This is a genomic window from Pseudomonas sp. S60, from assembly GCF_016647865.1.
In the GTDB taxonomy this organism is placed as follows: Bacteria; Pseudomonadota; Gammaproteobacteria; order Pseudomonadales; family Pseudomonadaceae; genus Aquipseudomonas; species Aquipseudomonas parafulva.
In genome coordinates, this window is sequence record NZ_JACVVH010000008.1 from 1 (window position 1) to 56,094 (window position 56,094).

At 57.4% G+C, this 56,094-nt stretch carries 62 protein-coding genes, 4 tRNA genes and 1 rRNA gene (1 of these 67 only partly in view); 66 read left to right on the forward strand and 1 reads right to left on the reverse strand.

Annotated features, from left to right (window positions below; all coding sequences use genetic code 11):
* Positions 1-160 precede the first annotated feature (160 nt).
* The 51 genes from rrf to bfr all read left to right on the forward strand — a co-directional run bounded on the left by rrf (position 161) and on the right by bfr (position 36,962).
* Positions 161-276: ribosomal RNA gene (gene rrf / locus IAE33_RS05820) — 5S ribosomal RNA — on the forward strand.
* A 186-nt stretch (positions 277-462) separates the two neighbouring features.
* A complete protein-coding gene (birA, locus tag IAE33_RS05825) occupies positions 463-1,422 on the forward strand; it encodes a bifunctional biotin--[acetyl-CoA-carboxylase] ligase/biotin operon repressor BirA (RefSeq protein WP_201162777.1) in 960 nt (319 codons plus the stop codon).
* Positions 1,412-2,161: a pantothenate kinase gene (locus tag IAE33_RS05830; RefSeq protein ID WP_201162778.1), complete on the forward strand. Its 750-nt coding sequence runs from the start codon at positions 1,412-1,414 to the stop codon at positions 2,159-2,161. The genes birA and IAE33_RS05830 overlap by 11 nt, the downstream gene beginning before the upstream one ends.
* 8 nt (positions 2,162-2,169) lie before the next feature.
* Positions 2,170-2,595 (forward strand): hypothetical protein, encoded by a 426-nt coding sequence (locus tag IAE33_RS05835; RefSeq protein WP_201162779.1) that lies wholly within the window; start codon positions 2,170-2,172, stop codon positions 2,593-2,595.
* Positions 2,596-2,747: 152 nt separating this feature from the next.
* Positions 2,748-2,831, forward strand: a tRNA-Tyr gene (locus IAE33_RS05840).
* Between the two features lie 24 nt (positions 2,832-2,855).
* A tRNA-Gly gene (locus IAE33_RS05845) sits at positions 2,856-2,929 on the forward strand.
* A gap of 29 nt (positions 2,930-2,958) precedes the next feature.
* Positions 2,959-3,034 (forward strand) — tRNA-Thr (locus IAE33_RS05850).
* 78 nt (positions 3,035-3,112) lie between these two features.
* Positions 3,113-4,306, forward strand: a complete 1,194-nt coding sequence (gene tuf / locus IAE33_RS05855; protein ID WP_038411791.1) for an elongation factor Tu — start codon at positions 3,113-3,115, stop codon at positions 4,304-4,306.
* Between the two features lie 54 nt (positions 4,307-4,360).
* Positions 4,361-4,436, forward strand: a tRNA-Trp gene (locus tag IAE33_RS05860).
* Between the two features lie 44 nt (positions 4,437-4,480).
* Positions 4,481-4,849, forward strand: a complete 369-nt coding sequence (secE, locus tag IAE33_RS05865) for a preprotein translocase subunit SecE (protein WP_028633696.1) — start codon at positions 4,481-4,483, stop codon at positions 4,847-4,849.
* A 9-nt stretch (positions 4,850-4,858) separates the two neighbouring features.
* Entirely contained in the window at positions 4,859-5,392 is a 534-nt protein-coding gene (gene nusG, locus IAE33_RS05870; RefSeq protein WP_043199430.1) for a transcription termination/antitermination protein NusG, read from the forward strand.
* 119 nt (positions 5,393-5,511) lie between these two features.
* Complete coding sequence (gene rplK / locus IAE33_RS05875) at positions 5,512-5,943, forward strand: 50S ribosomal protein L11 (protein ID WP_028633698.1); 432 nt, start codon at positions 5,512-5,514, stop codon at positions 5,941-5,943.
* On the forward strand, positions 5,943-6,638 hold the full coding sequence (gene rplA / locus IAE33_RS05880; protein WP_027915749.1) for a 50S ribosomal protein L1: 696 nt from the start codon (positions 5,943-5,945) through the stop codon (positions 6,636-6,638). Before rplK ends, rplA begins: the two co-directional genes overlap by 1 nt.
* 197 nt (positions 6,639-6,835) lie before the next feature.
* The gene (gene rplJ / locus IAE33_RS05885) at positions 6,836-7,336 is read left to right on the forward strand and encodes a 50S ribosomal protein L10 (RefSeq protein ID WP_028633699.1); all 501 of its coding nucleotides are present in this window, start codon (positions 6,836-6,838) and stop codon (positions 7,334-7,336) included.
* 78 nt (positions 7,337-7,414) lie between these two features.
* The gene (gene rplL / locus IAE33_RS05890; RefSeq protein WP_003255496.1) at positions 7,415-7,780 is read left to right on the forward strand and encodes a 50S ribosomal protein L7/L12; all 366 of its coding nucleotides are present in this window, start codon (positions 7,415-7,417) and stop codon (positions 7,778-7,780) included.
* 220 nt (positions 7,781-8,000) lie between these two features.
* Positions 8,001-12,074, forward strand: coding sequence for a DNA-directed RNA polymerase subunit beta (rpoB, locus tag IAE33_RS05895; protein ID WP_028633700.1), 4,074 nt, complete (start codon positions 8,001-8,003; stop codon positions 12,072-12,074).
* Positions 12,075-12,138: 64 nt separating this feature from the next.
* Positions 12,139-16,338, forward strand: a complete 4,200-nt coding sequence (rpoC, locus tag IAE33_RS05900) for a DNA-directed RNA polymerase subunit beta' (RefSeq protein ID WP_028633701.1) — start codon at positions 12,139-12,141, stop codon at positions 16,336-16,338.
* Positions 16,339-16,548: 210 nt separating this feature from the next.
* Positions 16,549-16,920 (forward strand): 30S ribosomal protein S12, encoded by a 372-nt coding sequence (rpsL, locus tag IAE33_RS05905; protein WP_003255492.1) that lies wholly within the window; start codon positions 16,549-16,551, stop codon positions 16,918-16,920.
* Between the two features lie 106 nt (positions 16,921-17,026).
* A complete protein-coding gene (gene rpsG, locus IAE33_RS05910; RefSeq protein WP_003246741.1) occupies positions 17,027-17,497 on the forward strand; it encodes a 30S ribosomal protein S7 in 471 nt (156 codons plus the stop codon).
* Between the two features lie 30 nt (positions 17,498-17,527).
* Entirely contained in the window at positions 17,528-19,672 is a 2,145-nt protein-coding gene (gene fusA / locus IAE33_RS05915; protein WP_028695406.1) for an elongation factor G, read from the forward strand.
* A gap of 27 nt (positions 19,673-19,699) precedes the next feature.
* A complete protein-coding gene (gene tuf / locus IAE33_RS05920) occupies positions 19,700-20,893 on the forward strand; it encodes an elongation factor Tu (protein ID WP_038411791.1) in 1,194 nt (397 codons plus the stop codon).
* A gap of 141 nt (positions 20,894-21,034) precedes the next feature.
* On the forward strand, positions 21,035-21,346 hold the full coding sequence (gene rpsJ, locus IAE33_RS05925) for a 30S ribosomal protein S10 (RefSeq protein WP_003186070.1): 312 nt from the start codon (positions 21,035-21,037) through the stop codon (positions 21,344-21,346).
* 80 nt (positions 21,347-21,426) lie between these two features.
* The gene (rplC, locus tag IAE33_RS05930) at positions 21,427-22,062 is read left to right on the forward strand and encodes a 50S ribosomal protein L3 (protein ID WP_028633080.1); all 636 of its coding nucleotides are present in this window, start codon (positions 21,427-21,429) and stop codon (positions 22,060-22,062) included.
* A 12-nt stretch (positions 22,063-22,074) separates the two neighbouring features.
* Complete coding sequence (gene rplD, locus IAE33_RS05935) at positions 22,075-22,677, forward strand: 50S ribosomal protein L4 (RefSeq protein WP_003255485.1); 603 nt, start codon at positions 22,075-22,077, stop codon at positions 22,675-22,677.
* Positions 22,674-22,973 (forward strand): 50S ribosomal protein L23, encoded by a 300-nt coding sequence (rplW, locus tag IAE33_RS05940; RefSeq protein WP_003255484.1) that lies wholly within the window; start codon positions 22,674-22,676, stop codon positions 22,971-22,973. Before rplD ends, rplW begins: the two co-directional genes overlap by 4 nt.
* 14 nt (positions 22,974-22,987) lie before the next feature.
* Positions 22,988-23,812, forward strand: a complete 825-nt coding sequence (rplB, locus tag IAE33_RS05945; RefSeq protein WP_027915105.1) for a 50S ribosomal protein L2 — start codon at positions 22,988-22,990, stop codon at positions 23,810-23,812.
* Positions 23,813-23,828: 16 nt separating this feature from the next.
* Entirely contained in the window at positions 23,829-24,104 is a 276-nt protein-coding gene (gene rpsS, locus IAE33_RS05950) for a 30S ribosomal protein S19 (protein ID WP_010486981.1), read from the forward strand.
* Positions 24,105-24,115: 11 nt separating this feature from the next.
* Positions 24,116-24,448 (forward strand): 50S ribosomal protein L22, encoded by a 333-nt coding sequence (gene rplV / locus IAE33_RS05955; protein ID WP_003103908.1) that lies wholly within the window; start codon positions 24,116-24,118, stop codon positions 24,446-24,448.
* Between the two features lie 13 nt (positions 24,449-24,461).
* Positions 24,462-25,148, forward strand: a complete 687-nt coding sequence (rpsC, locus tag IAE33_RS05960; RefSeq protein ID WP_023535026.1) for a 30S ribosomal protein S3 — start codon at positions 24,462-24,464, stop codon at positions 25,146-25,148.
* A 12-nt stretch (positions 25,149-25,160) separates the two neighbouring features.
* Positions 25,161-25,574 (forward strand): 50S ribosomal protein L16, encoded by a 414-nt coding sequence (gene rplP, locus IAE33_RS05965; RefSeq protein ID WP_003255479.1) that lies wholly within the window; start codon positions 25,161-25,163, stop codon positions 25,572-25,574.
* A complete protein-coding gene (gene rpmC / locus IAE33_RS05970; protein WP_002555481.1) occupies positions 25,574-25,765 on the forward strand; it encodes a 50S ribosomal protein L29 in 192 nt (63 codons plus the stop codon). The genes rplP and rpmC overlap by 1 nt, the downstream gene beginning before the upstream one ends.
* A gap of 2 nt (positions 25,766-25,767) precedes the next feature.
* Entirely contained in the window at positions 25,768-26,034 is a 267-nt protein-coding gene (rpsQ, locus tag IAE33_RS05975) for a 30S ribosomal protein S17 (RefSeq protein WP_023534981.1), read from the forward strand.
* 23 nt (positions 26,035-26,057) lie between these two features.
* The gene (gene rplN, locus IAE33_RS05980) at positions 26,058-26,426 is read left to right on the forward strand and encodes a 50S ribosomal protein L14 (protein ID WP_002555479.1); all 369 of its coding nucleotides are present in this window, start codon (positions 26,058-26,060) and stop codon (positions 26,424-26,426) included.
* A gap of 11 nt (positions 26,427-26,437) precedes the next feature.
* Entirely contained in the window at positions 26,438-26,752 is a 315-nt protein-coding gene (gene rplX, locus IAE33_RS05985) for a 50S ribosomal protein L24 (RefSeq protein ID WP_003255476.1), read from the forward strand.
* 20 nt (positions 26,753-26,772) lie between these two features.
* Positions 26,773-27,312 (forward strand): 50S ribosomal protein L5, encoded by a 540-nt coding sequence (gene rplE, locus IAE33_RS05990; RefSeq protein WP_003255474.1) that lies wholly within the window; start codon positions 26,773-26,775, stop codon positions 27,310-27,312.
* A gap of 13 nt (positions 27,313-27,325) precedes the next feature.
* Positions 27,326-27,631 carry a 30S ribosomal protein S14 gene (gene rpsN / locus IAE33_RS05995; protein WP_009397499.1) on the forward strand — a complete coding sequence of 102 codons (306 nt, stop codon included), beginning with the start codon at positions 27,326-27,328 and terminating at the stop codon, positions 27,629-27,631.
* Positions 27,632-27,840: 209 nt separating this feature from the next.
* Positions 27,841-28,233: a 30S ribosomal protein S8 gene (gene rpsH / locus IAE33_RS06000; RefSeq protein ID WP_008089805.1), complete on the forward strand. Its 393-nt coding sequence runs from the start codon at positions 27,841-27,843 to the stop codon at positions 28,231-28,233.
* A gap of 12 nt (positions 28,234-28,245) precedes the next feature.
* Positions 28,246-28,779 carry a 50S ribosomal protein L6 gene (gene rplF / locus IAE33_RS06005; protein WP_003255469.1) on the forward strand — a complete coding sequence of 178 codons (534 nt, stop codon included), beginning with the start codon at positions 28,246-28,248 and terminating at the stop codon, positions 28,777-28,779.
* A gap of 10 nt (positions 28,780-28,789) precedes the next feature.
* A complete protein-coding gene (gene rplR, locus IAE33_RS06010; RefSeq protein WP_009397496.1) occupies positions 28,790-29,140 on the forward strand; it encodes a 50S ribosomal protein L18 in 351 nt (116 codons plus the stop codon).
* A gap of 3 nt (positions 29,141-29,143) precedes the next feature.
* Positions 29,144-29,644, forward strand: a complete 501-nt coding sequence (gene rpsE / locus IAE33_RS06015) for a 30S ribosomal protein S5 (protein WP_003255465.1) — start codon at positions 29,144-29,146, stop codon at positions 29,642-29,644.
* Positions 29,645-29,646: 2 nt separating this feature from the next.
* Positions 29,647-29,823, forward strand: a complete 177-nt coding sequence (gene rpmD, locus IAE33_RS06020; RefSeq protein WP_023535007.1) for a 50S ribosomal protein L30 — start codon at positions 29,647-29,649, stop codon at positions 29,821-29,823.
* Positions 29,824-29,826: 3 nt separating this feature from the next.
* On the forward strand, positions 29,827-30,261 hold the full coding sequence (gene rplO, locus IAE33_RS06025) for a 50S ribosomal protein L15 (RefSeq protein WP_028633079.1): 435 nt from the start codon (positions 29,827-29,829) through the stop codon (positions 30,259-30,261).
* Positions 30,262-31,593: a preprotein translocase subunit SecY gene (gene secY, locus IAE33_RS06030; RefSeq protein ID WP_003257108.1), complete on the forward strand. Its 1,332-nt coding sequence runs from the start codon at positions 30,262-30,264 to the stop codon at positions 31,591-31,593. It abuts the gene before it with no gap.
* A 28-nt stretch (positions 31,594-31,621) separates the two neighbouring features.
* Positions 31,622-31,738, forward strand: a complete 117-nt coding sequence (gene rpmJ, locus IAE33_RS06035; protein WP_201162780.1) for a 50S ribosomal protein L36 — start codon at positions 31,622-31,624, stop codon at positions 31,736-31,738.
* Between the two features lie 131 nt (positions 31,739-31,869).
* Positions 31,870-32,226, forward strand: coding sequence for a 30S ribosomal protein S13 (rpsM, locus tag IAE33_RS06040; RefSeq protein ID WP_003257112.1), 357 nt, complete (start codon positions 31,870-31,872; stop codon positions 32,224-32,226).
* Between the two features lie 18 nt (positions 32,227-32,244).
* The gene (rpsK, locus tag IAE33_RS06045; RefSeq protein WP_003255454.1) at positions 32,245-32,634 is read left to right on the forward strand and encodes a 30S ribosomal protein S11; all 390 of its coding nucleotides are present in this window, start codon (positions 32,245-32,247) and stop codon (positions 32,632-32,634) included.
* A 15-nt stretch (positions 32,635-32,649) separates the two neighbouring features.
* Positions 32,650-33,270 (forward strand): 30S ribosomal protein S4, encoded by a 621-nt coding sequence (gene rpsD, locus IAE33_RS06050; RefSeq protein ID WP_201162781.1) that lies wholly within the window; start codon positions 32,650-32,652, stop codon positions 33,268-33,270.
* 22 nt (positions 33,271-33,292) lie between these two features.
* Entirely contained in the window at positions 33,293-34,294 is a 1,002-nt protein-coding gene (locus tag IAE33_RS06055; protein WP_028633078.1) for a DNA-directed RNA polymerase subunit alpha, read from the forward strand.
* A gap of 42 nt (positions 34,295-34,336) precedes the next feature.
* Entirely contained in the window at positions 34,337-34,723 is a 387-nt protein-coding gene (gene rplQ, locus IAE33_RS06060) for a 50S ribosomal protein L17 (protein WP_003255451.1), read from the forward strand.
* Between the two features lie 171 nt (positions 34,724-34,894).
* Complete coding sequence (locus IAE33_RS06065) at positions 34,895-36,334, forward strand: catalase (protein ID WP_201162782.1); 1,440 nt, start codon at positions 34,895-34,897, stop codon at positions 36,332-36,334.
* Positions 36,335-36,497: 163 nt separating this feature from the next.
* On the forward strand, positions 36,498-36,962 hold the full coding sequence (gene bfr / locus IAE33_RS06070) for a bacterioferritin (protein WP_028633076.1): 465 nt from the start codon (positions 36,498-36,500) through the stop codon (positions 36,960-36,962).
* 30 nt (positions 36,963-36,992) lie between these two features.
* Here the strand turns inward: bfr and uvrA are convergent, their stop codons facing one another.
* Complete coding sequence (gene uvrA, locus IAE33_RS06075; RefSeq protein WP_201162783.1) at positions 36,993-39,827, reverse strand: excinuclease ABC subunit UvrA; 2,835 nt, start codon at positions 39,825-39,827, stop codon at positions 36,993-36,995.
* A 129-nt stretch (positions 39,828-39,956) separates the two neighbouring features.
* Here uvrA and IAE33_RS06080 point away from each other — a divergent pair, with 129 nt between their 5' ends.
* The 15 genes from IAE33_RS06080 to fdhE all read left to right on the forward strand — a co-directional run.
* Positions 39,957-41,351 carry an MFS transporter gene (locus tag IAE33_RS06080; protein WP_201162784.1) on the forward strand — a complete coding sequence of 465 codons (1,395 nt, stop codon included), beginning with the start codon at positions 39,957-39,959 and terminating at the stop codon, positions 41,349-41,351.
* 9 nt (positions 41,352-41,360) lie between these two features.
* Positions 41,361-41,912, forward strand: a complete 552-nt coding sequence (locus IAE33_RS06085; protein WP_201162785.1) for a single-stranded DNA-binding protein — start codon at positions 41,361-41,363, stop codon at positions 41,910-41,912.
* A 952-nt stretch (positions 41,913-42,864) separates the two neighbouring features.
* Positions 42,865-43,620 carry a HalD/BesD family halogenase gene (locus IAE33_RS06090; protein ID WP_201162786.1) on the forward strand — a complete coding sequence of 252 codons (756 nt, stop codon included), beginning with the start codon at positions 42,865-42,867 and terminating at the stop codon, positions 43,618-43,620.
* A gap of 12 nt (positions 43,621-43,632) precedes the next feature.
* Complete coding sequence (locus tag IAE33_RS06095; protein ID WP_201162787.1) at positions 43,633-44,091, forward strand: VOC family protein; 459 nt, start codon at positions 43,633-43,635, stop codon at positions 44,089-44,091.
* On the forward strand, positions 44,088-44,534 hold the full coding sequence (locus IAE33_RS06100; RefSeq protein WP_201162788.1) for a DUF3291 domain-containing protein: 447 nt from the start codon (positions 44,088-44,090) through the stop codon (positions 44,532-44,534). The genes IAE33_RS06095 and IAE33_RS06100 overlap by 4 nt, the downstream gene beginning before the upstream one ends.
* 10 nt (positions 44,535-44,544) lie before the next feature.
* Positions 44,545-45,420: an iron-containing redox enzyme family protein gene (locus tag IAE33_RS06105; RefSeq protein ID WP_201162789.1), complete on the forward strand. Its 876-nt coding sequence runs from the start codon at positions 44,545-44,547 to the stop codon at positions 45,418-45,420.
* Positions 45,417-46,649, forward strand: a complete 1,233-nt coding sequence (locus IAE33_RS06110; RefSeq protein ID WP_201162790.1) for an ATP-grasp domain-containing protein — start codon at positions 45,417-45,419, stop codon at positions 46,647-46,649. The genes IAE33_RS06105 and IAE33_RS06110 overlap by 4 nt, the downstream gene beginning before the upstream one ends.
* A 40-nt stretch (positions 46,650-46,689) precedes the next feature.
* Entirely contained in the window at positions 46,690-47,940 is a 1,251-nt protein-coding gene (locus tag IAE33_RS06115; RefSeq protein ID WP_201162791.1) for a cation:proton antiporter, read from the forward strand.
* A gap of 66 nt (positions 47,941-48,006) precedes the next feature.
* The gene (locus IAE33_RS06120; protein WP_201162792.1) at positions 48,007-48,876 is read left to right on the forward strand and encodes a DMT family transporter; all 870 of its coding nucleotides are present in this window, start codon (positions 48,007-48,009) and stop codon (positions 48,874-48,876) included.
* A gap of 85 nt (positions 48,877-48,961) precedes the next feature.
* Positions 48,962-49,942, forward strand: coding sequence for a LysR family transcriptional regulator (locus IAE33_RS06125; RefSeq protein WP_201162793.1), 981 nt, complete (start codon positions 48,962-48,964; stop codon positions 49,940-49,942).
* A gap of 2 nt (positions 49,943-49,944) precedes the next feature.
* The gene (locus IAE33_RS06130) at positions 49,945-50,154 is read left to right on the forward strand and encodes a rubredoxin (RefSeq protein WP_201162794.1); all 210 of its coding nucleotides are present in this window, start codon (positions 49,945-49,947) and stop codon (positions 50,152-50,154) included.
* A 426-nt stretch (positions 50,155-50,580) separates the two neighbouring features.
* Positions 50,581-53,649: a formate dehydrogenase-N subunit alpha gene (gene fdnG, locus IAE33_RS06135; RefSeq protein WP_201162795.1), complete on the forward strand. Its 3,069-nt coding sequence runs from the start codon at positions 50,581-50,583 to the stop codon at positions 53,647-53,649.
* A complete protein-coding gene (fdxH, locus tag IAE33_RS06140) occupies positions 53,649-54,599 on the forward strand; it encodes a formate dehydrogenase subunit beta (protein WP_201162796.1) in 951 nt (316 codons plus the stop codon). Before fdnG ends, fdxH begins: the two co-directional genes overlap by 1 nt.
* Positions 54,596-55,252, forward strand: coding sequence for a formate dehydrogenase subunit gamma (locus tag IAE33_RS06145; RefSeq protein ID WP_201162797.1), 657 nt, complete (start codon positions 54,596-54,598; stop codon positions 55,250-55,252). Before fdxH ends, IAE33_RS06145 begins: the two co-directional genes overlap by 4 nt.
* 4 nt (positions 55,253-55,256) lie before the next feature.
* A protein-coding gene (fdhE, locus tag IAE33_RS06150; RefSeq protein WP_201162798.1) for a formate dehydrogenase accessory protein FdhE crosses the window boundary here: on the forward strand, positions 55,257-56,094 show its 5' portion. The gene runs 89 nt beyond the window's last position; only the first 838 of its 927 coding nucleotides appear in the window; the start codon lies at positions 55,257-55,259; its stop codon lies beyond the right edge, outside the window.

The following is a 56,094-nucleotide window of genomic DNA, read 5'->3' on the forward strand; positions in this document are numbered from 1 at the left end:
CAATACTAATTGCCCGTGAGGCTTGACCATATAACACCCAAGCAATTTGCTAAGCAGATTGTGGTGGTGAAGACGCTATGAACCGAAAGTTCGCGATTCACAAACATCACATATCCGGATTCGCTGGAGTGTCTATCAAGACCTTCTGGCAACAGAATTTCTTGACGACCATAGAGCATTGGAACCACCTGATCCCATCCCGAACTCAGTAGTGAAACGATGCATCGCCGATGGTAGTGTGGGGTTTCCCCATGTGAGAGTAGGTCATCGTCAAGATTCATTTCGCAAAACCCCTATCTGCGCATGCAGGTAGGGGTTTTGTCTTTGTGCGATAAAAATTCCCCCAGAGCTTGCGGCAGCCCTTGTCCCGCTGAGGGCAGGGCATCACCGGAACGCCCCTTTTCCTATGCAAGCCCACGACCCATGGCTATCATGCCTGCCTTATCCAACGTTGAGACTGGCATGCTGAAGTTGTTGAACCTCCTCAAGGATGGCCGATTCCATTCCGGAGAAGCTCTAGGGGCAGCCCTCGGGGTGAGTCGCAGTGCGGTATGGAAACAGCTGCAACACCTTGAGAGCGAACTTAACCTCACCATTCACAAGGTCCGTGGCCGTGGCTACCAGTTAGCTGCGCCCTTGGCAATGCTCGACGCAAAGGCTATAGCCGGCTTTGCCACGCAAGCCCCGTGGCCCGTCTTCATTCATGAATCCATCGACTCTACAAATGCAGAGGGTTTGCGCCTGGCAGCACAAGGGCAGCAGGCGCCTTTCGTGGTGTTGGCGGAGCGCCAGAGTGCTGGTCGTGGGCGGCGTGGCCGAGAGTGGGTCAGCCCCTTCGCCGAGAACCTTTACTACAGCCTGGTCTTGCGCGTAGACGGCGGTATACGCCAGCTTGAGGGCTTGAGCCTGGTTGTTGGCTTGGCCGTTATGCGCACCCTGCAAGCATTTGGCGTGAATGCTGTAGGCCTGAAGTGGCCTAACGACGTTCTGGTCAATGGCCAGAAGATCACCGGCATCCTCCTCGAGCTGGTAGGCGACCCTGCCGATGTTTGTCATGTGGTGCTGGGTATCGGCATCAATGTAAACATGCAGGTCAACGCGCAGGTAGATCAGCAATGGACATCCATGCGGCGTGAGGTGGGAGCGGTGATTGATCGCAACCACCTGGTCGCCTCGCTCAGTCAACAGTTGCAGCATGAACTTGCCCGTCATCGCCGCTATGGCTTTGCAGCGTTTCAAGAGGAATGGGAGCAGGCGCATCTGTGGCAAGGGCGTAACGTGTCACTGATAGCAGGCACCACGCGCATTGACGGCTTGGTACTGGGCGTTGATGGGCAAGGCGGTTTGCGCCTTGTGGTGGACGGCGTTGAAAAAAGCTTCAGTGGCGGTGAGCTGAGTTTGAGGTTGCGTGATGATTCTTGAGCTCGATTGCGGCAATAGCTTCATCAAGTGGCGGGTGATCCATAGCCTGGATGCCATGATTGTCGCAGGTGGAACCGTTGAGTCTGACCAGGCGCTTGTGGAGGGTGTGGCTGCCCTGCCTGCGGTGCAATTGACAGGCTGCCGAATTGTCAGCGTCAGAAGTGAAGAAGAGACCGAAGCTCTGTGCACGCTGATTGCGCAGGTGTTTTCAGTGCAGTCGCATGTGGCGCGTTCTGCCCGAGAAATGGCCGGTGTGCGAAATGGCTATGACGACTACCAGCGCTTGGGTATGGATCGCTGGCTGGCTGTTCTGGGCGCCTACCACCTTGCACGTGGCGCGTGCCTGGTAATAGACCTGGGCACAGCAGCAAAAGCGGATTATGTAGCCGCAGACGGTGAACACCTCGGCGGCTACATTTGCCCTGGTATGCCTTTGATGCGCGGCCAGCTGCGCACGCATACGCGGCGCATTCGCTACGATGATGCCTCCGCTGAGCGCGCATTGGCCACCTTGTTGCCGGGCCGTTCCACGGTTGAAGCGGTAGAACGTGGCTGCGTGCTGATGCTGCAGGGCTTTGCGCAGACGCAGATCGAGCAGGCGCATGCCCTTTGGGGGAGTGACTTTACGGTCTTCCTTGCGGGCGGTGATGCACCGTTGCTGAGGGATACGCTCCCACAGGCTCGGGTGGTGCCTGATCTGGTCTTCGTCGGTTTGGCGATGGCCTGTCCATTGAACTGAGGTGCCCTATGCGCTGGTTATTTTTGCTGTTGCTGGTACTCAATGCCTTTTATTACGTGTGGCATCAGCAAGGCGCGCCGTTGAGGGTAAAAGAGGTTGCGCCCCTGTCTTTGTATAAAGGCAGCCAGCAGGAAATACGCCTGGTGCGCGAGGCGGGTGTGGCGGCATCGCCCAGGCGTCGCGACGAGTGCCTGATAGTGGGTGGCGCCATGGGCCAGGAGCAGATCGATGCCCTGCGGCAGAGGTTGACGAGCCTGGACATAGCAACGCTTCCGGTGGTTGCACAGCTGCCAGGTGCGGAAGGGCGCTGGCTAAAGGTGGAGCCCGACAGCGAGCGTTTACTGGACGCAGCAGCCCTGGCGGCTCTTTCCAATGATTTCAAAGACTTAAAACATAAAATTATTTTCTGCCAGGGTATTGCAACTGGTGAATAGCTTGATAGAATGGCGCCCGCTTCGCAGGGAACACCACTCAGGTGGCAGAACTGGAAGCGGTGTCAAAGTAGCTAAGTTTCAGATTTGATTGAAAAAATTTGAAAAATCGCTTGACACTGAGGCGGCAGACAAATAGAATGCCGGCCACATCTGGAGGGATTCCCGAGCGGCCAAAGGGGACGGACTGTAAATCCGTTGCGAGAGCTTCGAAGGTTCGAATCCTTCTCCCTCCACCAGTTTTAGCGAGAGCCGTAAGCTCCGCGGGTATAGTTTAGTGGTAGAACCTCAGCCTTCCAAGCTGATGATGCGGGTTCGATTCCCGCTACCCGCTCCAAGTTTGCTGGATTTTGCACAACGTGTTTCGCTCTTGTAGCTCAGTTGGTAGAGCACACCCTTGGTAAGGGTGAGGTCAGCGGTTCAAGTCCGCTCAAGAGCTCCATATAAACAAGGCAGATATGAAAATATCTGCCTTTGTTTTATCAGCGCAAGACTATTTCTTCTGCGGAGGATTGTATCGATGGCTAAGGAAAAGTTTGATCGTTCCCTTCCCCACGTTAACGTCGGCACTATCGGCCACGTTGACCACGGTAAGACCACTCTGACCGCAGCTCTGACTCGCGTCTGCTCCGAAGTATTCGGTTCGGCAGTCGTTGAGTTCGACAAGATCGACTCGGCTCCAGAAGAAAAAGCGCGCGGTATCACCATCAACACCGCTCACGTTGAGTACAACTCGACCATTCGTCACTACGCTCACGTTGACTGCCCAGGTCACGCTGACTACGTGAAGAACATGATCACCGGTGCTGCCCAGATGGACGGCGCGATCCTGGTTTGCTCGGCCGCCGACGGTCCGATGCCACAAACCCGTGAGCACATCCTGCTGTCCCGTCAGGTTGGCGTTCCGTACATCGTGGTCTTCCTGAACAAGGCTGACCTGGTAGACGACGCTGAGCTGCTGGAGCTGGTCGAGATGGAAGTTCGCGACCTGCTGTCCACCTACGACTTCCCAGGCGACGACACCCCGATCATCATCGGTTCGGCTCGTATGGCGCTGGAAGGCAAAGACGACAACGAAATGGGCACTACCGCTGTCAAGAAGCTGGTAGAGACTCTGGACAGCTACATTCCTGAGCCAGTTCGTGCCATCGATCAGCCATTCCTGATGCCGATCGAAGACGTATTCTCGATCTCGGGCCGTGGTACCGTTGTAACTGGCCGTATCGAGCGTGGCATCGTCCGCGTTCAGGATCCGCTGGAAATCGTTGGTCTGCGTGACACCACCACCACCACCTGCACCGGTGTTGAGATGTTCCGCAAGCTGCTGGACGAAGGCCGTGCTGGCGAGAACTGCGGCGTTCTGCTGCGTGGTACCAAGCGTGACGACGTTGAGCGTGGCCAGGTTCTGGTCAAGCCAGGTTCGGTCAAGCCGCACACCAAGTTCACCGCAGAAGTCTACGTCCTGTCGAAGGAAGAAGGCGGCCGTCACACGCCGTTCTTCAAAGGCTACCGTCCTCAGTTCTACTTCCGTACCACTGACGTGACCGGTAACTGCGAACTGCCGGAAGGCGTTGAAATGGTAATGCCAGGTGACAACATTCAGATGACTGTTACCCTGATCAAAACCATCGCAATGGAAGACGGTCTGCGCTTCGCTATCCGTGAAGGCGGTCGTACCGTCGGCGCCGGTGTCGTAGCGAAAATCATTGAATAAGTAGTTGATTTACTTGATTAGGCCGGTATAATAGCCGGCCTGATACAGCGTTACAGGTCAGTAGCTCAATTGGCAGAGCGACGGTCTCCAAAACCGTAGGTTGGGGGTTCGATTCCCTCCTGACCTGCCATTTCACCTCGGTGTGATGGCTTTCTTATTACAGGATCCTCCTCGATGACCCCCAAAACTGAAGCCCAAGAATCGCGTTTTGATCTGTTCAAGTGGCTGGCTGTAGTGGCTTTGGTGGTAGTTGGTGTGGTGGGTAATCAGTATTACTCCGCAGCGCCAATCCTGTACCGTGTCCTCGCGCTTCTTGTTCTTGCTGCTGCTGCAGGCTTCGTTGCCTTGCAAACAGTGAAGGGTAAGTCGTTCTTCGCGCTGGCAAAGGAAGCACGTGCCGAGATTCGTAAAGTCGTATGGCCGACCCGCCAGGAAACCACCCAGACCACGTTGATTGTCGTGGCTGTCGTGCTGGTTATGGCACTGCTGTTGTGGGGGCTCGATTCCCTGCTCGGTTGGGCGGTCTCCTTGATCGTTGGCTAAAGGTGTCCCGTGGCTAAGCGTTGGTATGTTGTTCATGCTTACTCGGGTTACGAGAAGCATGTGATGCGCTCCCTGATTGAGCGTGTCAAGCTGGCTGGCATGGAAGACGGTTTCGGCGAGATCCTGGTTCCGACCGAAGAAGTCGTCGAAATGCGCAACGGCCAGAAGCGCAAGAGTGAGCGCAAATTCTTCCCTGGCTATGTACTGGTCCAGATGGAGATGAACGAAGGGACTTGGCACTTGGTCAAGGACACCCCTCGTGTAATGGGTTTCATTGGTGGTACTGCAGACAAGCCTGCGCCTATCACCGATAAAGAGGCCGAGGCCATCCTGCGTCGCGTTGCCGACGGCAGTGACAAGCCCAAGCCGAAGACGCTGTTCGAGCCAGGTGAAGTGGTTCGTGTTGTTGATGGTCCGTTCGCAGACTTCAACGGCAGTGTCGAAGAGGTTAACTACGAAAAGAGCCGACTGCAGGTTGCAGTGCTCATTTTCGGTCGCTCCACGCCTGTGGAGCTCGAGTTCAGCCAGGTCGAAAAGGTCTAGGCGGACGAAGCATCCCATACCCCGCAGCCCTGTGTGCTGCGGGGTTTTGTCGTCACTGGGATAAAACGCAAGTCATCCGGGGAGCCATCAGGCGTTCGTACCCGATTTTGGAGTAGCTCATGGCTAAGAAGATTCAGGCTTACATCAAGCTGCAAGTTAAGGCCGGCCAGGCCAACCCAAGCCCACCCGTTGGTCCAGCACTGGGTCAACACGGTGTGAACATCATGGAATTCTGCAAGGCCTTCAACGCCCGTACCCAGGGTCAAGAAGCCGGCCTGCCGACGCCTGTGATCATCACTGTCTACAGCGACCGTAGCTTCACCTTCGAGACCAAGAGCACCCCTGCCTCGGTTCTGCTGAAGAAAGCTGCTGGCCTGACCAGTGGTTCGGCTCGCCCGAACACCGTTAAAGTCGGTACCGTGACCCGTGCTCAGCTGGAAGAGATCGCCAAGACCAAACAGGCCGATCTGACTTCTGCTGACCTGGACGCTGCTGTACGCACCATCGCTGGCTCTGCCCGCAGCATGGGCCTGAACGTGGAGGGTGTGTAATGGCTAAGCTGACCAAGCGTCAAAAGGCAATCGCCGAGAAAATCGAAGCAGGCAAGGCCTACAACTTCGAAGAAGCGGCCACTCTGCTGGCTTCGCTGCCGGCTGCCAAGTTCGTAGAGTCCTACGACATCGCCGTTAACCTCGGTGTTGACCCGCGTAAATCCGACCAGGTCGTACGTAGCGCTACTGTGCTGCCGCACGGCACTGGCAAGACCGTTCGCGTAGCCGTCTTCACCCAGGGTCCAGCTGCTGAGGCCGCTTTGGCTGCCGGCGCTGACCGCGTAGGTATGGACGACCTGGCTGCCGAAATGAAAGGCGGCGACCTGAACTATGACGTCGTTATCGCATCGCCAGATGCCATGCGCGTTGTAGGTCAGCTGGGTCAGGTTCTGGGTCCTCGCGGCCTGATGCCTAACCCGAAAGTGGGTACCGTAACCCCAGACGTAGCCACTGCCGTGAAAAACGCCAAGGCTGGTCAGGTTCGCTATCGCACCGACAAAAACGGTATCATCCATACCTCCGTTGGCAAGATCGGCTTTGAAGCTGGCAAGCTGAAGGAAAACGTTGAAGCCCTGATCGCTGATCTGAAGCGTATCAAGCCTGCTTCCTCGAAAGGTATCTACGTCAAGCGCGTTACCCTGAGCACCACCATGGGCCCAGGTCTGGTCATCGATCAGAGCTCGCTGGACGTGTAAGAACATGGCGGTGCGACCTGTCGCACCGCCAGCAAAAATTGGGGTCCCTGCCTGGCGGGGGCTATCCAAGACCGTAGGTGGCGCAAGCCTTAAAACACCAGCCCACGCAGATGGTGCTCCCGATTCGTTACCGAATCAGACACCAAAACGACATCCGGCTTCGGCCAGATGAAACGGTAAAAACCAGGAGTAAACCCGTGGCAATTAAACTCGAAGACAAGAAGGCCATCGTCGCTGAAGTCAACGAGGCTGCCAAAGTCGCTCTGTCCGCTGTCGTGGCCGATGCCCGTGGTGTGACTGTAAGCGCAATGACCGGACTCCGTAAAGAGGCCCGCGAAGCTGGCGTCTACGTACGTGTCGTACGTAACACCCTGCTCAAGCGCGCTGTTGAAGGCACCGAATATTCGATCCTCAACGACGTGTTCAAAGGCCCGACCCTGATTGCTTTCTCCAACGAACACCCGGGCGCTGCTGCTCGTCTGTTCAAAGAGTTCGCCAAGGGTCAGGACAAGTTCGAGATCAAGGCAGCTGCGTTTGACGGCAATTTCATTGCAGCGAACCAGATCGACGTGTTGGCTACCCTGCCGACCCGCGACGAAGCTATTGCGAAACTGATGAGCGTGATCCAAGGCGCTACCAGCAAGCTGGCTCGTACTCTGGCAGCCATTCGCGACCAGAAAGAAGCTACCGCTGCCTAAGGCACGCGCGACTCTTTCAAAATCATTCGTTTAATTTGATGGCTGCGTAGGCTGTCACCCCAATACAGGATTTAAGTCATGTCCCTGACTAACGAGCAAATCATCGAAGCCATCGGCCAGAAAACCGTTCTGGAAGTTGTTGAGCTGATCAAAGCGATGGAAGAAACCTTCGGTGTTACCGCTGCTGTTGCCGCCGCTGGCCCAGCTGCTGCTGCTGCCGTTGTTGAAGAGCAGACCGAGTTCAACGTTGTTCTGGTTGAAGCCGGCGACAAGAAAGTGAACGTGATCAAAGCCGTTCGCGAACTGACCGGTCTGGGCCTGAAAGAAGCCAAAGAGAAAGTCGATGGCGCTCCTCAGGTTGTAGCTGAAGGCGTTTCAAAAGAAGCCGCTGAAGACGCTAAGAAGAAGCTGGAAGAAGCAGGCGCTAAAGTCGAGCTGAAGTAATCTCGACTTTGCGACTCCAGTCCGAGCGTTGAGCAAAGGGCTGATGGCTGGTGGCTTGCGCCACCGGCCTTTTTCCGTTATTGGCGGCCGGCCAAGCCGGCCCCGATAACGAGCTGCAAAACACCCATGTGGGTGGCGCAAACCAAGGGGTTTGCACGATTTTCTGGCTGCTCCCGCCGGGAGAAGCCAAACAAGCAGGTGACCAAGCTGGGGAACGCTGATGGCTTACTCATACACTGAGAAAAAACGTATCCGCAAGGACTTTAGCAAGTTGCCGGACGTTATGGATGTGCCTTACCTCCTGGCCATCCAGCTGGATTCGTATCGCGAATTCCTGCAAGCGGGAGCATCCAAGGATAACTTCCGCGACGTCGGCCTGCACGCGGCCTTCAAATCGGTATTCCCGATCATCAGCTACTCCGGCAATGCTGCCTTGGAGTACGTAGGCTATCGCCTGGGCGAACCCGCCTTCGATGTGAAGGAATGTGTCCTGCGTGGCGTGACCTTCGCGGTCCCACTGCGGGTCAAGGTGCGCCTGATCATCTTCGACAAGGAATCGTCGAACAAAGCGATCAAGGACATCAAAGAGCAAGAAGTCTACATGGGTGAAATCCCCCTGATGACTGAGAACGGTACCTTTGTAATCAACGGTACCGAGCGTGTGATCGTTTCCCAGCTGCACCGTTCGCCTGGTGTGTTCTTCGACCACGACCGTGGCAAGACTCACAGCTCGGGCAAGCTGCTGTACTCCGCTCGCATCATCCCTTACCGCGGTTCCTGGCTGGACTTCGAGTTCGACCCGAAGGACTGCGTATTCGTGCGTATCGACCGTCGCCGCAAACTGCCGGCCTCGGTGCTGTTGCGTGCGCTGGGTTACAGCACTGAAGAAGTGCTCAATACCTTCTACACCACCAACGTGTTCCACATTTCCGGCGAGAAACTCAGCCTGGAACTGGTGCCGCAGCGTCTGCGTGGTGAAGTCGCGGTCATGGACATCCATGACGAAAGCGGCAAGGTCATCGTTGAGCAAGGCCGCCGTATCACTGCGCGCCACATCAACCAGATCGAAAAGGCTGGCGTGAAGCAGCTGGACGTTCCTATGGAATACGTCCTGGGCCGCACCACCGCCAAGGCCATCGTGCACCCGGCTACCGGCGAAATCCTGGCCGAGTGCAACACCGAGTTGACCACCGATCTGCTGATCAAGGTTGCGAAGGCACAGGTCGTCCGTATCGAGACCCTGTACACCAACGACATCGACTGCGGCCCGTTCATCTCCGACACGCTGAAGATCGACACCACCAGCAACCAGCTGGAAGCACTGGTCGAGATCTACCGCATGATGCGTCCCGGCGAGCCGCCGACCAAGGATGCGGCCGAGACCCTGTTCAACAACCTGTTCTTCAGCGCCGAGCGCTACGACCTGTCCGCTGTAGGTCGCATGAAGTTCAACCGTCGTATCGGTCGTACCGAAATCGAAGGTTCGGGTGTGCTGAGCAAGGAAGACATCGTCGAGGTTCTGAAGACCCTGGTCGATATCCGTAACGGCAAAGGCATCGTCGACGACATCGACCACCTGGGTAACCGTCGTGTACGTTGCGTCGGCGAGATGGCCGAGAACCAGTTCCGTGTAGGCCTGGTGCGTGTAGAGCGCGCGGTCAAGGAACGTCTGTCCATGGCCGAAAGCGAAGGCTTGATGCCGCAGGACCTGATCAACGCCAAGCCGGTTGCGGCGGCGGTGAAAGAGTTCTTCGGCTCCAGCCAGCTTTCGCAGTTCATGGACCAGAACAACCCGCTGTCCGAGATCACCCACAAGCGCCGTGTCTCTGCACTCGGCCCGGGCGGTCTGACCCGTGAGCGTGCCGGCTTCGAAGTCCGTGACGTACACCCGACCCACTACGGCCGCGTGTGCCCGATCGAGACCCCTGAAGGTCCGAACATCGGTCTGATCAACTCCCTGGCAGCCTATGCCCGCACCAACCAATACGGCTTCCTCGAAAGCCCGTATCGCGTGGTGAAGGAAGGTGTGGTCAGCGACGACATCGTGTTCCTGTCCGCCATCGAAGAGGCTGATCACGTGATCGCCCAGGCTTCGGCCGCGATGAACGACAAGAAGCAGCTGATCGACGAACTGGTAGCGGTCCGTCACCTGAACGAATTCACCGTCAAGGCGCCGGAAGACGTCACCCTGATGGACGTTTCGCCGAAGCAGGTTGTTTCTGTTGCAGCGTCGCTGATTCCGTTCCTCGAGCACGACGACGCCAACCGTGCGTTGATGGGCTCGAACATGCAGCGTCAGGCTGTACCGACACTGCGCGCTGACAAGCCGCTGGTAGGTACTGGCATGGAGCGCAACGTTGCCCGTGACTCCGGTGTCTGCGTGGTTGCTCGCCGTGGTGGTGTGATCGACTCGGTCGACGCCAGCCGTGTCGTGGTTCGCGTGGCCGATGACGAAGTGGAAACCGGCGAAGCAGGTGTAGATATCTACAACCTGACCAAGTACACCCGTTCGAACCAGAACACCTGCATCAACCAGCGTCCGCTGGTGAGCAAGGGTGACAAGGTTCAGCGCGGCGACATCATGGCTGACGGCCCGTCCACCGACATGGGTGAACTGGCACTGGGCCAGAACATGCGCATCGCGTTCATGGCGTGGAACGGCTTCAACTTCGAAGACTCCATCTGCCTGTCCGAGCGTGTGGTCCAGGAAGATCGCTTCACCACCATCCACATCCAGGAACTGACCTGTGTGGCCCGTGACACCAAGCTTGGCCCAGAAGAAATCACTGCGGACATCCCGAACGTGGGTGAAGCTGCACTGAACAAACTGGACGAAGCCGGTATTGTCTACGTGGGTGCTGAAGTCGGCGCCGGTGACATCCTGGTCGGCAAGGTAACGCCAAAAGGCGAAACCCAGCTGACGCCGGAAGAGAAACTCCTGCGCGCAATCTTCGGTGAGAAGGCCAGCGACGTTAAGGACACCTCCCTGCGTGTGCCAACCGGCACCAAGGGTACTGTCATCGACGTACAGGTCTTCACCCGCGATGGCGTCGAGCGCGACAGCCGCGCCCTGGCCATCGAGAAGATGCAGCTGGACGAGATCCGCAAGGACCTCAACGAAGAGTTCCGCATCGTTGAAGGCGCTACCTTCGAACGTCTGCGCTCTGCTCTGAACGGCCAGGTGGTCGACGGTGGTGCGGGCCTGAAGAAAGGCACCGTGGTTTCCGACGAGGTGCTGGACGGCCTGGAGCACGGCCAGTGGTTCAAACTGCGCATGGCTGAGGATGCACTGAACGAGCAGCTGGAAAAGGCTCAGCAGTACATCGTCGACCGTCGCCGTCTGCTGGACGACAAGTTCGAAGACAAGAAGCGCAAGCTGCAGCAGGGCGATGACCTGGCACCGGGCGTACTGAAGATCGTCAAGGTCTACCTGGCTATCCGCCGTCGCATCCAGCCGGGTGACAAGATGGCGGGCCGTCACGGTAACAAAGGTGTTGTCTCGGTTATCATGCCGGTTGAAGACATGCCTCACGATGCCAACGGTACGCCGGTAGACGTCGTGCTCAACCCGCTGGGCGTACCTTCGCGTATGAACGTCGGTCAGATCCTTGAAACCCACCTGGGCCTCGCAGCCAAAGGCCTGGGCGAGAAGATCGACCGCATGATCGAAGAGCAACGCAAGGCTGCAGAGCTGCGCGTGTTCCTGACCGAGGTCTACAACGAGATCGGTGGTCGTCAGGAAAACCTCGACGAGTTCACTGACGAAGAGATCCTGGCCCTGGCCCATAACCTGAAGAAGGGTGTGCCAATGGCTACCCCGGTCTTCGATGGTGCCAAAGAGCGCGAGATCAAGGCCATGCTGAAACTGGCCGACCTGCCAGAGAGCGGCCAGATGGTGCTGTTCGATGGCCGTACCGGCAACAAGTTCGAGCGTCCTGTGACCGTTGGTTACATGTACATGCTTAAGCTGAACCACTTGGTGGACGACAAGATGCACGCGCGTTCCACTGGTTCCTACAGCCTGGTTACCCAGCAGCCGCTGGGTGGTAAGGCGCAGTTCGGTGGTCAGCGTTTCGGGGAGATGGAAGTGTGGGCGCTGGAAGCATACGGCGCGGCATACACCCTGCAAGAAATGCTCACAGTGAAGTCGGACGACGTGAACGGCCGTACCAAGATGTACAAGAACATCGTGGATGGCGATCACCGTATGGAGCCGGGCATGCCCGAGTCCTTCAACGTGTTGATCAAAGAGATCCGTTCGCTCGGTATCGATATCGATCTGGAAACCGAATAACACGTGACGCGAAGGGGAGTGGGGCAGGTAATGCCCGCTCCCTGCTCCGCCAGGAGGAAAGGCCTTGAAAGACCTACTGAATCTGCTGAAAAACCAGGGTCAAGTCGAAGAGTTCGACGCCATCCGCATCGGTCTGGCGTCGCCTGAAATGATCCGTTCGTGGTCGTTCGGTGAAGTTAAGAAGCCGGAAACCATCAACTACCGTACGTTCAAACCCGAGCGTGACGGCCTGTTCTGCGCCAAGATCTTTGGCCCAGTCAAGGACTACGAGTGCCTGTGCGGCAAGTACAAGCGCCTCAAGCACCGCGGCGTCATCTGCGAGAAGTGCGGCGTTGAAGTTGCCCTGGCCAAGGTTCGTCGTGAGCGCATGGCGCACATCGAACTGGCCTCGCCGGTTGCCCACATCTGGTTCCTGAAGTCGCTGCCGTCCCGTATCGGCCTGCTGATGGACATGACCCTGCGTGATATCGAGCGCGTTCTCTACTTCGAGAGCTATGTCGTTATCGACCCGGGCATGACCACCCTTGAAAAAGGTCAGCTGCTGAACGACGAGCAGTACTTCGAAGCGCTGGAAGAGTTCGGTGACGACTTCGACGCCCGCATGGGTGCCGAGGCTGTCCGCGAGCTGCTGCACGCGATCGACCTGGAGCACGAGATTGGCCGCCTGCGTGAAGAAATTCCGCAGACCAACTCGGAAACCAAGATCAAGAAGCTGTCCAAGCGCCTGAAGCTGATGGAAGCTTTCCAGGGCTCGGGCAACCTGCCTGAGTGGATGGTTCTGACCGTCCTGCCAGTATTGCCGCCGGACCTGCGTCCGCTGGTACCGCTGGATGGCGGCCGCTTCGCGACCTCCGACCTGAACGACCTGTATCGTCGGGTGATCAACCGTAACAACCGTCTGAAGCGCCTGCTGGATCTGTCGGCACCGGACATCATCGTGCGCAACGAAAAGCGCATGCTGCAGGAAGCGGTCGACGCCCTGCTGGACAACGGCCGTCGCGGTCGCGCCATCACTGGCTCGAACAAGCGTCCGCTGAAGTCCCTGGCTGACATGATCAAAGGTAAGCAAGGTCGCTTCCGTCAGAACTTGCTCGGCAAGCGCGTGGACTACTCTGGCCGTTCGGTAATTACCGTAGGCCCGACCCTGCGTCTGCACCAGTGCGGTCTGCCGAAGAAGATGGCCCTCGAGCTGTTCAAGCCGTTCATTTTCGGCAAGCTCGAAATGCGCGGCCTGGCGACCACCATCAAGGCTGCCAAGAAGATGGTCGAGCGCGAGCTGCCCGAGGTTTGGGACGTACTCGCCGAGGTCATCCGCGAACACCCCGTACTGCTCAACCGTGCACCCACCCTGCACCGTCTGGGTATTCAGGCGTTCGAGCCGGTTCTGATCGAAGGCAAGGCCATTCAGCTGCACCCGCTGGTGTGTGCGGCGTACAACGCCGACTTCGACGGTGACCAGATGGCCGTTCACGTGCCGCTGACGCTGGAAGCCCAGCTCGAAGCGCGCGCACTGATGATGTCGACCAACAACATTCTGTCGCCAGCCAACGGTGAGCCAATCATCGTTCCGTCGCAGGACGTTGTACTGGGTCTGTACTACATGACCCGTGAAGCCATCAACGCCAAGGGCGAAGGTCGCGTATTCGCCGACCTGCAGGAAGTCGACCGCGTATTCCGCGCCGGCGAAGCCGCCCTGCACGCGAAAATCAAGGTTCGTATCAACGAAACCGTGAAAGACCGCGATGGCAGCGTGACCAAGAATACCCGTATCGTCGATACCACCGTCGGCCGTGCGCTGTTGTTCCAGGTTGTTCCGGCAGGCCTGCCGTACGACGTGGTCAACCAGCCGATGAAGAAAAAGGCGATCTCCAAGCTGATCAACCAGTGCTACCGCGTGGTGGGTCTGAAAGAGACCGTCATCTTCGCTGACCAACTGATGTACACCGGTTTCGCTTATTCGACCATCTCCGGTGTTTCCATCGGTGTGAACGACTTTGTCATCCCGGATGAGAAAGCCCGCATCATCGGTAACGCTACCGATGAAGTGAAAGAGATCGAGAGCCAGTATGCGTCCGGCCTGGTAACCCAGGGCGAGAAGTACAACAAGGTCATCGACTTGTGGTCCAAGGCGAACGACGAAGTGTCCAAGGCGATGATGGCCAACCTCTCGAAAGAGAAGGTCATCGACCGTGAGGGCAATGAAGTCGATCAGGAGTCCTTCAACTCCATGTACATGATGGCTGACTCCGGTGCGCGGGGTTCCGCTGCCCAGATCCGTCAGCTGGCCGGTATGCGTGGCCTGATGGCCAAGCCTGACGGCTCCATCATCGAGACGCCAATCACGGCGAACTTCCGTGAAGGCCTGAGCGTACTTCAGTACTTCATCTCGACGCACGGTGCTCGTAAGGGTCTGGCGGATACCGCACTGAAGACCGCGAACTCGGGTTACCTGACCCGTCGTCTGGTAGACGTTGCGCAGGACCTGGTGGTAACCGAGATCGATTGCGGTACCGACCAAGGCCTGGTGATGACGCCGCACATCGAAGGTGGCGACGTTGTAGAGCCGCTGGGTGAGCGCGTACTGGGCCGTGTCATTGCCCGTGACGTGTTCAAGCCAGGCACCGAGGATGTAATCGTGCCGGCCGGTACGCTGGTCGACGAGCAGTGGGTCGAGTTCATCGAGCTGAACAGCATCGACGAAGTGATCGTGCGTTCGCCGATCAACTGCGAAACCCGCTACGGCATCTGCGCCAAGTGCTACGGCCGTGACCTGGCTCGCGGTCACCAGGTGAACATCGGTGAAGCTGTCGGCGTTATCGCTGCACAGTCGATCGGTGAGCCGGGTACCCAGCTGACCATGCGTACGTTCCACATCGGTGGTGCTGCAAGCCGTACCTCGGCTGCCGACAGCGTCCAGGTGAAGAACGGCGGTATGGTTCGTCTGCACAACCTGAAGCAGGTCGAGCGCGCTGACGGTAACCTGGTTGCCGTATCCCGTTCGGGCGAACTGGCGATTGCCGATGAGTTCGGCCGTGAGCGTGAGCGTTACAAGCTGCCTTACGGTGCGGTAATTTCGGTCAAGGAAGGTGACAAGGTCGAAGCTGGCGCAATCGTCGCCAAGTGGGACCCGCACACCCACCCGATCGTGACCGAGCTGAAAGGTACCGTGACCTTCGTGGGCATGGAAGAAAACATTACCATCAAGCGCCAGACCGACGAGCTGACCGGCCTGACCAACATCGAAGTCCTGGACGTCAAGGATCGCCCTGCCGCTGGCAAGGAAATCCGTCCGGCGATCAAGATGGTCGATGCCAACGGCAAGGATCTGTACCTGCCAGGTACTGACGTACCGGCGCAGTACTTCCTGCCTGCCAACGCCTTGGTGGGTGTTGCTGACGGTGCGCAGATCGGTGTGGGTGACGTTATTGCGCGTATTCCGCAAGAAACGTCCAAGACCCGTGACATCACCGGTGGTCTGCCGCGCGTTGCCGACCTGTTCGAAGCGCGCCGTCCGAAAGAAGCCTCGATTCTGGCTGAAGTCAGCGGCACCATCGCGTTCGGTAAAGAAACCAAGGGCAAGCGTCGCCTGGTCATTACCCCGACCGACGGCAGCGATCCGTACGAAGAGCTGATTCCGAAGTGGCGCCACCTGAACGTCTTCGAAGGCGAACAGGTAAACCGCGGCGAAGTTATCTCCGACGGCCCGAGCGATCCGCACGACATCCTGCGTTTGCTGGGTGTGAGCGCGCTGGCGAAGTACATCGTCAACGAGATCCAGGACGTTTACCGTCTGCAGGGCGTGAAGATCAACGACAAGCACATCGAGACCATCCTGCGTCAGATGCTGCGCAAGGTCGAGATCTCCGAGTCGGGCGATTCCAGCTTCATCAAGGGCGACCAGATGGAACTGACTCAGGTGCTGGTAGAGAACGAGCGCCTGGCTGGCGACGACAAGTTCGTCTCCAAGTTCACCCGTGTGCTGCTGGGTATCACCAAGGCGTCGCTGTCGACCGAGTCGTTCATCTCCGCGGCTTCCTTCCAGGAAACCACCCGCGTGCTGACCGAAGCGGCGGTAACCGGCAAGCGCGATTACCTGCGCGGCCTGAAAGAGAACGTGGTCGTGGGTCGTCTGATCCCGGCCGGTACCGGTCTGGCCTACCACAGCGAGCGCAAGCGTCGCCGTGAAGCAGACAAGCCGCTGCGTGTGAGCGCCAGTGAGGTTGAAGCCGCACTGACCGAAGCACTGAACTCCAGCGGTAACTGAGTACAGGGCAGGGCCCCGGCAGCCTCGAACGACCATCGCTGACATGAAATGTTGCCGATGATCGGGCGAGGACGGCCGGGGCTTCGTCTTGACTGGGTGCAAGATCCTCTTTAGACTTTTGTACCCTTAAATTTGGTGAGGCTCCGTCTCGCCAATTTTTGGCTTTCTTGCAAGACAATAGCGTCGCAAGACAATCAGTGGAGCTAGTAGATGGCAACTATCAACCAGCTGGTACGTCAGCCGCGTAAGCGTTCGGTCGAAAAGTCCGACGTTCCTGCGCTGCAGAACTGCCCGCAACGTCGTGGCGTGTGCACCCGTGTGTACACCACCACGCCGAAAAAACCTAACTCGGCACTGCGTAAAGTATGCCGTGTGCGTCTGACCAACGGTTTCGAGGTTTCCTCGTACATCGGTGGTGAAGGCCACAACCTGCAAGAGCACAGCGTCGTCCTGATCCGTGGCGGCCGTGTAAAAGACTTGCCAGGTGTTCGTTACCACACCGTTCGCGGCTCTCTGGATACTTCGGGCGTTAAAGGCCGTAACCAGGGTCGTTCGAAGTACGGTACCAAGCGTCCGAAGTAATCGGCCGTTTGCAGACATCCATTTTTTTGAGTCGATAAGAGTAAGGTCGGGCAGGGGTCGCAGACCCACGTCCCGGGCTAACCTGAAGACCGTTTGAGGGCTTATCATGCCAAGACGTCGTGTAGCAGCAAAACGTGAGATTCTCGACGATCCTAAGTACGGATCGCAGATTCTCGCCAAGTTCATGAACCACGTGATGGAAAGCGGCAAGAAGGCCGTAGCCGAGCGCATCGTTTACGGTGCCCTGGATACTGTCAAAGCGCGCAAGAACAGCGACCCCCTGGAAATCTTCGAGAAAGCTCTCGACGCCATCGCTCCGCTGGTCGAAGTTAAGTCCCGTCGTGTCGGCGGTGCTACTTACCAGGTTCCGGTTGAAGTTCGTCCCTCCCGTCGTAACGCTCTGGCAATGCGCTGGCTCGTAGACTACGCCCGCAAGCGCGGCGAGAAGTCGATGGCTCTGCGCCTGGCCGGCGAGCTGCTGGATGCTGCTGAAGGCAAGGGTGCTGCAGTCAAGAAGCGTGAAGACGTGCACCGTATGGCCGAGGCCAACAAAGCGTTCTCGCACTACCGCTTCTAATTCAAGCATCAATCATTTTGCGAGGGCTTTATGGCTCGTACTACAGCAATTAACCGCTACCGCAACATTGGTATTTGCGCCCACGTTGACGCGGGCAAAACTACCACTACCGAGCGGATCCTGTTCTACACAGGTTTGAGCCACAAAATGGGCGAGGTGCACGACGGCGCCGCGACCACCGACTGGATGGTGCAGGAGCAGGAGCGGGGTATTACCATTACCTCCGCTGCCGTTACCACCTTCTGGAAAGGTTCTGTTGGTCAGTATGACAACTACCGCGTTAACGTCATCGATACCCCCGGCCACGTTGACTTCACCATTGAAGTAGAACGTTCGCTGCGCGTACTCGACGGCGCGGTCGTCGTGTTCTGCGGTACCTCCGGCGTTGAGCCGCAGTCCGAAACCGTATGGCGTCAGGCCAACAAATACGGTGTTCCACGTATCGTCTACGTGAACAAGATGGACCGTGCCGGTGCCAACTTCCTGCGCGTCGTAGGCCAGATCAAGAACCGCCTGGGTCACACCCCGGTTCCGATCCAGCTGGCCATCGGTTCGGAAGATAACTTCCAGGGTCAGGTCGACCTGATCAAGATGAAGGCTATCTACTGGAACGAAGACGACAAAGGCACCACCTATCGCGAGGAAGAGATTCCTGCCGATATGCTGGAGCTGGCTGAAGAGTGGCGCAACAACATGGTTGAAGCCGCCGCCGAAGCCAACGAAGAACTGATGAACAAGTACCTTGAAGAAGGTGAGCTGACCGTCGAAGAGATCAAGGCAGGCCTGCGCGCGCGCACCCTGGCCAGCGAAATCGTTCCGGCTGTCTGCGGTTCGTCGTTCAAGAACAAGGGCGTTCCCCTGGTTCTCGACGCCGTCATCGAGTTCCTGCCTGCTCCGACCGAGATCCCTGCAATCCAGGGTATCAACCCGGACGACAAGGACCTGGACAAAGAAGACCCGGCTGTCCGCAAGGACGAGCGTCACGCTGACGACGACGAGCCGTTCTCGGCCCTGGCGTTCAAGATCGCGACTGACCCGTTCGTGGGTACGCTGACCTTCGTCCGCGTTTACTCGGGCGTTCTGAGCTCCGGTGACTCGGTCATCAACTCGGTCAAAGGCAAGAAAGAGCGCGTTGGCCGTATGGTGCAGATGCACGCCAACCAGCGTGAAGAGATCAAAGAAGTTCGCGCTGGTGACATCGCGGCGCTGATCGGCATGAAAGACGTAACCACGGGCGAAACCCTGTGCAACGCCGACAAGCCAATCATTCTCGAGCGTATGGACTTCCCAGAGCCGGTTATCTCGCTCTCCGTAGAGCCGAAAACCAAGGCTGACCAGGAGAAGATGGGCATCGCACTGGGCAAGCTGGCCCAGGAAGACCCGTCGTTCCGCGTCAAGACCGACGAAGAGACTGGCCAGACCATCATCTCCGGTATGGGTGAGCTGCACCTGGACATCCTCGTTGACCGCATGAAGCGCGAATTCAACGTCGAAGCCAACATCGGCAAGCCGCAGGTTTCGTACCGCGAGAAGATCACCAAGTCCAACGTTGAGATCGAAGGCAAATTCGTTCGTCAGTCGGGTGGTCGTGGTCAGTTCGGTCACTGCTGGATCCGTTTCTCGGAGCCGGAAGTTGACGCGAAGGGCAACATCACCGAAGGTCTGGAATTCAAGAACGAAGTCGTGGGTGGTGTAATTCCGAAGGAATTCATTGCCCCGATCCAGAAGGGTATCGAAGAGCAGATGAAAAACGGCGTCGTTGCCGGTTATCCTCTGATCGGCCTGAAGGCCACGGTATTCGACGGTTCGTACCACGACGTCGACTCCAACGAAATGGCGTTCAAAATCGCTGCTTCGATGGCAACCAAGCAACTGGCCCAGAAGGGCGGTGGCGTGGTTCTCGAGCCGATCATGAAAGTCGAAGTTGTAACCCCGGAAGACTACCTGGGTGACGTGATGGGTGACCTGAACCGTCGTCGTGGTCTGGTACAGGGTATGGATGAATCGGTCTCCGGCCGCGTCGTCCGCGCTGAAGTTCCGCTCGGAGAGATGTTCGGTTACGCGACCGACGTTCGTTCCATGTCTCAGGGTCGCGCAAGCTACTCCATGGAATTCTCCAAATACGCCGAAGCTCCGTCGAACATCGTCGAAGCACTCGTTAAAAAACAAGGCTAATCCCCTTTAGGCAAGAGGTTCACTGTCGTGGCTAAAGAAAAATTTGATCGTTCCCTTCCCCACGTTAACGTCGGCACTATCGGCCACGTTGACCACGGTAAGACCACTCTGACCGCAGCTCTGACTCGCGTCTGCTCCGAAGTATTCGGTTCGGCAGTCGTTGAGTTCGACAAGATCGACTCGGCTCCAGAAGAAAAAGCGCGCGGTATCACCATCAACACCGCTCACGTTGAGTACAACTCGACCATTCGTCACTACGCTCACGTTGACTGCCCAGGTCACGCTGACTACGTGAAGAACATGATCACCGGTGCTGCCCAGATGGACGGCGCGATCCTGGTTTGCTCGGCCGCCGATGGTCCGATGCCACAAACCCGTGAGCACATCCTGCTGTCCCGTCAGGTTGGCGTTCCGTACATCGTGGTCTTCCTGAACAAGGCTGACCTGGTAGACGACGCTGAGCTGCTGGAACTGGTCGAGATGGAAGTTCGCGACCTGCTGTCCACCTACGACTTCCCAGGCGACGACACCCCGATCATCATCGGTTCGGCTCGTATGGCGCTGGAAGGCAAAGACGACAACGAAATGGGCACTACCGCTGTCAAGAAGCTGGTAGAGACTCTGGACAGCTACATTCCTGAGCCAGTTCGTGCCATCGACCAGCCATTCCTGATGCCGATCGAAGACGTATTCTCGATCTCGGGCCGTGGTACCGTTGTAACTGGCCGTATCGAGCGTGGCATCGTCCGCGTTCAGGATCCGCTGGAAATCGTTGGTCTGCGTGACACCACCACCACCACCTGCACCGGTGTTGAGATGTTCCGCAAGCTGCTGGACGAAGGCCGTGCTGGCGAGAACTGCGGCGTTCTGCTGCGTGGTACCAAGCGTGACGACGTTGAGCGTGGCCAGGTTCTGGTCAAGCCAGGTTCGGTCAAGCCGCACACCAAGTTCACCGCAGAAGTCTACGTCCTGTCGAAGGAAGAAGGCGGCCGTCACACGCCGTTCTTCAAAGGCTACCGTCCTCAGTTCTACTTCCGTACCACTGACGTGACCGGTAACTGCGAACTGCCGGAAGGCGTTGAAATGGTAATGCCAGGTGACAACATTCAGATGACTGTTACCCTGATCAAAACCATCGCAATGGAAGACGGTCTGCGCTTCGCTATCCGTGAAGGCGGTCGTACCGTCGGCGCCGGCGTTGTGGCCAAAATCATCGAGTAATCACTCGACCGATTGAAAAAACCCCCGCTCAGCGGGGGTTTTTTTTATTGGGTTGACACTAATTGGGGGCGTCTATAGAATCACGCCTCCTTTTAGCGGGCGTAGTGCGTCCGTTGGGAACAGCCTGGAGTCTGAAATCCAATGCAAAATCAGCAAATCCGAATCAGGTTGAAGGCTTTCGACCATCGCCTGATCGACCAATCCACCCAGGAAATCGTGGAAACCGCGAAACGTACTGGTGCACAAGTGCGTGGTCCAATTCCACTGCCTACCCGCAAAGAGCGTTTCACCGTTCTGGTCTCCCCGCACGTCAACAAAGACGCGCGTGACCAGTACGAGATTCGCACTCATAAGCGTGTTCTGGACATCGTCCAGCCAACGGATAAAACCGTTGATGCGCTGATGAAGCTTGATCTGGCGGCAGGTGTGGAAGTACAGATCAGCCTCGGCTAAGACTTCGGTCTAGTCGTGTAACGCTCTGAAATGGGCGGCCATAGCGGGTGAAAGCCCCGTACACTCATGAGGTTTACAACATGACTATTGGTGTAATCGGTCGCAAGTGCGGTATGACCCGCATTTTCACCGAAGAAGGTGTCTCCATTCCGGTCACGGTCATCGAGATCGAGCCGAATCGTGTCACCCAGTTCAAAACTGAAGAAACCGATGGCTACCGTGCAGTGCAAGTCACTGTCGGCGAGCGTCGTGCTTCGCGTGTGACTGCCGCTCAGGCAGGCCACTTCGCCAAGGCCAACGTTGCCGCTGGTCGCGGTGTTTGGGAGTTCCGTCTTGAAGAAGGCGATTTCCAGGCTGGCGATCTGATCAAAGCTGAACTCTTCGCTGCAGGCCAGCTGGTAGACGTTACTGGTCAGTCCAAAGGTAAAGGCTTCGCCGGTACCATCAAGCGCTGGAACTTCCGTGGCCAGGACAACACCCACGGTAACTCCGTGTCGCACCGTGTCCCAGGTTCCATCGGCCAGTGCCAGACTCCTGGTCGTGTGTTCAAGGGCAAGAAAATGTCCGGTCACATGGGCGCCGAGCGCGTGACTGTGCAGTCCCTGGAAGTTGTTCGCGTAGACGCTGAGCGCAACCTGCTGCTCGTCAAAGGTGCCGTTCCAGGCGCTACTGGCGGCGACGTGGTTGTACGTCCAGCTGTCAAGGCTCGCGGTTAAGGGGAAACTGACATGCAACTTAATGTAAATGACGCTCAGGCGATCGAAGTTTCCGAACTGACTTTCGGTGGCGAATTCAACGAGACGCTGGTACACCAAGCAGTCGTGGCCTATATGGCCGGCGGCCGTCAGGGCACCAAGCAGCAAAAGACCCGTTCCGACGTGGCTGGTGGCGGTAAGCGCCCATGGCGTCAGAAGGGTACTGGCCGTGCTCGTGCTGGTACCACTCGTGGTCCGATCTGGCGTGGCGGTGGTGTTACCTTCGCAGCTCGCCCTCAAGATCACTCGCAGAAGCTCAACAAGAAGATGTATCGCGCTGCCCTGCGCTCCATCCTCGCTGAGCTGGTGCGTAGCGACCGTCTGGTCGTGGTTCAGGACTTCGCTGTTGAAGCACCAAAAACCAAAGATCTGCTGAACAAGCTGAACGGCATGGGTCTGAGCGATGTGTTGATCGTTTCCGACGCTGTTGATCAGAACCTGTACCTGGCTGCTCGTAACCTGCCGCACGTCGATGTACGTGACGTACAAGGTTCCGACCCGGTCAGTCTGATCGCATACGAGAAAGTGTTGATCACTGTCTCGGCCGTGAAGAAATTCGAGGAGCTGCTGGGATGAACCAGGAACGCGTATTTAAAGTCCTCCTTGGCCCGCACGTTTCCGAGAAGGCTACCGTTCTGGCTGAGAAAAAAGGCCAGTTCGTATTCAAGGTTGCTACCGATGCAACCAAGCTGGAAATCAAGAAAGCTGTCGAAGGCCTGTTCAACGTAAAAGTTGAAAACGTGTCGACTGTTAACGTTCTGGGTAAAACCAAGCGTACCGCACGTGGTCTGGGCAAGCGTAATGACTGGAAGAAGGCGATCGTCTCCCTTCAGCCAGGCCAAGATCTCGATTTCAGCAGCAGTGCTGAGTAAGGAAGGGGTGCATCATGGCAATCGTTAAATGCAAACCGACTTCCCCTGGCCGCCGTTTCGTGGTCAAGGTGGTCAACAAGGAGCTGCACAAAGGCGCTCCTCACGCACCGCTGCTCGAGAAGAAATCGAAGTCTGGTGGTCGTAACAACAATGGCCGTATTACCACGCGTCACGTAGGTGGTGGTCATAAGCAGCATTACCGTCTGGTCGACTTCCGTCGCAACGACAAAGATGGCATCCCCGCCACTGTCGAGCGTATCGAATACGATCCAAACCGTACTGCTCACATCGCCCTGCTGTGCTACGCAGACGGTGAGCGTCGCTACATCATCGCCCCTAAAGGCGTGAGCGCTGGCGACCAGCTGATCGCAGGTGCACTGGCCCCAATCAAGGCCGGTAACTCCCTGCAGCTGCGCAACATTCCAGTAGGTAGCACCATTCACGGCATCGAACTGAAGCCGGGTAAAGGTGCACAGATCGCTCGTTCCGCTGGTGCCTCGGCTCAGCTGATCGCTCGCGAAGGTGTCTACGTGACCCTGCGTCTGCGCTCTGGTGAAATGCGTAAAGTCCTGGCTGAGTGCCGTGCGACCCTGGGCGAAGTCTCGAACTCCGAGCACAGCCTGCGTTCGCTGGGTAAAGCTGGTGCCAAACGCTGGCGCGGCGTTCGCCCAACCGTTCGTGGTGTTGCCATGAACCCGGTTGACCACCCACACGGTGGTGGTGAAGGTCGTACCTCCGGTGGTCGTCATCCGGTATCGCCATGGGGCTTCCCAACCAAGGGTGCTAAAACCCGTGGTAATAAGCGTACCGACAACATGATCGTCCGTCGTCGCAAGTAACTAGAGGGATACGACAGTGCCACGTTCTCTGAAAAAAGGTCCTTTTATCGATCTTCACCTCTTGAAGAAGATCGAAGTGGCGGTGGAGAAGAACGATCGCAAGCCAGTTAAAACCTGGTCGCGCCGTTCGATGATCCTGCCACAAATGGTCGGTCTGACCATCGCCGTACACAACGGTCGTCAACACGTCCCCGTTCTGGTGAACGAAGACATGGTCGGCCACAAACTGGGCGAGTTCGCCGGTACCCGCACCTACCGCGGGCACGTGGCTGACAAGAAAGCCAAGCGTTAAGGGGTAAGGAAATGGAAGTAGCCGCTAAGTTGTCGGGCGCTCGCATCTCCGCCCAGAAAGCCCGCTTGGTCGCCGACCAGATCCGCGGGAAGAAGGTGGGCGAAGCGCTCAACCTGTTGGCCTTCAGCAGCAAAAAAGCCGCTGAAATCATGAAGAAAGTCCTCGAGTCGGCCGTAGCCAACGCCGAACACAACGAAGGCGCAGACGTTGATGACCTGAAGGTCTCCACCGTTTTCGTCAACGAAGGGCGTTCGCTGAAGCGCATCATGCCACGTGCCAAAGGCCGTGCTGATCGCATCGTCAAGCGGTCTTGCCATATCACTGTCAAGGTTGCGGACAAGTAACGGAGTCGATCAGATGGGTCAGAAAGTACATCCCACTGGCATTCGCCTGGGAATCGTCAAGGAGCACACCTCCGTCTGGTACGCAGACGGTGCTACTTACGCAGATTACCTGTTGAAGGATCTGAAAACGCGTGAGTACCTCCACGACAAACTAAAAAGCGCGTCCGTAAGCCGTATCGATATTCATCGTCCGGCTCAAACTGCACGCATCACCATCCACACCGCTCGTCCCGGTATCGTTATCGGCAAGAAGGGTGAGGATGTCGAGAAGCTGCGTCAGGACCTGACCAAGCAGATGGGTGTGCCTGTGCACATCAACATCGAAGAGATCCGCAAGCCGGAACTCGACGCCATGCTGGTTGCGCAAAGCGTAGCTCAGCAGCTGGAACGCCGCGTAATGTTCCGTCGCGCCATGAAGCGCGCCGTGCAGAACGCCATGCGTATTGGTGCCAAGGGCATCAAGATCCAGGTGAGCGGTCGTCTCGGCGGCGCTGAGATTGCTCGTACCGAGTGGTATCGCGAAGGTCGTGTGCCTCTGCACACCCTGCGTGCCGATATCGACTACAACACCTACGAAGCTCACACCACTTACGGTGTGATCGGTGTGAAGGTTTGGATCTTCAAAGGCGAAGTAATTGGTGGTCGCCAAGAAGAACTGAAACCACAAGCACCAGCGCCTCGTAAAAAAGCTGCTAAGTAAGGGGTACGCCAAATGTTGCAACCAAAGCGTACAAAATTCCGCAAGCAGATGACTGGCCACAACCGTGGTCTGGCGCTGCGCGGTAGCAAAGTCAGCTTCGGCGAATTCGCCCTGAAAGCTGTTGCTCGCGGTCGCCTCACCGCTCGCCAGATCGAGTCCGCACGTCGTGCGCTGACCCGTCACGTAAAACGTGGCGGCAAGATCTGGATCCGTGTGTTCCCGGACAAGCCGATCTCCAAAAAGCCTCTTGAGGTTCGTATGGGTAAAGGTAAGGGTTCCGTGGAGTACTGGGTTGCCCAGATCCAGCCAGGTAAAGTCCTGTACGAGATCGAGGGTGTTTCTGAAGAGCTGGCGCGCGAAGCTTTCGCCCTGGCTGCTGCAAAGCTGCCTCTCGCCACCTCCTTTGTTAAGCGGACGGTGATGTGATGAAAGCGAATGAACTTCGTGAAAAATCGGCACAGCAGCTGAACGAGCAACTGCTCGGCTTGCTGCGCGACCAGTTCAATCTGCGCATGCAGAAAGCAACTGGCCAGTTGGGGCAGTCGCACCTGCTCTCGCAAGTTAAGCGTGACATCGCTCGCGTGAAAACTGTGCTCAACCAGCAGGCAGGTAAGTGATCATGGCTGAAGCTGAAAAAACCGTCCGTACGCTGACTGGCCGTGTCGTCAGCGACAAAATGGACAAGACCATCACCGTTCTGATCGAGCGTCGCGTCAAGCACCCGATCTACGGTAAATACGTTAAGCGTTCGACTAAGCTGCACGCGCACGACGAAACTAACCAGTGCAAAATCGGCGACAAGGTTTCCATTACCGAAACCCGTCCGCTGGCCAAGACCAAGTCCTGGGCACTGGTTGAAGTCCTCGAACGCGCTGTTGAAGTCTAAGGGCTAAGGGTCGGAGAAATTTTATGATTCAGACTCAATCCATGCTCGATGTGGCCGATAACAGCGGCGCTCGTCGCGTCATGTGCATCAAGGTGCTCGGCGGTTCGCACCGTCGTTACGCCGGCATCGGTGACATCATCAAAGTTACCGTCAAGGAAGCGATTCCGCGCGGTAAGGTCAAAAAAGGCCAGGTGATGACCGCTGTTGTTGTGCGCACCCGTCACGGTGTTCGTCGCGCCGACGGTTCCATCATTCGTTTCGACGGCAACGCTGCTGTTCTGCTGAACAACAAGCAAGAGCCGATCGGCACTCGCATCTTCGGGCCAGTGACCCGTGAACTTCGTACCGAGAAGTTCATGAAGATCGTCTCGCTCGCCCCTGAAGTGCTGTAAGGAGATCCGACATGCAAAAGATTCGTCGTGACGACGAGATCATCGTGATCGCCGGCAAAGACAAAGGTAAGCGCGGTAAGGTGCTGAAGGTTCTCGCTGACGACCGTCTGGTCATCGGTGGCGTGAACCTGGTCAAGCGTCATACCAAGCCTAACCCGATGGCGGGCGTTCAGGGCGGTATCGTCGAGAAAGAAGCGCCTCTGCACGCTTCCAACGTTGCCATCTTCAACGGTGAAACCAACAAGGCTGACCGCGTTGGTTTCAAAGTAGAAGACGGTAAGAAAATTCGTGTCTTCAAGTCGACCCAAAAAGCGGTTGATGCTTGAACACTGCTAGGTAGAAGACCATGGCACGACTGAAAGAGATTTACCGGAACGAAATCGCTCCTAAGCTTAAGGAAGAACTTAAGCTGTCGAACGTGATGGAAGTTCCGCGCGTTACCAAAATCACCCTGAACATGGGTCTGGGCGAAGCCATCGGTGACAAGAAAGTCATCGAGCACGCTGTTGCCGACCTGGAAAAGATCACCGGTCAAAAGCCGGTTGTGACCTTCGCTCGCAAATCCATCGCTGGCTTCAAAGTCCGCGAAGGCTGGCCGATCGGTGTCAAGGTGACCCTGCGTAGCGACAAGATGTACGAATTCCTGGACCGCCTGCTGGCGATCTCCCTGCCTCGGGTTCGCGACTTCCGCGGCCTGAATGCCAAGTCCTTCGATGGCCGTGGCAACTACAGCATGGGCGTGAAAGAGCAGATCATCTTCCCGGAAATCGATTACGACAAGATCGATGCTCTGCGCGGTTTGGACATCACCCTGACCACCACTGCTCGTTCGGACGACGAAGGCCGCGCTCTGCTGCGTGCTTTCAAGTTCCCGTTCCGCAACTGATTGGAGTAGGAAAATGGCCAAGAAGAGCATGAAAAACCGCGAGCTGAAGCGTCAGCTCACGGTAGCCAAGTACGCTAAAAAGCGTGCCGAGCTGAAAGCGACCATCGTCAACCTGAACGCTTCTCCTGAAGAGCGTTTCGCTGCCGTTGTCGCGCTGCAGAAGCAACCGCGTGATGCCAGCGCTGCCCGCCTGCGCAACCGTTGCCGCCTGACCGGTCGTCCTCACGGTGTATACCGTAAGTTCGGCCTGGGCCGTAACATGCTGCGTCAAGCTGCAATGCGTGGTGACGTACCAGGTCTGGTCAAGGCCTCCTGGTAAGCACTGCTGGTGTGGTCCCAGTGGAAGGGGAGCAATCTTCCGACCGCCGGTGACCTCGCCCACAAACAAGCCCCTCTATGGGGCTTGTTTCGTTTCTGCGTTGTGTCTAGAATGACCGGCTCACCTGGGCCTGGGTACTTTACCCTGCCTGCTCAGGTGGTTGTGATAGCCGCAAGGCTAATAATTCTTGTATCAGGAGCATCTAGCCCATGAGTATGCAGGACCCGTTAGCGGACATGCTAACTCGCATCCGTAATGCCCAGATGGCTGAAAAGTCCGTCGTAAGCATGCCTTCTTCTACCCTGAAGGTCGCGGTTGCCAAAGTTCTGAAGGACGAAGGTTACATCGCCGGCTACCAGGTAACTGGTGAGGCCAAGCCTTCCTTGTCGATCGAACTGAAGTACTTCGAAGGCCGTCCGGTCATCGAGGAACTGAAGCGCTCCAGCCGTCCAGGCCTGCGCCAGTACAAGTCCGTCACAGACCTGCCGAAAGTACGTGGCGGTTTGGGCGTGTCTATCGTCTCCACCAACAAAGGTGTGATGACTGATCGCGCTGCGCGCGCTGCCGGTGTCGGCGGCGAAGTTCTGTGCACAGTGTTCTAAGGGGAGATAGGCATGTCTCGCGTCGCTAAGAACCCCGTTAAGCTGCCATCAGGCGTCGAAGTCAAATTCGCCGGCCAGCAGCTTTCGGTGAAGGGTGCCAAGGGCACTCTCGAACTGAACGTTCACTCGTCTGTTGAAGTTACCGAAGAGTCTGGCGAGCTGCGTTTCGTCGCTCGCAACGGTGATCAGCAAGCTCGCGCCATGGCCGGTACCACCCGCGCTCTGGTGAACAACATGGTCCAGGGCGTAAGCCAAGGCTTCGAGCGCAAGCTCCAGCTGGTCGGTGTTGGTTACAAGGCACAGGCAAAGGGCACCGTCCTGAACTTGGCTCTGGGCTTCTCGCATCCAGTGGACTACGAACTGCCAGCCGGTATCACCGCTGAAACCCCAAGCCAGACCGACATCCTGATCAAGGGTATCGACAAGCAGCTGGTGGGTCAGGTGGCCGCTGAAATCCGCGATTTCCGTCCGCCAGAGCCTTACAAAGGTAAAGGTGTGCGTTACGCGGACGAAGTAGTCCGTCGTAAAGAAGCCAAGAAGAAGTAGGGCCTAGCAAATGACCGACAAAAAAGTTACTCGACTGCGTCGCGCTCGCAAAGCACGCCTCAAGATGCACGAACTCGAAGTCGTGCGCCTGTGCGTGTTCCGCTCCTCGCAGCACATCTATGCCCAGGTCATTTCGGCCGACGGCAGCAAGGTTCTGGCAAGTGCCTCGACCTTGGACAAAGAACTGCGTGATGGCGCCACTGGCAACATCGACGCGGCCACTAAGGTTGGCAAGCTGGTAGCTGAGCGTGCGAAAGCCGCCGGTGTATCTCAAGTTGCCTTTGACCGTTCTGGCTTCAAGTACCATGGCCGCGTCAAAGCGCTGGCTGATGCTGCTCGTGAAGGCGGGCTGGAGTTCTAAGTTATGGCAAATAACGATCAAAAGCGCGACGAAGGCTACATCGAGAAGCTGGTTCAAGTTAACCGCGTTGCCAAAACCGTAAAAGGCGGCCGTATCTTCACCTTCACCGCGCTGACCGTGGTAGGTGATGGTAAAGGTCGTGTTGGCTTCGGCCGTGGCAAATCGCGCGAAGTACCTGCTGCGATCCAGAAAGCCATGGAAGCTGCTCGCCGCAACATGATCCAGGTTGACCTGAAGGGCACCACCCTGCAGTACGCCACCAAGGCTGCCCACGGCGCCTCGAAGGTTTACATGCAGCCTGCTTCGGAAGGTACCGGTATCATCGCCGGTGGCGCAATGCGTGCTGTCCTGGAAGTTGCTGGTGTTCAGAACGTTCTGGCCAAGTGCTACGGTTCGACCAACCCAGTGAACGTGGTTTACGCCACCTTCAAGGGTCTGAAAGCCATGCAATCTCCTGAATCCATTGCTGCCAAGCGCGGCAAGAGCGTCGAGGAGATCTTCTGATCATGGCAACCGTAAAAGTAACGCTGATCAAGAGCACCGCCGGCCGCCTGCCTAACCACATCCTGTGTGTTAAAGGCCTGGGCCTGCGTCGCATCGGTCACACTGTAGAAGTCCAGGATACTCCCGAGAACCGCGGGATGATCAACAAGGCTTACTACATGCTGAAGGTCGAGGGTTAATCGATGAAACTCAATGATCTGAGTCCAGCGCCGGGTTCCCGTCGCGAGAAGCATCGTCCGGGTCGTGGTATCGGTAGCGGTTTGGGCAAGACTGGTGGCCGTGGTCACAAAGGTCAGACCTCCCGTTCCGGTGGCACCATCGCTCCGGGCTTCGAAGGCGGTCAACAGCCGCTGCACCGTCGTCTGCCGAAATTCGGCTTCGTTTCCCTGAAAGCCATGGACCGCGCAGAAGTGCGTCTGTCCGAGCTGGCCAAGGTGGAAGGCGACGTGGTTTCCGTGCAGTCCCTGAAGGATGCCAACGTGATTGGCCAGAACGTTCAGCGTGTGAAAATCATGCTGTCTGGCGAAGTCACTCGCGCAGTTACCATCAAGGGCATCGCAGCCACCAAGGGTGCGCGTGCGGCTATCGAAGCAGCTGGCGGCAAGTTCGAGGAATAAATGGCTAAGCAAGGTGCTCTCTCTTCGCTCGGTAAGGGCGGGATGTCGGAACTCTGGGCTCGTCTGCGCTTTCTGTTCATGGCGATCATCGTCTATCGGATAGGTGCGCATATCCCGGTTCCTGGCATCAATCCAGACCGGCTGGCGGATCTGTTTCGGCAGAATGAGGGGACCATTCTTAGCTTGTTCAACATGTTTTCCGGTGGCGCGCTTGAGCGCATGAGCATCTTTGCACTGGGGATCATGCCGTACATTTCGGCATCGATCATCATGCAGCTGATGACTGCGGTCAGCCCGCAACTGGAGCAGTTGAAGAAGGAAGGTGAAGCTGGCCGTCGCAAGATCAGCCAGTACACCCGCTACGGCACCGTTATCCTGGCGCTGGTACAAGCCATTGGCATGTCCATTGGCCTGGCCAACCAGGGCGTGGCGTTTTCTGTAGGCCTGGGCTTCCATGTCGTCGCCGTCTCCACGTTTGTGGCGGGCGCGATGTTCATGATGTGGCTGGGCGAGCAGATCACCGAGCGCGGTGTGGGCAACGGTATCTCGATGTTGATCTTCGCAGGTATCGTTGCCGGTCTTCCGAGAGCAATCGGGCAGTCTTTCGAGTCTGCGCGCACAGGCGATATCAACATCTTCGCCCTGGTCGCTATCGGTTTGCTGGCAGTAGCGATTATCGGTTTCGTGGTGTTCATTGAGCGTGGTCAGCGGCGCATCGCCGTTCATTACGCCAAGCGTCAGCAGGGCCGCAAGGTCTTCGCTGCGCAGACCAGCCACTTGCCGCTGAAAGTGAACATGGCGGGGGTTATCCCGGCCATCTTCGCGAGCAGCATTCTGCTGTTCCCGGCTTCGCTGGGTGCCTGGTTCGGTCAGTCCGAAGGTATGGGCTGGCTGCAGGACATCTCGCAGTCGATCGCTCCTGGTCAGCCGTTGAACATTTTGCTGTTTAGTGCAGGGATCATTTTCTTCTGCTTCTTCTACACAGCGCTGATGTTCAACCCGAAAGACGTAGCGGAAAACCTGAAGAAGTCCGGTGCCTTTATTCCGGGTATCCGTCCTGGTGAGCAGTCGGCGCGCTACATTGATGGCGTTCTGACCCGTTTGACCATGTTCGGTGCTCTTTACATGATGGCCGTCTGCCTTCTGCCCCAGTTCCTGGTGGTGGCAGCAAATGTGCCGTTCTACCTTGGCGGGACCTCGTTGCTGATTGTGGTAGTGGTTGTGATGGACTTCATGTCCCAAGTACAATCGCACCTCGTTTCGCACCAGTACGAATCCCTGATGAAGAAAGCCAACCTGAAAGGCTACGGTGGCAGCGGTTTGCTGCGCTGATACGCCCCTAAGGTTCGAGGAGTCGGTAATGAAAGTTCGTGCATCGGTGAAAAAGCTGTGCCGCAACTGCAAGATCATCCGTCGCGCAGGCGTCGTACGAGTGATCTGCAGCGCAGAACCGCGTCACAAACAGCGCCAAGGCTGAGTGTGACCTGTGCTTCAAACCCAGCAGCTAGTGTGCTGCTGGGTTGATTATTCGTTTCTACAGCGATATTATCTCGCGCCCTATTTCTTGGCTTCCGGGGCGTAGGTAGCTGTCAATTGGAGTCCCACTGAATGGCCCGTATTGCAGGCGTTAACATTCCAGATAACAAGCATGCTGTTATCTCGCTGACCTACATCTATGGTGTTGGTCGCACCACTGCACAGAAAATCTGTGCAGACGCTGGCGTAAACCCAGCCGCAAAGATCAAGGATCTGAGCGACGAGCAAATCGAAACCCTGCGTGGCGAAGTTGCGAAGTTCACCACCGAAGGTGACCTGCGTCGTGACATCAACATGAAGATCAAGCGCTTGATGGACCTGGGTTGCTACCGCGGCCTGCGTCATCGTAAAGGTCTGCCGGTTCGCGGTCAGCGCACCAAGACCAACGCACGCACCCGTAAGGGCCCGCGTAAGCCGATCCGCAAGTAATCGCCCAGGAATATAGACATGGCAAAACCTGCTGCTCGTCCTCGTAAGAAAGTCAAAAAGACAGTGGTTGATGGCATCGCCCACATCCATGCGTCTTTCAACAACACCATCGTGACCATCACCGACCGTCAGGGCAATGCTTTGTCCTGGGCGACCTCCGGTGGTTCGGGTTTCCGTGGTTCGCGCAAATCCACCCCGTTCGCAGCTCAGATTGCTGCCGAGCGTGCTGGTCAAGCTGCGCTGGAATACGGTCTGAAGAACCTCGACGTTAACGTCAAGGGTCCAGGTCCAGGTCGTGAGTCCGCCGTTCGTGCATTGAACAGCTGCGGCTACAAGATCGCCAGCATCACCGACGTGACGCCAATCCCGCATAACGGGTGCCGTCCGCCGAAGAAGCGTCGCGTGTAATCAGGAGACAGATAAATGGCACGTTACATTGGTCCAAAATGCAAACTGTCTCGCCGTGAAGGCACTGACCTTTTCCTGAAGAGCGGCGTTCGCGCTCTGGAATCGAAGTGCAACATCGAAGCAGCCCCAGGTATCCACGGCCAGCGCCGTGGCCGTCAGTCCGACTACGGTACCCAGCTGCGCGAGAAACAGAAAGTTCGTCGTATCTACGGTGTACTGGAGCGTCAGTTCCGCGGTTACTACCAGGCTGCAGCCTCGAAAAAAGGCGCAACCGGTGAGAACCTGCTGCAACTGCTCGAGTGCCGCCTGGATAACGTCGTTTACCGTATGGGCTTCGGCTCGACTCGTTCCGAGTCCCGTCAGCTGGTTTCGCACAAAGCGATCACCGTCAACGGTAAAACTGTAAACATTCCATCCTACCAAGTTCGTCCGGGTGACGTGGTCGCGGTTCGTGAGAAGTCGCTGAACCAGCTGCGCATTGTTCAAGCCCTTGAACTGTGCGCCCAGCGTGGCCGCGTTGAGTGGGTTGATGTGGATGCTGCTAAAAAGTCGGGCGTTTTCAAGAACGTTCCTGCTCGCAGCGACCTGTCTGCCGACATCAACGAAAACCTGATTGTCGAGCTCTACTCCAAGTAAGGGCTAGAAAATAGGTGCATCCATGCAGATTTCGGTAAATGAGTTCCTGACTCCCCGCCATATTGATGTGCAGGTAGTCAGTCCGACCCGCGCCAAGATCACGCTCGAGCCTCTCGAGCGTGGCTTCGGCCATACCCTGGGCAACGCGCTGCGCCGCATCCTGTTGTCCTCCATGCCTGGCTGTGCAGTAGTCGAGGCCGAGATCGATGGCGTACTCCATGAGTACTCCGCGATCGAAGGTGTACAGGAAGATGTCATTGAAATCCTGTTGAACCTGAAAGGCCTGGCTCTCAAACTGCACGGTCGTGACGAAGTTACGCTGACCTTGTCGAAAAAGGGTTCGGGGGTGGTTACCGCTGCCGATATTCAGCTGGATCACGATGTCGAGATCGTCAACCCCGATCACGTAATCGCGAACCTGGCGTCTAATGGCGCCCTGAACATGAAGCTCACTGTAGCTCGTGGTCGCGGTTACGAGCCGGCCGACTCCCGTCAGACCGACGAAGACGAAAGCCGTAGCATTGGCCGTCTGCAGTTGGACGCCTCCTTCAGCCCGGTGCGTCGTATCGCCTATGTGGTCGAGAACGCCCGTGTTGAACAGCGTACCAACCTGGACAAGCTGGTCATTGATCTGGAAACCAACGGCACCCTGGATCCTGAAGAGGCTATCCGCCGCGCTGCGACCATCCTGCAACAGCAGCTGGCCGCGTTCGTCGACCTCAAGGGTGACAGCGAGCCTGTCGTAGTCGAGCAGGAAGACGAGATCGATCCGATCCTGCTGCGCCCGGTTGACGACCTGGAACTGACTGTACGTTCGGCCAACTGCCTGAAGGCGGAGAACATCTACTACATCGGCGACCTGATTCAGCGTACCGAAGTAGAGCTGTTGAAAACTCCTAACCTCGGCAAGAAGTCCCTGACCGAAATCAAGGACGTCCTGGCCTCTCGTGGTCTGTCTCTCGGCATGCGCCTCGACAACTGGCCGCCTGCAAGTCTTAAGAAAGACGACAAGGCGACCGCCTGATCGTCGTAATCACCGAACGTAGTGTTTGGTAAGGAATGAATCATGCGTCATCGTAAAAGTGGACGTCACCTGAGCCGTACCAGCTCTCACCGCAAGGCTATGTTCCAGAACATGGCAGTGTCGCTGATCGAGCACGAGCTGATCAAAACCACCCTGCCGAAAGCCAAGGAACTGCGTCGCGTTGCCGAGCCGCTGATCACCCTGGCCAAGGAAGACAGCGTTGCTAACCGTCGTCTGGCCTTCGACCGTACCCGTTCGAAGTCCGCTGTTGGCAAACTGTTCAACGATCTGGGCAAGCGCTACGCCACCCGTCAGGGCGGCTACCTGCGCATCCTGAAGTGCGGTTTCCGCGCTGGCGACAACGCGCCTATGGCGTACGTCGAGCTGGTTGATCGTCCAGTCGGTGGTGCTGTAGAAGCTGCCGAGTAAGACGTTCTGTCTGCTACAAGAAACCGGGCCTAGTGCCCGGTTTTTTGTGCTCGCTAAAATTGTCTTTTTCTATTGATATGAATCAGTTAATGAATTTGGTTTAAGGCTGCCGCTCGTCGATACTCTCCCTCAAGCCGATCCAACGGCACCGAATGTTGATAAGGAGAGCCCATGAGCAAGATTCTCACCACCGCAAGCGGCGCACCTGTAGCCGATAACCAGAACTCCAGATCTGCCGGCCCTCGCGGCCCGTTGCTGCTCGATGACTTCCACCTCATCGAGAAGCTCGCCCATTTCAACCGTGAAAACATTCCGGAGCGCCGTGTTCACGCGAAGGGCTCGGGTGCTTATGGCACCTTCACGGTTACCCGTGACATCACTCAATACACCAGCGCCAAGCTGTTCGATCAAGTCGGCAAGCAGACCGAGACGTTCCTGCGTTTCTCCACCGTGGGGGGTGAGCGCGGCTCGGCCGACACCGAGCGCGACCCCCGCGGGTTCGCCGTGAAGTTTTACACCGAAGAGGGCAACTGGGACATCGTTGGCAACAACACCCCGGTGTTCTTCATCCGCGACCCGCTGAAATTCCCGGACTTCATCCATACCCAGAAGCGTCACCCGCAGACCAACCTGAAGAATGCACAGATGATGTGGGACTTCTGGTCGCACTCGCCTGAGGCGCTGCACCAGGTCACCATTTTGTTCTCCGACCGCGGTATCCCGGACGGCTACCGGCACATGCATGGTTTTGGCAGCCACACCTACAGCCTGATCAGTGCACAAGGTGAGCGCACCTGGGTGAAATGGCACTTCAAGACTCAGCAGGGCATCAAGAACCTCGCACCTGCCGATGCCGCACGCCTGGCAGGCACTGACCCCGACTACGCTCAGCGCGACCTTTTCGAAGCGATCGACCGCGGTGAGTATCCGCGCTGGACGGTGTGCATCCAGGTGATGAGCGAAGCTGAGGCAGCCAACCGCGCCGAGAACCCGTTCGACGTCACCAAGACTTGGTCTCAGAAAGACTACCCACTGATCGAAGTGGGTGTGCTGGAGCTCAACCGCAACCCGCTCAACTACTTTGCTGAAGTTGAACAGGCCGCGTTTGGCCCGAGCAACATGGTGCCGGGCGTCGGCCTGTCGCCTGACCGCATGCTGCAAGGCCGCGTATTCGCCTACGCCGACGCGCATCGCTACCGGGTAGGCACCAACCACCAGCACCTTCCAGTAAACGCGCCACGCTGCGCCGTAAACAGCTACCAGCGTGATGGTTCCATGGCCACGGGCAGCTATGGCGGTGCACCCAACTACGAGCCCAATAGCTACGCTGACGCCCCCAAGCAGTCGCCAGCTCACGCTGAACCGGCCTTGGCCCTCAGTGGCGCAGCAGACCGCCACGACCACCGTGTGGACAACGACTATTACAGCCACGCCGGGGCGCTGTTCCGTCTGATGAGCGAAGCCCAACGGTCGCTGCTGATCAACAACATTGCCGGCACCATGGCGGGTGTGAGTGAAGATGTCATCCAGCGCCAGTTGCAGTACTTCTTCAACGCTGACCCGGCGTATGGGGAGGGCATTGCCAAAGCGTTGGGCGTGAACCTCGCCTAAGTCGAAGTGATAAGAAGAACCGCCCTCATTTGGGCGGTTTTTCAATGAATATCACTACTGTTTGCCCGATTTTTTGCATCGAATTGCGCATTTCTCAGTGACCGTGGCGCAAAGCTGGTTCACACTATGTGCCATAGACGTTTTCATATGGAGAAGCAGGGCGATGCAAGGCCACCCGGACGTAATCAATTACCTCGTCACGTTGCTGAAGGGCGAACTGGCAGCGCGCGACCAGTACTTCATTCACTCACGGATGTATGAAGACTGGGGCCTGTCCAAGCTCTATGAACGTATCAACCACGAGATGGAAGAAGAAACCCAGCACGCCGACGCGTTGATGCGCCGCATCCTCATGCTCGAGGGCACGCCAGACATGCGTGCGGACGATCTGGAGGTGGGTACCACGGTGCCAGAGATGATCGAAGCCGACCTGAAGCTGGAGTACAAGGTGCGCGGCGCGCTGTGCAAAGGCATCGAACTGTGCGAGCTGCACAAGGACTATGTCAGCCGTGACATTCTGCGAGCCCAGTTGGCCGATACGGAAGAAGATCACACCTACTGGCTGGAGAAGCAGCAGGGTTTGATCAAAGCCATTGGCCTGCAGAACTACTTGCAGTCGCAGATGTAATGGAAGGGGCCGCTAAGCGGCCCCTTTTGCTTATGCCTTGTCCCGCTCCAACAGCGGCTTGAGGTAGTGCCCTGTGTAAGACTGCTTCATCTTGCTCAGCTCTTCGGGGGTTCCGCAGGCAATGATCTGCCCACCTTTGGAACCGCCTTCCGGCCCCAGGTCCACCAACCAGTCAGCCGTCTTGATCACATCCAGGTTGTGTTCAATCACCACCACGGTGTTGCCGTGGTCGCGCAGCCGGTGCAATACATCCAGCAACTGCTGAATATCCGCAAAGTGCAGCCCTGTGGTCGGCTCGTCAAGAATGTACAAGGTCTTGCCGGTATCGCGCTTGGACAGCTCACGTGACAGCTTCACCCGCTGCGCTTCACCACCCGACAACGTGGTCGCCGACTGGCCGAGCTTGATGTAGGAAAGGCCGACGTCCATCAGCGTCTGCAGCTTGCGCGCCAGTGCCGGTACGGCATCGAAGAACTCACGAGCGTCTTCAATGGTCATTTCCAGCACTTCGTGGATGTTCTTGCCCTTGTACTTGATCTCCAGCGTTTCGCGGTTGTAGCGCTTGCTCTTGCACACATCGCAGGGCACGTAGATGTCCGGGAGGAAGTGCATCTCTACCTTGATCAGGCCGTCGCCCTGGCACGCTTCGCAGCGCCCGCCTTTCACGTTGAACGAGAACCGGCCAGGGCCGTAGCCCCGTGAACGTGACTCTGGCACGCCGGAGAACAGCTCGCGGATCGGCGTGAAGATGCCGGTGTAGGTGGCCGGGTTGGAGCGGGGCGTTCGGCCAATGGGGCTCTGGTCGATGTCTACCACCTTGTCCAGGTGCTGCAGGCCATCCATGCTGGCGTGTGGCGCTGCTTCCTGCGTACTGGCGCCATTCAGCGCGGTAGCAGCCAGGGGGAACAAGGTGTTGTTGATCAGTGTCGATTTGCCCGACCCGGATACCCCTGTCACGCAGGTCAGCAGGCCGATCGGGATTTCCAGGTCGACGTTCTGCAAGTTGTTGCCACGCGCGCCTTTGAGCTTGAGCTGCAGCTTCTTGTTGCGCGGCGTGCGCTTGGCCGGCACGACGATTTTCTTGCGCCCCGACAGGTATTTGCCGGTCAGCGAATCAGGGTGGTCCATGACCTCCTGCGGCGTCCCCTCAGCCACGATCTGCCCGCCATGCACACCGGCACCCGGGCCGATGTCCACCACGTAGTCAGCCAGGCGGATGGCGTCTTCGTCGTGTTCAACCACGATCACGGTGTTGCCCAGGTCGCGCAGGTGGTTGAGCGTGGCCAGCAGGCGGTCGTTGTCCCGTTGATGAAGGCCGATGGACGGCTCATCGAGGATGTACATGACCCCCACCAGGCCTGCGCCGATCTGGCTGGCCAGGCGAATACGCTGCGCCTCGCCACCGGACAAGGTTTCCGCGCTGCGGTCCAGGGTCAGGTAGTCGAGCCCGACGTTCACCAGAAACTGCAGGCGCTCACAGATCTCCTTGAGAATCTTCGATGCAATTTCACCGCGCCGGCCGGTCAGGGTCAGTTCACTGAAATAGCCGCTGGCATCGCCAATGGGCATGTTGGCGACGGCTGGCAGGGTTTTCTCACCCACCCAGACATGGCGCGCTTCACGGCGCAGGCGGGTGCCGCGGCAGTCCGGGCAGGGCTGAGTGCCCAGAAACTTGGCCAGTTCCTCGCGCACGGTAGCCGACTCGGTTTCGCGATAGCGGCGCTCCAGGTTCGGCACGATGCCTTCGAACGGGTGCGAGCGCTTGACGATGTCGCCCCGGTCATTCAGGTACTTGAAGTCGACGCTCTGCTTGCCACTGCCCTGCAGGATCACCTTCTGGTGTTCAGGGGCCAGCTCGCCGAAGGGCTCGTCCAGGCTAAAGCCATAGTGCGCGGCCAGTGACCCGAGCATCTGGAAGTAGTAGACGTTGCGCCGGTCCCAGCCGCGTATCGCTCCCTCTGCAAGCGTCAATTCGGCGTTGACCAGGCGCTTGGTGTCGAAGAACTGCTTAACCCCCAGGCCATCACAGGTGGGGCAGGCGCCGGCCGGGTTGTTGAAGGAAAACAGCTTGGGTTCCAGCTCGCTGATGGCATGGCCGCAAATGGGGCATGCGAAGCGCGCCGAGAAAATCGTCTCTTCACCGGGTTCATCGTCCATCGGCGCGACCAGCGCGATACCATCGGCCAGCTTGAGGGCAGTCTCGAACGACTCTGCAAGGCGCTGCTGCAGGTCGGCACGCACCTTGAAACGGTCCACGACCACATCGATGCTGTGCTTTTTCTGCTTGTCCAGCTTGGGCACTTCGTCCAGCTCATACAGCTTGCCATTGACCCGGGCCCGCACGAAGCCTTGTGCGCGCAGCTCGTCGAACACGGCAAGGTGCTCGCCTTTGCGCTCGCGTATCACCGGGGCCAGCAGCATCAGCTTGCTGCCCTCAGGGCGCTCCAGCACCAGGTCCACCATCTGGCTGACCGTTTGCGCCTCCAGCGGAATGTCGTGGTCCGGGCAGCGGGGGGTGCCGACCCTGGCATACAGCAAGCGCAGGTAGTCGTAGATCTCGGTGATGGTACCCACGGTAGAGCGCGGGTTGTGCGAGGTAGACTTCTGTTCGATGGAGATGGCCGGTGACAGGCCTTCGATGGTGTCGACGTCTGGCTTTTCCATCATCGACAGGAACTGCCGGGCGTAGGCCGACAGCGATTCGACGTAACGGCGCTGGCCCTCGGCATACAGGGTATCGAAGGCCAGGGATGACTTGCCCGAACCGGACAGGCCGGTGATGACGATGAGCTTGTCCCGGGGCAGGGTCAGGTCGATGTTCTTCAGGTTGTGGGTACGTGCCCCACGAATCAGGATCTTGTCCACTGCGGCCTCGCTCGGCGGGCATAAACGAAGAATTATACGGCGCCCTGCCAGTACGCGGCAAAGCGTCGCGTAGATGCCGTCAAGCTGTCGGACTGATAGAATCGCCGCCGGTTCATACGAGATTAATCCATGCACGACACCCACAACGAGCGCATGAGCAGCAGCGAAACCCGCGCCGCTGGCGGCCTGGCCTTGGTCTTTGCCTTTCGTATGCTGGGCATGTTCATGGTCTTGCCGGTGCTTGCCACCTACGGGATGGACCTGGCAGGCGCAACGCCGGCGCTGATCGGCCTGGCCATCGGTGCCTATGGCCTGACCCAGGCGGTGTTGCAGATCCCGTTCGGCATGGTGTCCGACCGTATCGGCCGGCGCCCGGTGATCTACCTCGGGCTGGTGGTGTTCGCCCTGGGCAGTGTGCTGGCGGCCCAGGCGGACTCGATCTGGGGCGTAATCGCCGGGCGCATCCTGCAGGGCGCCGGGGCTATTTCTGCCGCCGTCATGGCGCTGCTGTCCGACCTCACCCGCGAACAGCACCGCACCAAGGCCATGGCCATGATCGGCATGAGCATCGGTTTGTCCTTCGCCGTGGCGATGGTCGTCGGGCCACTGCTGACAAGTGCCTTCGGGTTGTCAGGTTTGTTCCTTGCCACTGCAGGTCTTGCCCTGGTCGGGATCGCCCTCATCGCGTTCGTGGTGCCGGCCACCCACACCCTGTTGCAGCACCGCGAATCCGGCGTGGCACGCCAGGCCATCGGGCCAACCCTGCGCCACCCGGACCTTTTGCGCCTGGACGCGAGCATCTTCATCCTGCACGCCATCCTCATGGCAAGCTTTGTCGCACTGCCGTTGGCGTTCGTCGAGCGTGGCGGCCTGCCGAAGGAGCAGCACTGGTGGGTATACCTGACCGCGTTGTTCGTCTCATTTTTTGCAATGGTGCCGTTCATCATCTACGGCGAGAAAAAGCGCAAGATGAAACGTGTGCTGGCCGGGGCGGTCAGTGTGCTGCTGCTGGTGGAGGTGTTCTTCTGGCAGTGGGCTGACGGTTTGCGCGGACTGGTGATCGGCACCGTGGTATTCTTCACTGCATTCAACCTGCTGGAGGCATCGCTGCCTTCGCTGGTGAGCAAGGTGTCACCCGCCGGTGGCAAAGGGACGGCGATGGGGGTTTACTCCACCAGCCAGTTTCTCGGTGCGGCCTTGGGCGGCATCATGGGCGGCTGGTTGTTCCAGCACGGCGGGCTGAACCTGGTGTTCCTCGGTTGCGCAATACTGTGTCCCATCTGGCTGGTCGTCGCCTTGAGCATGAACGAGCCGCCGTATGTGACCAGCCTGCGCATGCCCTTGACGCCTGAGGCCGCAAACGAAGCCGGCTTGGCCACGCGGCTGATGGCCGTGCCTGGCGTGACCGACGCCGTGGTGGTGGCAGAGGAAGCAGCCGTCTACATCAAACTGGATACGAAAATTTTGGACCGCACGACCCTGGAGCGCCTGGTAAACCCAGCCTCAGCGGCGTGCGAAGCCTAGGAGAACGTTATGGCCCGTGGGGTTAACAAAGTCATTCTGGTCGGCACCTGTGGCCAGGATCCCGAAGTCCGCTACCTGCCCAACGGTAACGCCGTGACCAACCTGAGCCTGGCTACCAGCGAGCAGTGGACCGACAAGCAGTCGGGCCAGAAGGTCGAGCGTACCGAGTGGCACCGTGTGTCGCTGTTCGGCAAGGTTGCCGAGATTGCCGGCGAATACCTGCGCAAAGGCTCGCAGTGCTACATCGAAGGCAAGCTGCAGACCCGCGAGTGGGAAAAGGACGGCATCAAGCGTTACACCACCGAAATCATCGTCGACATCAACGGCACCATGCAGCTGCTCGGCGGTCGCCCGCAGAACCAGCAGCAAGGCGGTGACCCGTACAATCAGGGTGGTGGCAACTACGGTGGCGGCCAGCCGCAGCAGCAATACAACCAGGCCCCCCGCCAGCAGGCCTCGCGCCCGCAGCCACAACAGCAGCAACGCCCGGCGCCGCAGCAGCAGCCTGCACAGCAGCCGGCCGCAGACTTTGACAGCTTTGATGACGATATTCCGTTCTGATCGAACGGTACGCGTTTAGCGAGACCAGAAACCCAGGGCAGTTGCTCTGGGTTTTTTTTTGGCGCCAGGAATGGTGCGTTACGCGTAAGCGCAACCCGTTTGGCGCGTAGGGCCTGATGGTGAACGTCGTCAACATATGGAGCAAAGGAAAGTGTCAGCCGTAGGGGCGCGGGCGGGTGACTGCGAATCTGACGCAGCCCGAGGAAAATGCTGGCTTGACGAACAGTAAGAGGAGGGAGGTGGCACACCTGGGGAGGTAGCGCAAATCGCGAGAGCCTGAGACTTGCTCGGAACGTTGTGGCTTAGAACTTAGGGTATAAGCAGGAAAGTCATTGCAGCAACAGACCACGCCAATCTTGGATTCATTGAGTTCAGACAGCAGATATGGCTTTCGTCCGGGCAGTCGCGACCATCAAGCCGCCGATAGGGGGCCGAGTCCACGTAACGGCAGGCCCTGGCGGGTGGGTAGCGCTTGATCTGTGAAAGTTCTCCAACCGTATCAGCATCTACATCATGATGGCCTGTGTTGAACGCCGGGTGGTAAGGCGCTCAGGTTAATCCGCCGGTATCTCGAAGCGGAGGTAACGTCGGATGGTGGCGCCCGCCGAATGTAGGAGGGTGCGCCCTAAGTTTGACCGCTGTCGGACAATCCTGCTCGACAAACTCGACCACCCGCTGTAGCGACGAGTTCATCGCTCCATCCGCCATGCGGATAATTCAGAAATTATGTGCGTAACTGTCGCGCTGGCGAACAGCCGATCAATAGGGTTGAGCGCCGTATGAATCTGAACTTGAGGTGCTCAACGGAGCGGGTTAGCAATGGCGTTTTTTGATTCCTATTATGCGATCCGAGGAATTATTGAAAATCCACCGGCTAGGTATATCCGAGCGCTATAAATAGTTAGGGTGTTTATGTGCTTGCAAGCACACAAAATCTTAATGAGTTCGGAGGATGTATATGTCAGGGCAGTCTGCTGTTGAGAAAAGTGTTGCACATGATAACTCTGTATTAGAGTCGGATCCCTTCGAGGGCAGGGATTTTTTCTGGGAGCAGCATCGGTTCGCTAGAGATGGTTATTTGAAGATCAATCATCTGATTGATCCCTCGGTTCGTCAAGAAATTTCTACAGATGTGAAATATCTGCTGGAGAATTATGCAAAGCGCCGTGACTTTCTCATTGAGTCTACAGGCAATACACCGCGGTATTTGAGCAATGTTCCCCAGGAAAGTATAGAAGTTCATGGTCGCTACATTCCGCAGGCTTACAAGTCTCGCTATTTGATGAGCCTGATCAGCCATATCGTTAAAGAGGAAATCATTCCGACGCCATGGAAATGGGATAACTTTATCATCAATAGTCAGCACAAGCTTGGTGATACGCATGGCTGGCATTGGGGAGATTATCCCTACACGATAATATGGGTGGTTGAAGCTCCGAAGCTTGAGTCGGGTGGCTTGTTGGAGTGCGTACCCCACACAAATTGGGATAAACAAAATTCACGGGTTGAGAATCTGTTGGTAGAGAACAAGATTGACTCTTATTTTCATGTGACGGGAGATGTTTATCTGTTGAAGGCCGACACCACGCTGCACCGTGTTAAACCACTTACAGAAGATGCCACTCGCATCATTCTCAATACTACTTGGGAAAGAGCGCGTGATAAGGATCGGCAGGTTGAGCATGAAACTTTCGTGTTTCGTGACTAGTAGGGGGTGAGTATGGCTGAAGTAAAATATGCACACACTAATCTGGTTACTAGAGACTGGAAGAAGTCAGCCAAGTTTTATATTGAAGTTTTCGGCTGCATTCCCATTGGCCCCGTGCGCAGACTTTCAGGGCAGTCGGTCGCGAAAGGTACAGGGTTAATCGATCCAGAAATTGAAGGTATCCATCTTAGGTTGCCCGGGTTCGAAGAAGACGGTCCGACACTGGAGGTATTTCAGTACGCTGAAGCTGATGAACAACCGGAAAAGGTGGCGAACTCAAATGGCTTTACACACATTGCATTTGAGGTTTCAAATCTGGAAGCCGTTTGCGCAAAAGTTGTCAGTGCCGGCGGATCGATGCTTGGAACATTGGCGAAGCAGTCAGTTGTTCCGCTGGGCGTCTGTACATTTGCCTACGTGCGTGATCCCGATCGGAACATCATTGAAATCCAGCGTTGGGAGGCGATATGAAACGCAGACTCGCGCAGTTCGATCTGGTGAAGCCGAAATTTCCCAAAGGGCACGCGAAAATGAAGGACTTCTACAGTTCGACAGCTTATGTAAACGACTTGGCGGAGCAGCACCCCGGATTCATATGGCGTGACACTGCTGAGGAGCAGCTATTGCTGGATGACTTATGGGGCAAGGGCTATCTCTACACCCTCTCGCTGTGGCGGGATGTCGAATCACTGAAAGACTTTCTCTATAACACGCCGCACAAAAAATTTATACAGCGTGGCGGGGAATGGTTTGATCCAATTTCATGGCCCCGGGTAGTTTTGTGGTGGGTCGAGTCTAGCCATGTTCCCACCCTACGCGAGGCTCATGATCGCCTCACCAAGTTATACGAGATCGGTCCGTCCCATGACGCTTTCGACCTGCGCTCCAGTGAATTCCCAACGGTATTGTACTGAGGAAAGAAATATGACTCAAATGGATCGAAATATACAACAGCAACTAGCAGACTATTATCGCTGTTTTCTCGGAGATCCTGCACAGCTTGTGGCCGCACGACGATCAGTCAGGTTATCCCGGGATGCAGTGGAATGTTTTGAGGATGAATGGATTGCTGCCGAAGAGTGCCGTATTGATCTCCGGGAACTGCCATCAACGCAAAGGGCGTTTCTGCAGTGGTATTTGGTATACGAGACGAGGATCAATGAGGATATTCGCTTCTTTATCGATTTCATACGCCACGACGCAAGTGCGGAGCAGATAGCTTATTATATCTGTATGGAAGAAATGGTGGACGGTTCTTTTGATGACCTCATGGCAATGGCCCAACTTGGAATGCCTATTCGTTGCAAGATGGTTGCCGGGGAAAACTACTGGGATGAAATGGGGAATGGGGATTTTGCCGCCGTGCATAGCACGATGTTCCGGACTTCATCCAACTACATGCGTGACCTGCTGAGGAAGTCAGGAATCAGTCTAGATGCTTCCCCTCTTGAATGCTTGATGAACGGCAACATTCTGCTGATGTGGGCAGTACGTCGTGAATACAATATGCGCCTTATCGGAGCAATGGGATTGGTAGAGGGATCTGCGCCGGTGCGTTTTGGGGCCACTACCGCGGGGATGGAGCGTCTGGGCCTGCCGAAGGACGTAATTGCTTATCACAAGGCTCACATCGGTATTGACACCCGACACAGTGCATCTTGGTACGAAACGGTGCTGCAGCACTATTCAGCTTGTGGCGAGGATGTGGTGCGTGAGCTCTCGCTGGGCGTAATGACTCGCTACAACATCGCGCTGCGTTATTACCATTACATGTACAAAGCGATGCGGAGTCTGACATGAGTATTCAGCGAAAGACGGTAGTGGTCGTTGATCCGATCAGTTCAGGCCGACGATATGGACAGGATATCCGTCGTAAGGGATATCACGCAATGGCGCTGGTCACCTGTAGTCGATTTCCAGGGCGCCTTCAGAGGTTGCATTCTGTTAGTGAATTTGACGAGGTAGTGCATATTGAAAGCCTGGAGCAAGCGAAAGCGTGTATGGCCGACAAGGCAGTGATTGCAGTTATCCCAGGCTCCGATTCAGCATTGCGTATCTGTGACCGGTTAGCCGCTCATTTTGGGGTGGTCGGCAATCCGCTAGAAACGTGCATGGCGAGGTTGAACAAGTTTGAAATGAAGCGTCGTTTGCACCAGGAAGGTGTTCCGGTCACTTCTTCGCTCAGGCTGTCCATGGATGTTTTGATCAACGGGCATAATCCAGTTATTGCTTTCCCTGTTGTTGTGAAGCCGAGCCAGGGCACGGGCGCGAAGAATGTTAAGGTCTGTCATTCCAATCGTGATCTCTACAAGGCCATCTCTACCATTGAAAGCAATGGCGAGACCAGCTGGGAGGAGGAGAAACATACCCTGGTAGAGGCTTTTGTGGAGGGTCCTGAGTACTTCATCGTTACAGCAAATCTTGGAGCGGCAGGGCGGCAAATACTCTGCTTTGCCGAGTACGAAAAAATCCAAATTGATGGGTACCCTAGTATTTATCGCACTATTCGATCCCTTTCGCCCATAAGCGTCCAGGCGCAACAGGCTTTTACCTACGTAATGCAGGTCAACTCAGCCATTGAAGCCAACTTCGGCATCAACGATGTCGAGTTCAAGTTCAATTCAGCAGGTCATTTCATCATCGAGCAAAACGGGCGCATGCCTGGAGCAAATGTGCCCTCCTTGATAGAGCTGTGCACAGGGCTGAACTGCTACGACCTGAATATAGATATCCACCTAGGCCAAGCGCCGCTCAACTTGCCGGTGCCCTGCTACAACAAGCACTTCTGCATCTGTTGTCTGATCTCTGAACAAAGCGGTGCCGTTACAGGGTTTGAGGGCGTAACTCTGATTGAGCAGCTTGAGTCGTTCCATGAGCTTAGTTTCCTTGTGGAGGTGGGTGAGGTTATAGAGGTGACGCGAGACTTTCTGTCGTCCTGGGGCGTTGTCTACCTTATTCATGAGGATTGCGAGGTACTTCGCAGGGAGGCCGAGATCGTTCATGAGCGCCTGAAGCTTAGGCTTGCATAGTGTCAGTCATCACTGACAAGTCGAGACGGAGGGAGGGTTAATGTCAAATTGGATAGCGGTGATATGTTTGATCTTGCTTGCCTGTGCGATCTGCGGGCGTGTTGCAGCGATGTTTGGTCAGAGTCGAGTGGTTGGGGAAGTTATCGCCGGTGTCTTGCTAGGGCCTGCCGTGTTAGGTGCAGGGTTTCCCACAGTATCTTCGGTGGTGTTGGCGCCCGACTCTATGGAGGTGGTGCGGGCGCTTGGTGAACTTGGATTGATCATACTGATGGTCGAAGTGCCCTGGCATACCAACGGTTGTGGGCTGCGGCAGGGAGAGCGGCGTGCTTCCTTCTTGATCGCAGCTCTCGGAATAGCCCTGTCTTTTACTCTAGGGTGCCTCATTGGGGGTTGGTCGAAGGCGTCGATCGCCCCGGCCGAGCCGTATTGGTCCTACGTTGTGTTTAGTGGCATCGCGATGTCTGTCACTGCGTTGCCTGTGTTGGTGAGGATTATCCAAGAGCATAGGGGCATGGATGGACCGGTTGGCAAATTGGCACTATCAGCGGCGGTACACACCGATGTGTTTGCTTGGTGTGCTTTGGCGTTGGTGTTAACGCTGCAGCTAGGGGGAGCTGCCAGTATCTTCGAAAGCCTGCTCAGGCTCGCCGGTCTTGCGGTCTATGCCGCGATGACCCTCTTGGTGCTTCGTCCATGGCTGAAAAAGCATACCCGCATTACGTTTTTGGGGGAGCGGTCCCGCGTCACGATTGCGCTTCTATACTGTCTGGCTTCGGCGCAGCTCACCGCCATGCTCGGTTTTCATGAGGCGATTGGCGCACTTATGGCGGCGTACGTTTTTCACGACTACTGCTCAATGGAGCAGGCATGGCGTCGATGGATCGGGAGGTTCGGGCATCTCTTTCTTACGCCGATCTTTTTTGCAGGCTCTGGCATCCAGGTTTCCCTAAATTCGTTCAGTGAGCCAAGTCTCTGGTTATGGCTGCTGATGTATTTGCTAGCGGGGACCCTCGGCAAGGTGTTGGGTTCGTATACTGGGGCCCGATTGTCAGGTTTGACTCCAATTCATTCACTGGAAGTTGGTGTTTTGATGAATACCAAAGGCCTTGTGGAATTGGTGATACTCGGTGTAGGACTACAGGCTGGTGTCCTGTCTGAAAGTTCTTACAGTATATTCTTGCTGCTTGCCATTGTTTCTACGATATTAACTAATCCGTTAATGGCGCTGCTAGGCTGGTGGGCTTACAGAAATGCGTCAGTCTGTAAGGATTCGACCAAAATAGGTGTTTGATTTCTGACATAATCCCGATTACTGTCTAGCGCGGTGCAGGAAAAATCATAATAAAGGACCGTTATTTTGGACGTACTAATGGGGTTGTCGGCTGCGGTGTTCTGGGGGGCTACAGACTTTTTGGTCGGCGTGAACGCAAGATCTGTAGGAGTCAGGCGAGCGGTCTTTTGCGGTCAGCTATTAGGGCTGCTGTTGATGGTCATGATTATTCTAGTTGCAGCCTCTGAGTGGCGTAAGTTCACCTCTGCGCCTTGGTTTGCAATAGAGATGGGGTTAATCGCCTCTCTATGTACCGTAACGGGTGCGCTGGCGCTTTCAAAAGCTTTCGCTATTGGCAAGACTGCTGTTGTGGCACCACTCGTTACTTCGTATGGTGTTTTTACCACGCTGTTGGCGTGGCTAGGTGGTGACGCACTCTCCGCCTGGCAGGTGAGTGGTATTCTTGTCTGCTTCTTGGGAGTGGTATTGGCCAGTTGCAGCGATACGGGCATCCGCCTAGATCGCAAGGCCACGAGTGCGGTCTCTGTGGCGTTTGCCTTGTTGGCTGCCCTGCTTTACGGCATCAGCTTCTGGATTCAGGGCAAATTCGCCTTGCCGGTGCTGGGGCCGGTAAACATGCTAGCGCTTGGTTATGCGGTGGGGGTGTTGTTCCTGATCCCTGAAGGCTCAAGATTTCTGCGGGATCATAGGTCGATAACGCTTCAGACCTACGGTTCTCTATGCGGAGCCAGCCTTTTCAATTTGGGAGGGTTTGCTGCGTTCTCTTGGGGTGCACTGAATGGCTCGGTTTCCGTTGTCACCGTTATCAGCACTCTCTCAGGTGGTGTTGCCGCGGTCTTGGGATACTTTTTTTTTCGTGAACGATTGTCAGTCGTCCAGATCAGCGGTGTCAGCTTGGTACTGCTTGGGGCTTTGCTCCTGCACCTCTATGGATGACTTTCTCGGTAAAAAACAAAATTTCTTAGGGCTTTTGCCAATGGCGTAACTCTTCGCTGTAGGCTAGTAGAGACGAGTGCTCATAATGGACTATCAAAGCTATCTTGCGAAAAGTCAGGTTGATATGTTGCCGTGCATGGCCGCGTTTGCGGTGGTGGTTGAAGCAGGAAGTTTTGTAGACGCGTCTACCCGGCTAGGCTTGACCGCGTCCGCAGTCAGCAAGCAAGTATCGAAGCTCGAAAATGCGTTGTCGATCCGGTTGCTTGAGCGAAGCACGCGGCAGCTGAGAGTTAGTGCTGAGGGAGCGCAAGTCTACTCGCACTGCAAGGAACTGCTTGAGTCATCGGCCAATGTGTTTCGATTCAAGGAGCAGTTTCTCGAAACGCCGCAAGGGCTTATTCGTGTCGTGGTTCCGCGCTCGTTGTATTCTATGTGCCATCAACTTGTTCCTGAGTTTCTTCAGCGTTACCCTGGGTTAAATGTTCAACTTATTTCGAAGGATGGGGCGGTAGACTTCATCGGCGAGGGCGTTGACGTTGTTATACGAGTCACCGATAGTCCGCCGTTGGAGTTGGTGGCACGCAAGTTGTTTCCTGTCGAATTTATTGTCTGTGCATCGGGCAGCTACCTTGAAAAACATGGCAACCCCATTCACCCCTCAATATTGACGGAACACAGTTGCATCTCGTTATCAGAGGTTGCCGAGAAGAAGAGTTGGAAATTCACTTCGGCAGAGGGAGGCTGCGAAGTCTGTGTCTCAGGTCGCTACGTTTCGGACAGTCTGGAAGCCGTCTTAAATGCCACTGTCTCGGGGCTGGGAATATCCTGCTTACCTGTCAGGCTGGCTGCCGAATCGATTGCGTCCAATACACTGGTGGAAGTTTTGCCTGAATGGAAATACGCGGGTCCATTACAGGGAATGGCATGGATTCTCTACCAGCCAGGACGGCATGCATCACAGAGGGTGAAGGTGATGGTCGAATATCTAGTCGGCGCGTTACGCCGGACTGGCGGGGTGGATGGTTGGATAAATCAGGCGCCGCAAATAGATCGGATAAGGAGCTAGAGATGCCGACCCTTCGTACTGAATACTACTGTGATAAATGTTGGTATGTTTACGATCCCTCACAGGGTGACACCGAGCATGGCGTTGAGCCAGGTACCGCGTTCATTGATATTCCACGGGAATGGAAGTGCCCCGATTGCGGACTAGGCAAAGAGGCCTTCGTCCCGCGGAAGGATGAGAGATTGACGGGCGAAGCAATAACACGTTTCTAGAGAAACGCGCCAATGTTGAGTTTGTGAGCGAAACCGGTGCTCATACGCTAAGGCGTTGGTGGTGAGTGCAGCACTGCACCTTGCTGCTCAACAACCCAGCCGAGACTCCGGCGGATGCAGCAGCTGGAGAACTCGGTCACGGCACGCCCCAGTTCCTGGCGGCTGAGTAACGCCAGGTACGTGCGTCTGCAACAGCTGGCGTTGCTGTGCCAGCCCACTCGCTATTGTCGCTCAAGACACCATCCTCCCCAACCAAGCCTACAAGCGCCTATCGAAAAGGCTCCTACCTGCCCATCCCACCACCAGCCCTATCGCACTTCAGAGATTGTTCGCTAGTCTATGGGTATGCGGCTTTGCCAAGCCGTTACCGTGAAGTCTAGAGACGCCGGATACGCCCAAGCGTCCAAACCTGATCAGGAGTGCACGATGGATCTCAACCGTCGGCAATTCTTCAAGGTCGCCGCCGTCGGCCTTGGAGGCTCGAGTCTCGCGGCGTTGGGTATGGCCCCGACGCCTGCGTTTGCCGAGCAGGTGCGTCATTTCAAACTGACGCACACCAAAGAAACCCGTAACACCTGCCCCTACTGTTCGGTCGGCTGCGGCCTGATCATGTACAGCCAGGGTGATGCGGGCAAGAACGTCAAGCAGAGCATCATCCACATCGAAGGCGATGCCGATCACCCGGTGAACCGCGGCACCCTGTGCCCCAAAGGCGCCGGTCTGCTGGACTTCATCCACAGCGAAAGCCGTCTCAAATACCCCGAGGTCCGCAAGCCGGGCAGCAATGAATGGGTACGGGTCAGCTGGGATGAAGCGCTCGACCGGGTCGCTGGCCTGATGAAAGAAGACCGCGACGCCAACTTCATCGAAAAGAACGCCCAAGGGCAAACGGTCAACCGTTGGCTAACCACCGGCTTTCTCGCTGCATCGGCCGCCTCCAGCGAGGCTGGCTACCTGACCCACAAGGTCGTCCGCGCTACAGGCATGCTGGGGTTCGATAACCAAGCACGTGTCTGACATGGCCCGACGGTGGCAAGTCTTGCCCCGACGTACGGCCGTGGCGCCATGACCAACCATTGGTCAGATATTGCCAACGCGAATCTGGTCCTGGTGATGGGTGGCAACGCAGCAGAAGCGCATCCTTGCGGCTTCAAATGGGTGACCGAGGCCAAAGCGCACAACAAGGCGCGGCTGATCGTGGTCGACCCAAGGTTTACCCGTACCGCTTCGGTAGCCGATTACTATGCGCCGATCCGTACCGGTACCGACATCGCGTTCATGGGCGGGTTGATCAACTACCTGCTTAGCAACGACAAGATTCAGCACGAGTACGTGCGCAACTACACCGACGTGTCGTTCATCGTCAAAGATACCTATGGCTTCGAAGACGGGCTGTTCAGCGGCTACGACGAAAGCAAGCGTATCTATGCCGACAAATCCGGCTGGGGTTACGAACTGGGTGACGACGGTTTTGCCAAGGTCGACCCGACCCTGCAGCACCCACGTTGCGTGTTCCAGCTGATGAAGCAGCACTACAGCCGCTACACCCCTGAACTGGCGAGCATGACCTGTGGCATGCCCCAGGACGCGATGATGAAGGTATGGGAAGAAATTGCCACGTGCTCGGCACCCGGCAAGACCATGACCATCCTCTACGCATTGGGCTGGACGCAGCATTCGATTGGTGCGCAGATCATCCGCAGTGCAGCCATGGTGCAACTGCTGCTGGGTAACGTGGGCATGCCGGGGGGCGGGGTCAACGCGCTGCGTGGCCACTCCAACATCCAGGGGCTGACTGACCTGGGGCTGCTGTCCAACTCGCTGCCCGGCTACCTCACCCTGGCTGGCGATGCCGAACAGGACTACACCGCGTACATCGACAAGCGCGCGTCCAAGCCGCTGCGCCCTGGGCAACTGTCGTACTGGCAGAACTACGGCAAATTCCACGTCAGCCTGATGAAGGCCTGGTATGGCCCGAATGCCACCGCCGAGAACAACTGGGGCTACGACTGGCTGCCCAAGCTCGACGTGCCGGCCTACGACGTGCTGCGCATGTTCGAGATGATGAGCCAGGGCAAGGTCAACGGCTACATGTGCCAGGGCTTCAACCCGATCGCCGCGCTGCCGGACAAGAACCGCGTCACCGCCGCACTGGCCAAGCTCAAGTGGCTGGTAGTGATGGACCCGCTGGCGACCGAGACGTCCGAGTTCTGGCGCAACGCGGGGCCGTACAATGACGTGGACACGGCCAACATCCAGACCGAAGTGATCCGCCTGCCCACCACCTGCTTCGCCGAGGAAGACGGCTCGCTGGTCAACAGCAGCCGCTGGTTGCAGTGGCACTGGAAAGGCGCCGATGGCCCGGGCGAAACCCGCACCGATGTGCAGATCATGAGCGAGCTGTTCCTGCGCATGCGCCAGCGCTACCAGAAAGAGGGCGGGGCTTACCCCGACCCGCTGCTGAACATCCACTGGCCGTACAAGATCGCCGATGAACCCTCCCCCGAGGAACTGGCCAAGGAGATGAACGGCTGGGCAGTAACGGACCTTACCGACCCGACCGGCGCCGCCATCAAGGCTGGCCAGCAGCTCTCTGGTTTCGGCCAGCTCAAGGACGACGGCAGTACTGCGTCCGGCTGCTGGATCTTCGCCGGGTGCTGGACCGAGCAGGGCAACCAGATGGCTCGCCGCGACAACAGCGACCCCTACGGTATGCATCAGGTGCAGAATTGGGCGTGGGCGTGGCCTGCCAACCGCCGCATCCTCTATAACCGCGCCTCCAGCGACCCGCAGGGCAAGCCTTGGGACCCGGAGAAAAAACGCCTGGTGTGGTGGAATGGCAAGGCCTGGGGCGGTACTGACGTGCCCGACTTCAAGGTGGACTCGCCGCCGGAGGCGGGCATGAACCCGTTCATCATGAACCCCGAGGGCGTGGCGCGTTTCTTTGCCATCGACAAGATGGCCGAAGGGCCGTTCCCTGAGCACTATGAACCGTTCGAGACGCCGATTGGCATCAACCCGCTGCACCCGAACAACAAGAAGGTCATCAGCAACCCTGCCGGGCGCATCTTCGATTCGGTGTGGGAAACCCTCGGTACCCACGACGAGTTCCCGTATGCGGCCACCACCTACCGGCTGACCGAGCACTTCCACTTCTGGAGCAAGCATTGCCGGCTCAACGCAATTGCCCAGCCCGAGCAGTTTGTCGAGATTGGCGAAGTACTGGCTAACGAGAAGGGCATCAAGGCCGGCGACCGGGTACGGGTGTCGAGCAAGCGCGGGCATATCGACGCGGTGGCGGTGGTGACCAAGCGGATACGCCCGTTGCAGGTGAACAACCAGACCGTGCACCAGATCGGTATCCCGTTGCACTGGGGCTTCACCGGGGCGACCCGCCACGGGTACCTGACCAACACCTTGGTGCCGTTCCTGGGCGATGGTAATACCCAGACACCAGAGTCCAAGTCGTTCCTCGTCAAAGTGGAGAAACTCTGATGGCCAGCCAAGACATCATTGCCCGCTCGGCCACCACCACCGTGCCGCCTTCGGTGCGCCAGCAGGAGCAGGTCGCCAAGCTGATCGACACCACCAAGTGCATCGGCTGCAAGGCCTGCCAGGTGGCGTGCTCGGAGTGGAACGAGCTGCGCGACGAGGTGGGGCACAACCACGGCACCTACGACAACCCGCAGGACCTCAGTGCCGAAACCTGGACGTTGATGCGCTTCACCGAGCATGAGCGCGACGATGGCAACCTGGAGTGGCTGATCCGCAAGGATGGCTGCATGCACTGTGCAGAGCCAGGCTGCCTGAAGGCGTGCCCCAGCCCGGGGGCGATCATCAAGCACGCCAACGGTATCGTCGACTTCAACCAGGACCATTGCATTGGCTGCGGCTACTGCATCACTGGCTGCCCGTTCAACATCCCGCGCATCTCGCAGAAGGACCACAAGGCCTACAAGTGCACCCTGTGTTCGGACCGCGTGAGCGTAGGGCTGGAACCAGCCTGCGTGAAAACATGCCCGACCGGTGCAATCGTGTTTGGCACCAAGGACGAGATGAAGGTGCATGCCGACGAGCGCATCGTCGACCTGAAGTCACGGGGTTACGACAAGGCCGGGCTGTACGACCCGGATGGCGTCGGCGGTACCCATGTGATGTACGTGCTGCACCACGCCGATACGCCCAAGCTGTATGCCGGCCTGCCGGACCAGCCGGTGATCAGCCCACTGGTAGGGCTGTGGAAGGGCTTCACCAAGCCATTGGCGCTGTTGGCCATGGGGGCTGCGGTGCTGGCCGGGTTCTTCCACTACGTGCGCATCGGGCCTCAGCGGGTGGAGGAGGATGAACACCCGACCCCGCCTGATGACAGCGTGCATCAGGTGGACCCGGCAGTGCATGTGTACGACCCGACCAAGCCCGGTGGGCAAGGGGAGCAGCGGCCATGAACCACAACAAACCCATCCTGCGCTACAACGCCAACGAGCGCACCAACCACTGGGTGGTGGCGATCCTGTTCTTCATGGCCGGGCTGTCCGGGCTGGCGCTGTTCCACCCGGCGCTGTTCTGGCTCAGCAACCTGTTCGGCGGGGGGCCGTGGACGCGTATCCTGCACCCGTTCCTGGGCGTCGCGATGTTCGTGTTCTTCCTTGGCCTGGTGATTCGCTTCTGGCGCGCCAACTTCATCACCGCCAACGACCGGCTGTGGTTGCGGCGCGTGGACCGGGTGATGCGCAACCAGGAGGATGGCGTGCCCCCGATCGGCAAGTACAACGCCGGCCAGAAGCTGCTGTTCTGGACGCTGCTGGTGTGCATGTTGATTCTGTTGGTCAGTGGCGTGGTGATCTGGCGTGCCTACTTCAGCCAGTATTTCGGCATTGGCGCCATACGCCTGGCTACCTTGCTGCATGCCCTGGCGGCCTTCGTGCTGGTGCTCAGCATCATCGTGCACATCTACGCAGGCATCTGGATCAAGGGCTCGATTGGCGCCATGCTGCACGGCTGGGTAAGCCGCGCCTGGGCGCGCAAGCACCACGAGTTGTGGTACCGCGAAGTGACGGGTGACAAGACGCCGTCCGATCACCGCAGAAAAGAAGGATGAACGCTTGAGCAGCATACTCGAACCCGGGCAGATCGAAGCGTCGGCGGTTATGCCGCCGTTTCTGCACGTGCCGCCGGCCAACCTGTTCGCCTTGCGCGCCGCCCGCCTGGAGCGCCTGGCTGAAGGCAACCCGCTGCGCCGCTATCTGCTGTTGGTGGCACGGCTGTGCCGCATTCAGCAGCAGCTTGTGGACAACCCACCCTCTGCATTGCCTGTTGCCGAGGACCGTCAGCGCTTGTGTATAAGCCACGGCCTGCCGCCCTTGGCGGCTGACAGCCTGGTCCGCGAAGGGGCATGGCTGGCATGGTTGCAGGCGCTGTTGGGCCACTTCGATGAGCCTGCCGATAGCCCGCTGGGTGCAGCGGTGCAGCTGCTGCGCAGCAGTGATGACAACCAGCGCAAGGGCTGGGGCATCGCCTTGCTCTCGGGGCAGTACGATGCGGTGCCGGCGGCCTTGGTGCCGTTCATGGGGGCTGCCTTGCAAGCGGCATGGTCCAGCTGGCTGCTGGCGTTGCCCGGCACCGAGCTCAAGCCTGCCGCCAGCCTGGCCCAGTGCCCGGCCTGTGGCTCGCCGGCCATGGCTGGGGTGGTGCGCAACCGCGGCAAGCACAATGGCCTGCGCTACCTGGCCTGCTCGCTGTGTGCCTGTGAATGGCACGTGGTGCGCGTCAAATGCGTGTACTGCGAGTCGAGCAAGGGCCTGCGCTACACCACCCTCGACGACGACCGCCACGCCCCTGGCAAGGCGCCGTTGCGCGCGGAGTGCTGCCCAGGCTGCAACAGTTACCTCAAGCAGCATTACCTGGAAAACGACGCGGCGGCTGAGCCACTGGCTGACGACC

Coding starts and splice junctions, on each gene's coding strand:
- birA (WP_201162777.1), top strand. CDS start 463: ATGCTGAAGTTGTTGAACCTCCTCAAGGATGGCCGATTCCATTCCGGA.
- IAE33_RS05830 (WP_201162778.1), top strand. CDS start 1,412: ATGATTCTTGAGCTCGATTGCGGCAATAGCTTCATCAAGTGGCGGGTG.
- IAE33_RS05835 (WP_201162779.1), top strand. CDS start 2,170: ATGCGCTGGTTATTTTTGCTGTTGCTGGTACTCAATGCCTTTTATTAC.
- tuf (WP_038411791.1), top strand. CDS start 3,113: ATGGCTAAGGAAAAGTTTGATCGTTCCCTTCCCCACGTTAACGTCGGC.
- secE (WP_028633696.1), top strand. CDS start 4,481: ATGACCCCCAAAACTGAAGCCCAAGAATCGCGTTTTGATCTGTTCAAG.
- rplK (WP_028633698.1), top strand. CDS start 5,512: ATGGCTAAGAAGATTCAGGCTTACATCAAGCTGCAAGTTAAGGCCGGC.
- rplA (WP_027915749.1), top strand. CDS start 5,943: ATGGCTAAGCTGACCAAGCGTCAAAAGGCAATCGCCGAGAAAATCGAA.
- rplL (WP_003255496.1), top strand. CDS start 7,415: ATGTCCCTGACTAACGAGCAAATCATCGAAGCCATCGGCCAGAAAACC.
- rpoB (WP_028633700.1), top strand. CDS start 8,001: ATGGCTTACTCATACACTGAGAAAAAACGTATCCGCAAGGACTTTAGC.
- rpsL (WP_003255492.1), top strand. CDS start 16,549: ATGGCAACTATCAACCAGCTGGTACGTCAGCCGCGTAAGCGTTCGGTC.
- rpsG (WP_003246741.1), top strand. CDS start 17,027: ATGCCAAGACGTCGTGTAGCAGCAAAACGTGAGATTCTCGACGATCCT.
- fusA (WP_028695406.1), top strand. CDS start 17,528: ATGGCTCGTACTACAGCAATTAACCGCTACCGCAACATTGGTATTTGC.
- rpsJ (WP_003186070.1), top strand. CDS start 21,035: ATGCAAAATCAGCAAATCCGAATCAGGTTGAAGGCTTTCGACCATCGC.
- rplC (WP_028633080.1), top strand. CDS start 21,427: ATGACTATTGGTGTAATCGGTCGCAAGTGCGGTATGACCCGCATTTTC.
- rplD (WP_003255485.1), top strand. CDS start 22,075: ATGCAACTTAATGTAAATGACGCTCAGGCGATCGAAGTTTCCGAACTG.
- rplW (WP_003255484.1), top strand. CDS start 22,674: ATGAACCAGGAACGCGTATTTAAAGTCCTCCTTGGCCCGCACGTTTCC.
- rplB (WP_027915105.1), top strand. CDS start 22,988: ATGGCAATCGTTAAATGCAAACCGACTTCCCCTGGCCGCCGTTTCGTG.
- rplV (WP_003103908.1), top strand. CDS start 24,116: ATGGAAGTAGCCGCTAAGTTGTCGGGCGCTCGCATCTCCGCCCAGAAA.
- rpsC (WP_023535026.1), top strand. CDS start 24,462: ATGGGTCAGAAAGTACATCCCACTGGCATTCGCCTGGGAATCGTCAAG.
- rplP (WP_003255479.1), top strand. CDS start 25,161: ATGTTGCAACCAAAGCGTACAAAATTCCGCAAGCAGATGACTGGCCAC.
- rpmC (WP_002555481.1), top strand. CDS start 25,574: ATGAAAGCGAATGAACTTCGTGAAAAATCGGCACAGCAGCTGAACGAG.
- rpsQ (WP_023534981.1), top strand. CDS start 25,768: ATGGCTGAAGCTGAAAAAACCGTCCGTACGCTGACTGGCCGTGTCGTC.
- rplN (WP_002555479.1), top strand. CDS start 26,058: ATGATTCAGACTCAATCCATGCTCGATGTGGCCGATAACAGCGGCGCT.
- rplX (WP_003255476.1), top strand. CDS start 26,438: ATGCAAAAGATTCGTCGTGACGACGAGATCATCGTGATCGCCGGCAAA.
- rplE (WP_003255474.1), top strand. CDS start 26,773: ATGGCACGACTGAAAGAGATTTACCGGAACGAAATCGCTCCTAAGCTT.
- rpsN (WP_009397499.1), top strand. CDS start 27,326: ATGGCCAAGAAGAGCATGAAAAACCGCGAGCTGAAGCGTCAGCTCACG.
- rpsH (WP_008089805.1), top strand. CDS start 27,841: ATGAGTATGCAGGACCCGTTAGCGGACATGCTAACTCGCATCCGTAAT.
- rplF (WP_003255469.1), top strand. CDS start 28,246: ATGTCTCGCGTCGCTAAGAACCCCGTTAAGCTGCCATCAGGCGTCGAA.
- rplR (WP_009397496.1), top strand. CDS start 28,790: ATGACCGACAAAAAAGTTACTCGACTGCGTCGCGCTCGCAAAGCACGC.
- rpsE (WP_003255465.1), top strand. CDS start 29,144: ATGGCAAATAACGATCAAAAGCGCGACGAAGGCTACATCGAGAAGCTG.
- rpmD (WP_023535007.1), top strand. CDS start 29,647: ATGGCAACCGTAAAAGTAACGCTGATCAAGAGCACCGCCGGCCGCCTG.
- rplO (WP_028633079.1), top strand. CDS start 29,827: ATGAAACTCAATGATCTGAGTCCAGCGCCGGGTTCCCGTCGCGAGAAG.
- secY (WP_003257108.1), top strand. CDS start 30,262: ATGGCTAAGCAAGGTGCTCTCTCTTCGCTCGGTAAGGGCGGGATGTCG.
- rpmJ (WP_201162780.1), top strand. CDS start 31,622: ATGAAAGTTCGTGCATCGGTGAAAAAGCTGTGCCGCAACTGCAAGATC.
- rpsM (WP_003257112.1), top strand. CDS start 31,870: ATGGCCCGTATTGCAGGCGTTAACATTCCAGATAACAAGCATGCTGTT.
- rpsK (WP_003255454.1), top strand. CDS start 32,245: ATGGCAAAACCTGCTGCTCGTCCTCGTAAGAAAGTCAAAAAGACAGTG.
- rpsD (WP_201162781.1), top strand. CDS start 32,650: ATGGCACGTTACATTGGTCCAAAATGCAAACTGTCTCGCCGTGAAGGC.
- IAE33_RS06055 (WP_028633078.1), top strand. CDS start 33,293: ATGCAGATTTCGGTAAATGAGTTCCTGACTCCCCGCCATATTGATGTG.
- rplQ (WP_003255451.1), top strand. CDS start 34,337: ATGCGTCATCGTAAAAGTGGACGTCACCTGAGCCGTACCAGCTCTCAC.
- IAE33_RS06065 (WP_201162782.1), top strand. CDS start 34,895: ATGAGCAAGATTCTCACCACCGCAAGCGGCGCACCTGTAGCCGATAAC.
- bfr (WP_028633076.1), top strand. CDS start 36,498: ATGCAAGGCCACCCGGACGTAATCAATTACCTCGTCACGTTGCTGAAG.
- IAE33_RS06080 (WP_201162784.1), top strand. CDS start 39,957: ATGCACGACACCCACAACGAGCGCATGAGCAGCAGCGAAACCCGCGCC.
- IAE33_RS06085 (WP_201162785.1), top strand. CDS start 41,361: ATGGCCCGTGGGGTTAACAAAGTCATTCTGGTCGGCACCTGTGGCCAG.
- IAE33_RS06090 (WP_201162786.1), top strand. CDS start 42,865: ATGTATATGTCAGGGCAGTCTGCTGTTGAGAAAAGTGTTGCACATGAT.
- IAE33_RS06095 (WP_201162787.1), top strand. CDS start 43,633: ATGGCTGAAGTAAAATATGCACACACTAATCTGGTTACTAGAGACTGG.
- IAE33_RS06100 (WP_201162788.1), top strand. CDS start 44,088: ATGAAACGCAGACTCGCGCAGTTCGATCTGGTGAAGCCGAAATTTCCC.
- IAE33_RS06105 (WP_201162789.1), top strand. CDS start 44,545: ATGACTCAAATGGATCGAAATATACAACAGCAACTAGCAGACTATTAT.
- IAE33_RS06110 (WP_201162790.1), top strand. CDS start 45,417: ATGAGTATTCAGCGAAAGACGGTAGTGGTCGTTGATCCGATCAGTTCA.
- IAE33_RS06115 (WP_201162791.1), top strand. CDS start 46,690: ATGTCAAATTGGATAGCGGTGATATGTTTGATCTTGCTTGCCTGTGCG.
- IAE33_RS06125 (WP_201162793.1), top strand. CDS start 48,962: ATGGACTATCAAAGCTATCTTGCGAAAAGTCAGGTTGATATGTTGCCG.
- IAE33_RS06130 (WP_201162794.1), top strand. CDS start 49,945: ATGCCGACCCTTCGTACTGAATACTACTGTGATAAATGTTGGTATGTT.
- fdxH (WP_201162796.1), top strand. CDS start 53,649: ATGGCCAGCCAAGACATCATTGCCCGCTCGGCCACCACCACCGTGCCG.
- IAE33_RS06145 (WP_201162797.1), top strand. CDS start 54,596: ATGAACCACAACAAACCCATCCTGCGCTACAACGCCAACGAGCGCACC.